The sequence below is a fragment of the Corynebacterium sp. MSK158 genome (genome assembly GCF_030229085.1).
GTDB lineage: Bacteria > Actinomycetota > Actinomycetes > Mycobacteriales > Mycobacteriaceae > Corynebacterium.
In genome coordinates this window covers 1-55,911 of sequence record NZ_JASPHJ010000002.1, presented here as the reverse complement: position 1 = coordinate 55,911, position 55,911 = coordinate 1, and the positions used below count along the sequence as shown (strand labels likewise).

The window sequence follows — 55,911 nt, the reverse complement described above, 5'->3', positions numbered from 1 at the left end:
GCTTAAGCAGCTCGAAAGCGACGGCACCGATGGCTGCGCCGATAAGGCCGGACTTCTTCGGCACCTTGGTGCGCGGCAGGATCATAATCAGCCACCACATAACGATGAAGTTCGCCACGAGGCCCACAGCCAAGCCGACAAAGAAAATCACCAAGTCCATGCCCGAGAAGGACTCGATTCCTACGCGCTCAAAGATCTTCTGGGTAAGGCCGGAGGACCCGGCAGCGGTCACACCAAAGGCGATGAGGAACGCCACGATAAGGCCAATGAGGCCCACCAGGTCAGACAACTTCTTCTTCAAGAAGGAACCGCCCTCGTTGGCATCGATGCCCCACATCGCCGAGATACCGATGCGCAGGTTATTCATCCATCCCAGGCCGGACCACAGGGTGGTCAAACCACCGATACCGAACATGGCGCCGCGTTGGTCAATGGCGGTATCGAGGATTTTGTTAACCGTATCGCCCATATCGCCATCGATAGAACTGGTGATATGGGATTGCAGATCATTGAGCAGGTCCTCGCGGTTAGCCAAGACGGCGGCGACGGTGGCCACGATCAGCATGGCAAGCGGGAAGATGGAGAGCACCGAATAATAGGTGATGCCGGCGGCAAACTGGTTGCCGCCTTCGGCACCGTAGCGCTCGTTCATGCGCATGAGGTGGTCAACGAATCCGGACTTGGAGCGAATCTTATCTACCGCACCGGGATCGTCGGCATTGGCGCGTTCGATGCCGTAGTGGTCCGTCTTCTTCGAGGAGGATTGCGTGGTGGTAGGCACGTGCTTCCCTTCTTGCTCGCACAGTTTTTATCTCACCTAGAGTAACTGGCAGATGCCCACTTGTCCCTTTGTGGGGTGGGGTGCGGGGGAAGCGGCTGCTTGCTACTTGCGCAGGCGGGGAAGGAAGCCGACCTTTTCATAGACGGCGTCGACAAGCGGCTGGGCAATCTCTTGTGCCGTCTCCGCGCCCTGCGCCAGGATGCGCTCGAGCTCGCCGCGGTCCGCCATCAACTCGTCATAGCGCGCCTTGAGCGGAGTGGTAAATTCCTGCAGCGCGTCGGCGGTATCGACCTTGAGGTGGCCGTAGCCCTGGCCGGCGTACTTTTCCACCAAGGAATCGATGGATTCACCGGTGAGCGCGGACTGGATGACCAGCAAATTGGAGACACCCGGCTGCTTGTCGCGGTCGAAGGCCACCGAGCCCAAGTCATCCGTCACGGCGGACTTGATGCGCTTGGCCGAGGTCTTCGGCGCATCAAGCAGGTTGACCAGGCCCTTCGGGTTGGCGCCGGACTTAGACATCTTGGAGGTCGGCTCCTGCAGGTCATAAATCTTTGCCGCACCCTCCGGGATGAATGGCTCCGGTACCTTGAAGGTCTCGCCGTACTTATTGTTGAAGCGCTCGGCCAGATTACGGGTCAGCTCCAGGTGCTGGCGCTGATCCTCGCCCACCGGCACATAATCCGGCGAGTAGAGCAAGATATCGGAGGCCATGAGGATCGGGTAGGTAAATAGGCCCACCGAGGTGCGATCCGAGCCCTGCTTGGCGGACTTATCCTTGAACTGGGTCATGCGGGAGGCCTCGCCAAAACCGGTGAGGCACTGCAGTACCCAGGTCAGCTCCGCGTGGGCGGGCACGTGCGACTGCACGAAGAGCGTGGACTTTTCCGGATCAATGCCCAAGGCAATGAGCTGTGCGGCACCCGCGATGGTGCGGTTGCGCAGCTCCTCCGGATTTTGCTCCACGGTGATCGCGTGCAGGTCAGGGATGAAGTAGAAGGCGTCATAGCCGTCCTGCAGGTCAATCCACTGCTTGAGCGCTCCCAGGTAATTACCCAGGTGATAGGAATCAGCGGTGGGTTGGATACCGGACAGGACGCGGGAAACGGTGGAATTGTCTGCAGTCATGGTGCCTTATCCTACCCCTTAGCCTCGCCGCGCGGTTCACATCCTTCCCCGGCGCCGCCTGAGCGAGGGATCGAAAAATCCCCTACCCGTAGGGCAGGGGAAGCGGCGCAAGGACTTAAATCTTGCGGGAGGTGGGGCTAACAACATCCATAAAGATGGCAAAGCCCGCAACCATCAGCGCGCCGCCCACGCCCATCAGCACGATGGGGCCGAGGAAAGCGAAGGACGGACCAACAACGGTCCACCACCAGATGCTCAGGCCGAGGATTACAGCGCCGAGAACGAAAGAAATAATTGCGCGAGCCATGAACTCTCTCCGTTGCAGATTACTGAATTTTTTGACTTACCTATACTAGCACTACTGCTTGTGTTTGGGTGCCTTGCGCTTGCCGACGTCCCCCTTATTAAAGCTCCACTGCTGCTCCACGTTTACTCCCCGTGCCCCTGGCGAGTGCCGGCCGCTCGGCCGCGTAATCGACTGCTGCTTCGGCCGGCGCGCGATGCGGTTGCTCGATATATCGCTGTAGTCCGTTCCTTCAGCCGCCGTAGCAAACGCTCGAGACTTTTTCCTAAACGTCCGGCTCAAGGGGCGGCTAAGCGGCCGAGTCAGCGGGCGCGTAATGGGGCTGGCATAGCGCGTGGCCGCGCCCGCCTTGCGCTTGGCCTTGCGAGCGCCATCGCGCACAATGCGCGCGGACAAACGCAGGCGCGGGTCCATCTGCTGCTCGGCATCGCGATATTCAAAGACGGGTAGGCCTTTCTTGAAGTAGATCGCGGCCAAGCGGGCGATGAAACACACAGAGGCGGTAATAATCGCGCTCGGTTCCTCAGCCAAGCCGCCGTGGTAGAGCGCCATAAATAGCGCCGCGGCCAACAGCGAGATGGCGGCATAATACTCGCCGGAAAAGACCAGCGGAATGCGATCTGAAAGCAGGTCACGCAGCACGCCACCAAAGACGCCGGAAATCACCGCAGACACCGAGGCAATAATGAACCCATGTCCCAGGTGGACCGCGATTTGGGTGCCCAGCACCGAAAAGACCGCAAGACCTAGGGCATCCAAGATGAGGAAGAGGTGGCGGAAATAGTGCATGAGGAAGGACATGCCCACCGTCACCACGGCCGCCACGATGACGATCACCAAATAGATGGGGTGCTCAACCCAGGTAAAGGGAGGATCATCGAGGATCATATCGCGCACCGTGCCGCCGCCCAGCGCCGTCATGGAGGCAATCATGGTGACGCCAAAAAGATCGAGCTTTTGGCGGCCAGCGGACAATGCGGCGGTCATGGACTCGGCCGTAATACCAACTACATACAGGACGCTAAATAGTGGCGTCATCAGCGGTACTCCACCAGCAGTGGGGAATGGTCGGACCAACGCTGCTCCACGGTAGGGGCCTTATCCACCCAGGTGCGCTGCGCGCGCTCCAGCATCGGGCGGGTGGCCGCCTGGTAATCGATGCGCCACCCAGCGTTGTTATTAAATGCCTGGCCACGGTAGGTCCACCAGGTATAAGGACCATCTTCTTCTGGGTGCAGGCGGCGGGCGACGTCGAACCACTGCGGATCTGCGGCCGGGGACCACGGCTCGCCGCCGGCGTACTCGACTACGCCCTGCCACTGCCCCAGGTTCTTCTTCTCTTGCGGCTTGTCATCCGGGAACGCGCCAAAGACGTGGTCCATGAAGGCGCGCTCCTCCGGCAGGTGGCCGGCCTTCTTTTCGTTGGCCTTATTATTTTTCAGGTCCTGGGCGCGGTGGCAGATATTCCAGTCGCCGCCGATGACCATGTCGGCCGGGCTGCCATCAGGATTCGTGCGCGCCGCGTTCTCCGCCAGCACCTCCTGGAACTCATCCAAGAAGCGGTACTTTTCATCCAACTTCGGCGAACCGGTATCGCCGGAAGGCAGGTATAGGGAGGCGACGCGAATGTCGCGGGTGGTAGCGGCGATCCAGCGGCCGGCGTCGGTAAAGGAGCCGAAGCCCACTTCGACGTCGGCAAGCGGGGTGCGGGACAAGATGCCGACGCCGGCGCGGCCCTTTGCGGCGGCGTCGGCAAGAGCTAAGTGCCAGCCCGCTTCTAGGGCTGGGGCCAGGGCCTTTTCGGCTTGCTCCGGGGTTGCGCGCACTTCTTGCATGAGCACGATATCGGCCGGGGTCTCCTCTAGCCAGGCGTTCATACCGGGGTTATTTTCATTGCGCTGCTTGCACGCAGCGCGGATTCCATTGACGTTTACGCTCGCGATGGTAAGGGTCATGCCAACAGCATATCGGTCCGCCTAGGCGCGGCGAGCAAGGCGCTTTTTATCCCACATCGTCGCAGCCCATACCAGGCACCCCGCCGCCGCCAGGCTGGCACCCGCCAGCGCCGGGGCGGAGTAGCCCAAGCCGGCACCCACCACGGCGCCGCCAATGGTCGCACCGGCCGCGTTTGCGATGTTCAGCGCGGACTGGTTAAGGGCTGCGGCCAAAGTCTGGGCGTCGCCAGCCACATGCACCAAGCGCAGCTGCAGCGAAGGCACCAGGGTAGAGCCCATAAACGCCACGCAGCCAAAGCACAAGGTAGCGGGGATGGCATTGCCGGAGAGGAAGTAGAAGGCCGTCAGGATAACGATGAGACAGGCCAAGGCAAAGATAATGCCAAACTCCAGATTGCGGTCAGCCAGCCAGCCGCCAAAGGCATTGCCGATGGTCATGCCGATGCCATAGGCCATGAGCACCACCCAGATGAGGCTCTGGTCCATGCCGGCGACCTCGGTCATGGTCCACGAAATATAGGTATAGACGGAGAACATGCCACCAAAGCCGACCACGCCCATGATGACGGTGAACCACACCTGGCTGTTTTTGAACGCACCAAATTCGGTGCGAATATCGGTCTGCTTCATTTCCGTCATGTGCGGCATCAGGAAGAACAACGCAATGGCGGTGACGATACCCAAGGCCACGACCACTAGGTAGGCCGCCTGCCAGCCCAGCGCGGAGCCGAGGGCTTGGGCGGCCGGTACACCAATCACCGTGGCGATGGCTAGGCCCATGCCCACATAAGCCATGGCCTTGCCGCGGCCGCCTGGGGGCGCCATGGATGCGGCAGAAAGGTTAGCCACGGAGAAATAGGCGCCGTGCGGCATGCCCGCGATGAAGCGCGCAATCATGAGGATGGCGTAATTCGGCGCCAAGACCGAGAGGAGGTTACCCACCACGAGGAAGCCGATGAGCAGCAAGATCAGGCGGCGGCGCGGCAGCTTACCGGTAAAAGCCGCAATCAGCGGGGCACCGACCACCACGCCCATCGCATAAATGGTGATGAGCGTGGAGGCGTTTTCTTCCGAAATGCCAAAATCATCCGCGATGAGCGGCAGCAGTCCCATAGACACGAACTCCGTGGTGCCGATGGCAAACGCGCCCAAGGCCATGGCCACCATGACGATGGCGCGTCGGCGGGCGGTGATCTCCGTTTGCAACGGCAGCGGACGGCGGCGAATGCGGTGTTCGTGTGCGCTGCGCGGGCTTAGCTCATCGATGATTTTCATGGAGAGTGAGGGTACACCCAGTGCGCGCCTGCAGCATGCCCGCAGCGGGGGCTCGTGAATATCTCCACCCCACCCATGCACGGGTGATGATTACCACGCAACCCTTTTCAAGGGGCGACACATGGGGGATCACTTTCAGCAAACTGACCCACATGCCGCCCACAAAATCGGTAATCTGGGCACTTGAACAATTTTCCAACGTTATATAGGAGAATCATGGCAAAGATTACGTGGACCCGTACCGATGAGGCGCCGCTGCTGGCGACCTACTCCCTCAAGCCCATCGTGGAGGCCTTCGCTTCCACCGCTGGCATCGACGTGGAAACCCGCGATATCTCGCTGGCCGCCCGCATCGCCGCGCAGTTCCCGGAGCGCCTGACCGAGGAGCAGAAGGTCGAGGACGCCTTGGCGGAGCTGGGCAAGATGGCTAAGACCCCGGAAGCAAATATCATCAAGCTGCCGAATATTTCCGCTTCCCTGGTGCAGCTGAAGAAGGCCATCGCCGAGCTGCAGGCCGCCGGTTACGATCTGCCTGATTACCCGGATAATCCTTCCACCGAGGAAGAAAAGGACATCGCCGCCCGCTATGACTCCGTCAAGGGCTCCGCTGTTAACCCGGTGCTGCGTGAGGGCAACTCCGACCGCCGCGCACCGGAGGCCGTGAAGAACTTTGTGAAGAAGCACCCGCACCGCATGGGCGAGTGGTCCAAGGACTCCAAGACCAACGTTGCCACCATGGCGGACAACGACTTCCGCCACAATGAGAAGTCCGTCATTCTGGAAAACGAGGACACCCTGTCCATCGTCCTCAAGACCGCCGATGGCGAGCAGACCCTGCTGCCGGAGCTGCCGGTTCTCAAGGGTGAGGTCATCGACGGCACTTTCATGTCCGCCAAGGCCCTGGATGAGTTCCTCCTCGCACAGGTCAAGCGCGCTAAGGAAGAGGGCGTGCTCTTCTCCACCCACCTGAAGGCCACCATGATGAAGGTCTCTGACCCCATCCTCTTCGGCCACGTCGTCCGCGCCTTCTTCGCCGATGTTTATGACAAGTACGGCGAGGAGCTGCTGGCTGCCGGCCTCAACGGCGAGAACGGCCTAGGCGCTATCTACGAGGGCCTGAAGAACCTGGACAACGGCGAAGAAATCAAGGCTGCTTTCGACGCCGCGCTTTCCGACGGCCCCGACCTCGCCATGGTCAACTCCCACAAGGGCATCACCAACCTGCACGTGCCTTCCGACGTCATTATTGACGCCTCCATGCCTGCCATGATCCGCACCTCTGGCCACATGTGGAATAAGAACGACGAAGAGCAGGACACCCTCGCCGTTATCCCGGATTCTTCCTACGCCGGCGTCTACCAGGCCGTTATCGAGGATTGCAAGGAAAACGGCGCCTTCGACCCGACCACCATGGGCACCGTGCCAAACGTTGGCCTCATGGCGCAGAAGGCCGAGGAGTATGGCTCCCACAACAAGACCTTCAAGATCCCGGCTGCGGGCACCGTTGAGGTTCGCAACTCCCAGGGCGAGGCCCTCATCTCCCACGACGTGGAGGAAGGCGATATCTGGCGCGCTTGCCAGACCAAGGACGCCCCGATCCAGGACTGGGTCAAGCTCGCCGTCAACCGCGCTCGCCTGTCCGGCATGAAGACCATCTTCTGGCTCGACCCAGAGCGCGGCCACGACCGCAATATCAAGTCCCTGGTGGAAAAGTACCTTAAGGACCACGACACCGAGGGCCTGGACATCTCCATCGAGGATCCGGTCACCGCTACCAAGACCTCCATCGAGCGCATCCGCCGCGGCGAAGACACCATCTCCGTGACCGGCAACGTGCTGCGTGACTACAACACGGACCTCTTCCCCATCCTCGAGCTGGGCACCTCCGCCAAGATGCTGTCTGTAGTTCCGCTCATGGCCGGCGGCGGCCTCTTCGAGACCGGTGCGGGCGGCTCCGCCCCGAAGCACGTCCAGCAGGTAGAAGAAGAAAACCACCTGCGCTGGGATTCCCTCGGCGAATTCTTGGCTCTGGCCGAGTCCTTCCGCCACGAGAAGCAGACCAACGGCAACGAGAAGGCCGGCGTCCTGGCCGCCACCCTGGACAAGGCCACCGAGCGCCTGCTCAATGAGGGCAAGTCCCCGTCCCGCAAGGCTGGCGAAATCGACAACCGCGGTTCCCACTTCTTCCTGGCTACCTTCTGGGCCGAGGAGCTGGCTAACCAGACCGATGATGCCGATCTCGCCGCTGCGTTCAAGGACGTGGCTTCCCAGCTGTCCTCCCAGGCAGACGAGATTGCCCAGGCGCTTGTCGACGCCCAAGGCAACCCCGCCGACCTCGGCGGCTACTACTGGCCGAATGACGAGAAGACCTCTGCCGTCATGCGCCCAGTTGCTCAGTTCAACGAGATCATCGACGGCCTGAAGAAGTAAGTCTTCACAGGCGAATGCCGCCCCGCAGCGTTTATCGATTCGCTGCGGGGCGGCTTTGGTGTGTCTGCGTGCCTAGAAGCTGTCGAGCCAGGCGGCGTGCACGCGGGCGTCGCCATTTTCTTCTGGGTGGAAGCTCAGCGCCGTCACGCGGCCCTGGCGCACGCCGACCACCGCGTCGCCGTTTTCACCCGGCACCGTCGCGATGACCTCGACGCCCTCGCCCACGCGGGTGACCAGCGGGGCACGAATGAAACTCGCCGCAATGTCGAGCGTTTCCTCGCCCGCCGTCACAGGCACCGTGCGCTCTTCGGAAAAGCGCTGGTTGCCAAAGGCATTACGCCGCACGGTCACGTCTAACAGCCCCAGGGTTTGCTGCCCCGGCGCGGGGTTATCGAGCTCGCGGGCGCAATAGATAAGCCCCGCGCAGGTCGCGAGAACCGGCATTCCTGCGGCCGCGGCGTCGCGCAGCGGCTCGGCCAGCCCGAAGCTGCGCGCCAGCTTGTCGATGACACTCGACTCGCCGCCCGGAATCACCAACCCGTCGAGCCCGTCCAAGTCGCGCGGCACCCGCACCCGGCGCGTCGCCACACCGAGCACGTCCAGAATGCGCAGGTGCTCCTCGACGCCGCCCTGCAGCGCCAGCACCCCGACGGTGGCTACCATCCGCGCTCGGCCAGGCGGTGCGGTGCAGGCACGTCGTTGACGTTGATGCCCACCATCGCCTCGCCCAGGCCGCGGGAAAGCTTGGCGAGCTCAGCGGGGTCGTCGTAAAGCGTGGCGGCCTTCACGATGGCTTCCGCGCGCGCTGCTGGATTGCCGGACTTGAAGATGCCGGATCCGACAAAGACACCTTCGGCGCCCATCTGGCGGACAAGGGCGGCGTCGGCAGGCGTGGCCACGCCACCAGCCACGAAGAGTACAACCGGGAGCTTGCCGGTCTCCGCAACCTCTGCAACCAAATCGTACGGCGCCTGCAGCTCCTTGGCCGCGACATAGAGCTCGTCTCGATCCAGGTGGCGCAGGCGCGCGATTTCCGCCTTAATGGTGCGCAGGTGCTTCACGGCCTCGGAGACGTCGCCGGTGCCGGCCTCTCCCTTGGAGCGAATCATGGCCGCGCCCTCGGTGATGCGGCGCAGCGCCTCGCCCAGGTTGGTGGCGCCGCACACGAACGGCACGTCGAAGTCCCACTTATTGATGTGGTTGACGTAATCGGCCGGGCTGAGCACCTCGGACTCGTCGATGAAGTCCACGCCCAGCTCGCCCAGGATCTGCGCCTCTACAAAGTGGCCGATGCGGGCCTTGGCCATGACCGGGATGTCCACGGCCTCGACGATGCCCTCGATAAGCTCCGGGTCAGACATGCGGGCCACGCCGCCCTGCGCGCGGATATCGGCCGGCACGCGCTCCAGCGCCATCACGGCCGACGCTCCCGCATCTTCCGCAATGCGCGCCTGCTCCGGCGTGACGACGTCCATGATGACGCCGCCCTTCAACATATCGGCCAGTCCTCGCTTCACGCGCGTGGTAGCGCGTCCTTGTTCATTTACCTGTTCAGTCATAGGTGCCATAGTGACCCACACAAGTGGTACAAGACAAGAGCCATTTTCAGCGTGTTGGATTAGACCACTTATGATGGGCCCGTGCCCCTTCGCCTCGATCCCTCTGATACGCGGCCGCTGCCCGTGCAAATCGCCGCCGCCTTGCGCGCCCAGGTTGCCGCCGGCGTCCTCCTGCCCGGCGAGCGCGCTCCCTCGACCCGCCACTTGGCTTCGCAGCTCGGCATTTCCCGAGGCAGCGTGGTCACCGCCTACGACCAACTCACTGCCGAGGGCTACCTCACCGCAGAGGTCGGCTCCGGCACCGTCATCAACCCGCTACTCCCCCACGCGCGTGCCCCGCGGCCGGAGCCGGCCCCCACACCCGCCGCCGAGCCCGAGCTGGTGTCGCTGACCCCCGGCCTTCCCGACACCGCCGGCATCCTCACCCCTGAATGGAGGGCCGCCTGGCGTGCAGCAGCCGTCGACCCCTCCGGAGATCTGCCCCGCGAGGTCGCCGCCCACCTGCGCCACATGCGCGGGCTCACCGTGGACCCAGCCTGCGTGCTGATCACGGCCGGCGCCCGCGACGGCCTCTCCGTTCTCCTGCACTCCCTCGGTCGCCAGCTGCGCGTGGGCGTGGAATCCCCCGGCTACCCCAGCCTGCGCCGCGTGCCCCACGCCCTCGGCCACACGTTGATGGAAATCCCCACCGACCCCGACGGCGTCACCGTGCCCGCGGCCAATCTCGACGCCCTGATCGTCACCCCCAGCCACCAATACCCCTACGGCGGCTCGCTGCCCGCAGCCCGGCGCGCCGAACTCGTCGAATGGGCCCGCGCACACGACGCCCTCCTCATCGAGGACGACTTCGACTCCGAACTGCGCTACGTCGGCCAGCCACTGCCCGCCCTAGCCGCGCTCGCCCCGGAACACACCGTGCTGCTGGGTACCTTCTCCTCGGTCATCTCCCCCTCGATTGCCTGCGGCTACCTCGTCGTTCCACCGCGCCTGCGCCCGGCCGTTGACCGCGTACGCGATATCTTCGGCCAACCCGTCGGTGCCATTCCCCAGGCCGCGCTCGCCCACTACCTTGCCAGCGGCGCTTTACGGCGCCACACCGGCCGCATGCGCCGCACCTATAAACGCCGCCGCAACCTAGTGGCCGAAACGCTCGGCACCATCGAAGGCGCACAACTCCTCCCCATCCACGGTGGCCTCCACGCGGTATTGCTGTGCGACCCGGCTGTGGTCCCCCGCGCCGCCGCCCGCGGCATTAAGCTCACCCCGCTGCGCGACTATTGGGGCGGCGCCGACGCCGAAGACGGCGTCGTCCTCGGCTTCGGCCACCTCAGCGACTCCGAGCTGCGCACGAGCCTCACCGCGGTCGCGGCCGCATTAGGCGAGTGATACCGTAGCCCCAAAGACCATAAAAGAAAGGTGATAAATGTCCCTCGGCCCGCTTGAATTTCTACTCATACTCATTCCGTTCCTCATCCTCGCCGGAATCATCGCCATCGTGGTCAAGCTCGTGCGCAATAGCAACGAAACTCGTGCAAACACCCGCCGCATTGCCGATCAGCTCGAGGAACAAAATCACCACCCGTAGAAACTCTTAGCCACGAGGCCACGTGCGCTGCCGCGAAAGCCCCGCCGTGCGCCTTCCGACGCCCACATAAAACTCGAGACTGACCGCTTAGTCTATTTTCATTCTCGCTCCTGCCAGCAGGTTTCACTAAACCCGCTCGCAAGACATACCGCTTGGTCTAGTCTTGCCAAGCATGACGACGAAATACGATAACTCCAATTCCGACTGGTCCTTCGCTACCCGCTCCGTACACGCGGGCCAAAACCTCGATGGGCACCACAATGCCCGCAACGTGCCGATTTACCAGACCACCTCCTACGTCTTTAACGACGCCGAGCACGCGGCCAACCGCTTCAATCTTTCCGACGCCGGCCCCATCTACACCCGCCTGACCAACCCCACCCAGGACGCGCTGGAAGAGCGCCTCGCTTCCCTCGAGGGCGGCGTCGCGGCCGTCGCCTTCGCTTCGGGACAAGCTGCCGAAACCGCGGCCATTTTGAACCTCGCCTCGGCCGGCGACCACATCGTGACCTCCCCGCGCCTCTACGGCGGTACCTCCACCCTCTTTACCGTCACACTCAAGCGCCTAGGCATCGACGTCACCCTCGTCGAGGACCCGGATGACCCGCAATCCTGGCAGGATGCCGTCCAGCCGAATACCAAGGCCTTCTACGGCGAGACCTTTGGCAACCCCGTGGCCGATGTCCTCGATATCCCGGCCATCGCCGAGGTCGCCCACAACAACCAGGTCCCGCTCATCGTGGATAACACCATCGCCACCGCCGCCCTCGCCCGGCCGCTGGACCTCGGCGCGGACATCGTCGTGGTGTCCACCACCAAGTTCTACACCGGAAATGGCTCGGCCATCGGCGGCGCGATTATCGACGGCGGCTCCTTCGACTGGACCGTCACCCGCAACGGCGAGCCCGTATTCCCCTACTTCGTCACCCCGGATGAGGCCTACCACGGCCTGAAGTACGCCGATCTCGGAGCCCCAGCCTTCGCGCTCAAGGCCCGCGCCGGCCTGCTGCGCGATACCGGCGCCGCCATCTCCCCCTTCAACGCCTGGCTGACGCTGAATGGAATCGAGACGGTGGGGCTGCGCGTCGAAAAGCACAATGCCAATGCCCAGGCCGTTGCCGAGTACCTGGAAGGCCACGCCAAGGTCACCAAGGTCAACTACGCCGGCCTGGATTCTTCGCCGTATAAGGCCACCAAGGAAAAGCTCGGCTACGCCTACACCGGCTCCGTGCTCTCCTTCGACATCGACGGCGGCCGCGAGGAAGCCTGGGCGTTTATCGACGCCCTCAAGCTCCACTCCAACCTCGCCAATATCGGCGATACCCGCTCCCTGGCCGTGCACCCGGCAACCACTACGCACTCCCAGTCCGACGAGCCTGCGCTTGCCGCGGCCGGCATCACCCAGTCCACCATCCGTCTGTCCGTTGGCATCGAGCACATCGATGACATCATCGCGGACCTCGAGCTGGGCTTTAGCGCGCTGGCATGAAGCTAGTTAGCATCGGCGACTTCCACACCGAAGCCGGCGCCACGCTTGCCGACGCCCACATTGCCTACCACCGCTTCGGCCACCTCCTCGGCGATCCCCACGGCCGCAATAACGTCATTGTGGTTGAACACGCCTTGACCGGTGATTCGAATGTGGCCGAGTGGTGGGCCGATCTGGTCGGCCCCGGCAAGGCGCTAGATACGACGAAGTGGTGCGTTATCGCCACCAACGCACTGGGCGGCTGCGGCGGCTCCACCGGCCCTGCCTCCCCGCACCCAGACGACGGCCGCGCCTGGGGCTCGCGCTTCCCCGCGCTGTCGGTGCGCGACCTCGTTGCGGCCGAGCGCGCCGCGCTCCGCGAGCTCGGCATCACCCACGTCCACGCCATCATTGGCGGCTCGATGGGCGGCGCGCGCACGCTGGAGTGGACGCTGATGCACCCCGAGGCCGTTGATGCGGCTTGCGTCATTGCCGTATCGGCCCGCGCTTCCGCCTGGCAGATTGGCATCCAGTCGGCGCAAATCGCGGCCATCGAGCAGGATTCCTTCTGGCATGGCGGCGACTACTACGCCTCCGCGCAGCGCCCACGCGAGGGGCTGGCGGCCGCGCGTCGCATTGCACACCTGACGTATCGCGGCGAGCAGGAAATCGACGAGCGCTTCGGTGTCCAGGCCCAGACCGGCGAGAACCCGCTCGGGCCCTACCGCCGCCGCAATGAGCGCTTTGCCGTCAATTCCTACCTGGACTACCAGGGCACCAAGCTGGCCGATCGCTTCGATGCCGGTTCCTATGTCACCCTCACCGAGGCGCTCAACCGCCACGATATCGGCCGCGGCCGCGGCGGCCTCAACCGCGCGCTGGGCTCGTCCAAGGTGCCAACGATGGTCGTCGGCGTGGACACGGATATCTTGTATCCGTACCATCAGCAAGAACACATCTCGCGCAATCTGGGAAATCTGTTGGCGATGGCGAAGGTTGTCTCCCCAGTGGGCCACGATGCCTTTCTTACCGAGTCACGCCAGATGGATCGCATCTTGCGAAACTTTCTCGCCCTTTCCCAACCGGACCCGCGCATCGATTCTGCGGCCGGCGATCCGACTGAGTACACGATTTAAGAACCCGCCAAGTCTGGGATCGCCAAAGCCGCGCAGCGCGCACTAGCGATAAGCGGTGCGGCACGCTGCGCTGGGACTATGGATTGACGGGGCGAGCAGAGGCGGGACGCGGCTCAGCGATCTTCGGGCGGTGTAGCCCAGGGCGGGCGCCAGACGATACCTTCGCCGGGGCGGCGCTCGAGCCGGCCGCGGCGCGGCGGCGCATTGGGGTCATCATCATTGACCCCGTTGTGATACTTGCAGGCCATGGTGAGGTTTTCGGAATTGGTGTCCCCACCGAGCAGCCACGGGGTGAGGTGGTGAACTTGGCATTCATCCGCTGGCGTGTGGCAGTCGGGCCACGGGCACACTGGATTTTCCGCCATCGCCATCTGCCGTTGCTTCCACGTAGCCCGGCGCCGCGATTGGTAAAGGTTTACGGGTCCGGTGACGGGATGGATGAGGGTGATAAGGCCGACGTCGGCAAGCGCACGGCGGGCAAGGTCCGCACCGGAAATCTGCGCGCCATTGGTCAGCTGCAGCGTCACGTCCTCGCCGTGGGTGACCTTGACCATCTCATTGAGGGTGAGGACCACGTTGGTGGTGATTGTGGAAGCGGCGGCACCCTGGGAAAAGACGCGGCGAGCATCGGCGACGGTGGAGACATGGTTATTAATCTCTGCCACCAGTTCGGACTCGGCGGTAATGGTCAGCGTCCACAGGTCATCGCGGCGGCGGGTTAGGCGCACTCCCTCAGAGCGCTTGGTGGTGCGCTCCTCGCGCACAAGGCGGCGGGCGCGCTTTTCAATCTCGCTGGTAGCAACGCGCAGAGCGCAGAGTTCTTCGCGCAGCGCCCAGGCCGCACGCTGGGTTTTCATCTTCTGGGCGTAGTGCTCGATGATTTTTAGCGCATCGAGCGGCAGCGTCGTGCGGCGGGCGGTGCGCTGCTTGGCGCGAAAGGAGGTGCGGCCGAAGTAGGTATCGGCAAGGCGGGCGAACTCGACGGCTTCGCGGTCGCTAAAGCCCTTATCGACGAGCTCTTCTACCGACAGCCCAGCACACTCCTCGATGAGCACCATCGGGGAGTTCACGGCTGTCAGGTAGGTCGAAATCATGGCCCCGAGCCTAAGTGGCCGCGCATGCCGGCGCGCGGAGGCGGGCGGTGACCTGTGGATAACCGCCCGAACTACACCATTTAGGGCCGAGATGGGTGATGGCTCTACAAAAACCTGTGGATAACTAGCTGCCGAGCGAGTCCACGGAAAAGGCCAGAAAGGCCATCGTGACGCCGAGCAGGCCGGTGAAACAGGCGTCGAAGCGGCGCGAGCGCACGGCTAGCACGCCGACGCGACTGGAATCACACGTCAGTCGGACCACGGTGAGCCACAGCAAGGCCAATCCGAGGAGGAATGTGGCTCGCCGCCAGTACTCGAAGACAGCATAGCCACCGGAGACAATCACGCCGGCCACGAAGAGGCCGATTGCTGCCCACTGCGCGGCGGGCGGCAGCGAGGAGGGCGCGAGGCCGGCGTCGTGCGGGTTATCTAGATTCACGCCAACTTTTCCGCGCGCTCGACGATATTGCGCACCAAGAAGGCACGAGTCAGCGGGCCGACGCCGCCCGGGTTCGGCGAGACGAATCCGGCCTTGTCCCAGCAGTCTGGGTGGATGTCGCCGGTGAGCTTGCCGTCGACGCGGGAAACTCCGACGTCGAGAAGCGCGGCGCCTTCCTTAATCATGTCCGCGGTGAGCATGTGGGGCTGGCCGGCGGCGGCGATGACGATATCGGCCTCGCGGGTCTCGGCGGCCAGGTCTTTGGTTCCGGTGTGGCACAGGGTGACGGTGGAGTTCTCGCTGCGGCGAGTAAGCATCAGGCCAATAGGGCGGCCCACGGTAACGCCGCGGCCGATGACCACGGTCTTGGCGCCGTTGAGCTCAACGCCGAAGCGGCGCAAAAGGTGCAGACAGCCGTTCGGGGTGCACGGCAGGGGCGCCTCCTCGTTGAGCACGAGCTTGCCCAGGTTAACCGGGTGCAGACCATCGGCATCCTTGGCGGGGTCGATGCGCTCGAGGATGGCGTTTTCATCCAGGTGCTTGGGCAGTGGCAGCTGGACGATGTAGCCGGTGCAGGCGTCATCGGCGTTGAGCTCATCGATGACGGCCTCGAGCTCTTCCTGCGTGATGTCGGCCGGCAGGTCCTTGCGGATGGAGTTGATACCGAGCTTTTCGCAGTCGCGGTGCTTCATCTTCACATAGGACTGGGAGCCGGGGTCTTCGCCGACCAGGACGGTGGCGAGGCCGGGGGTAATCCCCTTGTCCTTCAGCGCGGCCACGCGCTGGGCAAGGTCAGCAAAAATCTCGTCACGGTACAGTGTGCCATCTAGTTTGGTAGCGCTCATAGCCACCATCCTAGACTGAAGGCATGAGCCAGCTGCACATTGTCTTTGATAACCCGGTCATTCCTACTAATACAGGCAACGCCATCCGCACGGCCGCGGTGACGGGCGCGAGCCTGCACCTAATTGAGCCGCTGGGTTTCAATTTCGACGATAAGCACTTAAAGCGCGCCGGGCTGGATTATCACGATCTGGCCGATGTGCAGATTCACAAGGATTTTCAGGCCTGCATGGATGCGCTGCCGGGGGCGCGCGTATTCGCGTTTACCACGCATACGGATAAGTGGTTTACGGATATCGAATACCAAGAGGGCGATGTCTTGCTCTTCGGCACGGAGCCGACTGGCCTGCCGGAGGAGCATATTAACCATCCGCGCGTGACGGATCACGTGCGCATTCCGATGGTGCCGGCTAGGCGCTCGATGAACCTGTCGAATTCGGCGTCGACGGCCGTATTCGAGGCGTGGCGCCAGCTGGGATTTAACGGGGCGGTTTAAGCCCTGGCAGCTGGCGGGAGCGCAGGCGGGCAAGGAGTGCGGTGGCGTCGGCAAGCGTGAGGTTGCGCGCGGCCATGCGCACGGGCCCTTGGACTAGGTCGAGGTCGACGGTGGCTAGGCCGAGCGCCTGGGAAATCGGCCCGCGGCGGTAGGTGAGCTCCTGGATATGGGAGGTGTGGATGGCCTTGACGCGGCGGTTGAGCCGGCCGTTGCGCACGATGACGTAGTCGCCGGTGAGCGCGACGGTTTGCTGGCGGTAATCCAGCGGGGAGACCCACTTGGCGCGGGCCGGCGAGGCGTAGGTGGGGGCGGCGTCGGCCGGGAGGAATTGCCGGGCTTGGGCGAGGGTGCCCACCGGCAGGATGCGGGTGGAGCCAGAAGCCTTGCCGCTTGCCGACGCCCCATACCCCGCCACCGAAACCCTCACCTCGTACCAGCCCAGCGGCCGCCAGAGGAAGGGCTGGGTAATTTGCACGGCGTGGATGCGGTCGAGGCGGATGCTTTGGCGGCGGCGGTCGGCCAGACCGTAGGTGATGTTGAGGACCTCGCCGTCGGTGCGGGCGGTGTAGCGCCAGGAAGAATCGAGCACGTTCCATGCGTTGGGGATCGCGCCGACGAGGATGGGCAGCGCGGTCGACAGCGGTAGCCGGGTGACCACGACGACGATGAGGAAGCCGACGAGGAAAAGCGTGGAGGCGCGCAGCGCGGCCGCCATAAGGGAGCGCGCGATGGGGATTTCGGGCACGAGGGCTGGTTCTTCGGCCGGTTCGGCGGGTGTGTGGGCGCTGGTTGCGTCGGCGGCGGTTGCGTCGATGTCAATGTCCGCGGCCGGTGCGGGTGCGCCGTGAACGCGGGCGAGGATGTCCTCGCGCAGGGCTTCGGCGTCGGCCTTTTTGAGGTACGCGATTTCGATGACGGATGATTGGCCGCCGGCGGTTTCCACGCGCACGGCCGCTAGCCGGAAGAGGCGTGCGATGACGGGTTCGACGACGTCGACGGCCTGGGTGCGGTCATAGCGCGCGGTGCGCAGTTGGGTGGAAAAGAGTCCGCGGCGCAGGGAGAGCTCGTCCCCGCCGAGCTGGTAGCCCATGCGGCGCCACCACAGGCCGGAGGCGAGCCACACGACCGCGCAGATCGCAACGAACCCGGCGATCGCAAAGGCGGTATCGCGCAGGGCCTCGCCGCGGTGCTCGCCGGTGATGAAGGCGAAGATATCGCGCAAGGCCTCCAGGTTGACGTTGAGGGCGAAGGCCGCGATGAGAGCCAGGATCACTGACCACAGGCGCAGCAGCGGGGTGAGACGATGGACGCGGCGGAAGCTTGGCTGGGTGCTGGACTGGTCGCTCATAGGCCGCTCATCCGTTCGCGGGCTTGGTGGGCAAGGCGGGCGCGGAGGGCGTCGGCAAGCGGGGCTTCCAGGCCCTTGATGGTGGCGTCCGTGCTGGCTGAGGCCGTGTGGAGCTGCAGCTTTTTCAGCCCGAGGGCGCGGTCGATGGGCCCGGAGGTCACGTCGACGAATTGGATACGGCCGTAAGGCACCACGGTGAAGGAATGCCAGAGCTTGCCGCGAGTGATAAGCAGCTCATCGTCGGTCTCGAGCCAGCCCATGTTGCGCACCTGGGCGGGGATGAGCCAGAGCAGCCAGAAGAATAGGGCGACGAAGACACCGGCCGCCCAGTAGAACCACGGAGTCCACCAGAAACCTGCCGCAGCAGCGGCCGCGGCGAGGACAATCATCCAGCTCAGGTGGTGGATATAGCGCGAGGTCACCAGGCGTGGCGAGACGGGATTCATTTCTTCGCTCATAGTTATTGACAGTATCAATCGGGCCATACCCTTGCGCCACTTATCGTTAATCGATATTATCGAATTACGACAACATCGAGAGTCGATAAACAATCGGCGGAAAGGATTGTCATGACCACCCCACAACCCACCTCCAAGGCCGAGCGCCGCGAAATTAACACAGCGGCCGGCATCTGCCTCCTTACCATCGTCATCCTCGGCCCTACCTACCTGCGTGAGCTTGCCACCGGACGCTTTTCCACCGCACTGAGCGCAGCCATCCCAGAAGGCCTAAGCAAACACAACCTCGACGGCGGACCATTCTGGATGCTCACCGCAGCGCTCGTCGTTAAGATTGCGGCTATTTTGATCATCGCGTTCTTTACCTACCGTCTGGTCAAGCCCATGCTTCGCGGGCAGGTCTTCACTACGAAAAATATTCGCTTCCTCAATGGAATAGCCATCGGGATTCTCGTCTGGTTTATCGGACGCTTCCCGCTCGAAGGTATGGGCAACAACTGGGCCTCTTCACAGCTAGGGATCGACTGGTGGTCCAGCCAGAGCGGAACGTCATTTGGCGAGCTCGCGCTGCTTTACCTCTTTGCCTGCGCCCTACAGCTCTTCTCAGCCGCCATCAAGCGCGGTTGCAAGCTAGAAGAGGAGGTCGAAGGACTTGTCTGAGCCACAAGGACCCCAGGTAGTCTGCCACCTCGACCGAATAATGGAAGAGCGCGGCATAACCGGAACGGCACTCGCTAAAGAAGTAGGCATCACCCCAGTCAACCTCTCCGTATTGAAGAATAATCGTGCCAAAGCCGTACGCTTTAGCACCCTCGCAGCACTGTGTGCGGCGCTGGACTGCCAGCCGGGAGACATCTTCGGCGTCGAATAACAACCCTTGCCAGGGTGTTGGGTTTATGCAATACTTTGACTTATGTCCCCAAAGAAGAAGCCCTCCGCACCCATCTATAACCGGGTACGCGTGCTGCGCGCCGAGCGGGACATGTCGCGCGCCCAACTGGCTGAGGCCATCGATGTTAACCCCCAGACCGTCGGAGCCCTCGAGCGCGGGGACCACTCCCCCAGCCTGGACCTAGCCTTCCGCGTCTGCGAAGTCTTTGACCTTCCGGTGGAAGCTATCTTTTCCCGCCAGGAATTTTCCCCCATGTCCACTGAAATCTACAGGAAGAATTCCTAACGGCTAACACGATTCCCGCCTCCGTTTCTCGCCGCAAGCGCCTTGTCCTGGCCGGCGATATTTTCCTCGGCCTGGCTATCGTGGCTGCGGCCCTGCACTTCTTTACGCTCAGCTTGTCTAACTTGCTATGGCCGATTGCCGGTATCGCGGCCACCATCTACACCACGTCGCTCCGGCAGTCCATCCGTCGCCTCGATGAACCCACCACGGAGATGGATGAGTACGAACTGCGCCTGCATACCGACGCCCGCGACACAGGGCTTAAGACCGCAGTGGTTATTTCTATAGTGCTCTTCCTCGTTGCCGTCACCACCGCATTCGGCCTGCGCTTTCTCGGGGCGGAGCAGGTTGCAGTGGAGGAGGCGACCTCGGGGGCTAGTATCGCCATCTTCTTTGCCAAGCTCATCTACACCCAACTGCTGTGGATTCCATTTGCGGTAGCCAAAGAATTGGCCAATAAACTCAACGCAGACGAGCTGCGCAGCGGAGGCAACTAGCGGAAATCGCGGGAGCCGCGGGAGAGGAATTCACCAAAATCCAGCGGCTCGAGCTTATCTGCGACCACGCTGACCGCGCCGGTGGCATTTTGTACGATGCCGCGGATGATCATTGCCCGGGCGGTGCGGGCCAGAACTCTATGCCGCGACCACAATCCGGGTGAGACCATCACGTTCATCAAACCGGTTTCATCCTCGACGCCCAAAAAGGTCAGGCCAGAAGCAGTACGTGGGCGCTGGCGGTGAGTGATAATGCCGGCGATGCGCACGCGGGTGCCATCGGGGACATGGGGGAGCTGGGAGGCAGGGAGGACGTCGGCAAGCGAGGCACGCACCAGCTCCATCGGCTGCTGGTTATGGGTCACGCCGGTGGCGGCGACGTCGGTAGCCATAAGCTCAAAAGCAGACATGCCGGGCAGGTGCGGCGAGGCCAGGGCGGAGGTGCCGGGCAGCATGCCCTCGCGCTCGGTGGCGGCAACGCCGGCCTGCCACAACGCTTGGCGACGGTCCAGCCCAAGGCACTCCAACGCCCCGGCCGTGGCCAGCGCCTCCACCTGCTCCACACTGAGGTCCGCCCGGCGCGAAAGATCGGACACGCTAGCAAAAGGCGCGGCCGCCTCTACACGCTCGGCGGCGGACTCCCCCAGCCCTTTGATGAGGTTAAGGCCCAAGCGAATCTCGGCTGGTCCCGTCGCGCGGGCCTGGGCGCCGGAGTCATTAATACTTACCGGCAGCACCCGCACGCCGTGGCGCCGGGCATCCTGGATGAGTGACTGCGGGGAATAGAAACCCATCGGCTGTGCGCGCAGCAGGCCCACACAAAATTCCGCCGGGTAGTGATATTTAAACCACGCGGAAAAATACACCAGCGAGGCAAAGGACTGCGAGTGGGATTCCGGAAAACCATAGGCGGCGAAGGCCACGATTTTTGCCCAAAGCTTTTCTGCCACCTCCCCCTCGATACCGTTGGTCTCGCGCAGACCAGCATAAAAACGGCTGCGCAGCGCGGCCATCTTTTCCGGGGAGCGCTTCGAGCCCATGGCGCGGCGCAGGTCATCGGCCTCGGCACCGGAGAAGCCGGCAGCGTCAACCGCGATCTGCATCAGCTGTTCCTGGAAGAGCGGGATGCCCAGCGTCTTGCCCAGGGATTTTTCCAGCACCGGATGGTCATAGGTCACCTCTTCAAGGCCATCGCGGCGGCGCAAGTAGGGGTGCACGGACCCGCCTTGGATAGGTCCGGGGCGAATGAGCGCAACCTCGACCACCAAGTCAAAGAAGCGGCGCGGCTTCAGGCGCGGCAGCGTGGCCAGCTGCGCACGGGATTCCACCTGGAAGACGCCCACCGCATCGGCGCGGCAGAGCATGTCATAAACTTCCGGCTCGGCAAGGTCGAGCTCCCACAGGTGCACCTCGCGGCCGGTGGTGGCGCGCACGGCATCGATCATGTGGTGCAGCGCCTCCAGCATGCCCAGGCCCAAAAGATCGAATTTCACCAGGCCAGCGGCCGCGCAATCGTCCTTATCCCATTGCAATACGGAGCGATTTTCCATGCGCGCCCATTCCATGGGCACGACGTCCGCAATGGGCCGATCGCACAGCACCATGCCGCCGGAGTGGATGCCCAGGTGGCGGGGCTGGCCGAGGAATTGCTCGGCCAAAGAGGAGACGTCGGCAGGCGGCTCAGAGGTACCTTTCGACCACGCATCGGCCGAGCCCTGCGGGTAGCCCAACGCGCGGGCGGCATCGCGCGTAGCTCCCTTGCGGCGATAGGTAATGACATTGGCCACCTGCGCGGCGCGATCGCGGCCGTGGGTGCGGTAGACATACTGGATGACTTCCTCGCGGCGGCCGGACTCGATATCGATATCAATATCGGGCGGGCCATCACGGTCTGGGGAGAGAAAACGCTCGAAAAGCAGCTGCGCAGAGATGGGCTCGGCATTGGTAATGCCCAGCGCGAAGCACACCGCAGAGTTGGCGGCCGAGCCGCGACCTTGGCACAGAATATTCTCGCGGCGGCAAAAATCCACCAGGTCGCACACGATCAGGAAGTAGCCGGGGAAGCCCAGCTGCTTGATGACACCCAGCTCATGCCGAATCTGTTTCCTTGCCGCCTGCCTAATCTCGACCGGGCGCGAAGCATAGCGGTCCTTGGCGCGGCGCCAGACCTCGTGCTCCAGCCAGCTCATTTCGGTGTACCCCTCCGGCACCGGAAAATGCGGCAGGTTGGGCGCGAGGGCGCCCCAGGTAAAGGAGCACTCGCGGGCGAGCGCCACGGTTGCGGCGATGAGCTCCGGCCGATCCGGCAAGAGTTGCGCCATCTGCTCGCCGGATCGCAGCCAGCCAGCACCCATAGGGTGGGCGTGCGGCGCGGCGGCCGCGAGGGATTCGCGCCGGGCCAGGGCACGCTTGGCGGCGGCGAGCCGAGCTTGGTCGCGGGTCGCCGCCGCGGGTCGTGCGGTTGCGATGGCCCGCAGGTTATTGTATTTATCGAGGAAACGGTGCTGATCCGCATCCTCGGGGGACATGCTGCACGAATATTCGAGAACTATGCTGTCTATTTTTATTCTTTCGAGCAAGTTATCGATTTCTGCTAGCGCCTCCGGTCCCACCAGAAAGAAGCACTCCCCTTCCAGTTCGCGCGCCACCTCATCCAAGGACGGATAAGCCACGCGATCCTTCTCCCCGGCTTCCATCCGGGCGCGCGCGATGAGGCGCGACAGGCGGCGATACCCCTCCGGAGTGCGCGCTAGGACGGTCACCGAACCCTCCGCGAGCGATAGCTCCGCACCATATACAGCCGGAAGGTCCGCTTTAGCTGCGGCTTCAGCAAATTTCATGAGTCCATAAAAACCATCGCGGTCCACGATGGCCAGCCCCTCAAGCCCCAGCTCTACAGCCCGGGCCACCAGTTCCTCCGGCTCGGCGGCACCATCAAGAAAACTATAGGAACTTACCGCGTGCAGCTCCGCAAAGGGCACGGCGGAGTGACCGCGCTGGGCAGGAACCGTTGGTCCGTGAAGGTGATCCACCGGCACGGGCGCAGCAGATTCACGGCCGGAGAGGATGCGCTCCACCCGCGACCACGACAGCGCCTTTCCGCCATTAAATTTCACTCCACACAGCGTAATATCGAATCATTGTTCTAGACAAGCCGGTGGGACGTGATGCTCGCAATAGACAAAGCGGTTCGTTGATTGCTAAGTTGCTAAACAGACAAATTATTTCAACTCCTACAAGAAGGGGATTCCCCATGCAGATCCGTCGCGTAGTGGCTGCTACCGCCGCCGTAACCATCGCTGCCACCAGCCTGGTGGCATGCTCTTCCGACTCCGATGACTCCAAGTCCATCAAAGTCGGCACCACCGATGACGCAAAGAAGGCTTGGGTAGCGTTCGAGCAGGAAGCAAAGAACGCAGGCTATGACATCGATATCCAGCCTTTCGCGGATTACAACACCCCGAACCAGGCTCTGGACCAGGGCGAGCTGGACACCAATAACTTCCAGCACCTGAAGTTCTTGGCGGAGTATAACCACGGCAACGGCACCAACCTGGTGCCTATCGTGGCTACCGAGATCGTGCCGCTGGCACTGTTCTGGAAGGACCACGACTCCCTCGACGGCATCGAGGGCGAAGAAGTCGCCATCCCGAATGACTCCACCAACCAGGCTCGCGCCATCAACGTGCTGGTTCAGGCAGGCCTTCTCACCCTGAAGGACAAGGACAACTTGGAGCCCACCCCGCTGGACATCGATGAGAAGAAGTCCAAGGTCAAGGTCACCCCGGTAGACGCGGCACAGACCACGTCCGCACACGGCGAGGGCACCCCGGCGATTATCAATAACTCCTTCCTGGAGCGCGCCGGCATCGACCCAGCCACCGCCATCTTCCAGGACGATCCGAGCTCTGAAGAGGCAGAGCCGTACATCAATGTCTTCGCCGTTCGCGAGGAAGATGCCGATAACGAGGACATCAAGAAGCTCGCCGAGCTATGGCACAGCGACGCCGTCCAGGAGGGCGTCGACGAAGACTCTGCCGGTACCTCCGTCCAGGTGGAGCGCAGCCAGGAGGATCTGCAGAAGATCCTGGATAAGCTCGAAGCAGATCTGGACTAATCACCCTTGCTTTTACCCCGCCGGAGCCCCCGGCGGGGTTTGGCACTTTCCTAGTTAAGGACGCAAACACGTGGCAGATTCCACTCACCGCGGCACCCGCATCGAGTTCCGCGAGATCACCAAGGTCTTTAAACAGAAAAAGGCACGAGTCAAGGCCCTCGACAATGTCTCCATGACCATCGAGCCCGGCGAAATCGTCGGCATCATTGGCTATTCCGGCGCCGGCAAGTCCACCCTCGTGCGCATGATCAACGGCCTGGACACCCCGTCCGCCGGCGAGCTGTTGCTCGACGAGACCAATATCGTTGGCATGTCCGAGAAGAAGCTGCGCGGCATTCGCCGCAATATCGGCATGATCTTCCAGCAGTTCAACCTGATGAACTCGCGCACCGCGGCCGGCAATATTGAATACCCGCTGCAGCTGCAGGGCGTCGGCAAGCAGGAGCGCGCCCAGCGCGTGCAAGAACTCCTGGACTTCGTCGGCCTGGGAGACAAAGGCAAGAGCTACCCGGAGCAGCTCTCCGGCGGCCAGAAGCAGCGCGTTGGCATTGCCCGTGCGCTGGCCACCAACCCTTCGCTGCTGCTTGCCGACGAAGCCACTTCCGCCCTCGACCCCACCACCACGCAGGAAGTCCTCGACCTGCTGCGCCGGGTAAACAAGGAATTCGGCATCACCATCGTCGTTATTACCCACGAGATGGAAGTCGTTCGCTCCATCGCCGATAAGGTCGCCGTGATGGAAAACGGCCGCGTAGTAGAACAAGGCAGCGTCTACGAAGTCTTCTCCAACCCGCAGACCTCCGTGGCCGCCAAGTTCGTGGCCACCTCGCTGCGCAACGAACCCGACGTCGTCGAAACCGACGATCTGCTTGCGCACGAAGGCCGCCTGTTTACCATCAACCTCACCGAGGAATCCGGCTTCTTCACCGCCGCCGCCCGGCTCAAGGAAGCCGGCGTGTCCATCGCCGTCGTGCACGGCGGTATCACCACGTTGCAGCAGCATTCCTTTGGCAAGCTGACCGTGCGACTCAGCGGCGATAATAACGCCATCGAGGAGTTCTACCGCACGCTTTCTACCACCACCCAGATTGAGGAGATTGCACGATGACCGTCACCAACCTCGCCCAAGCCAACTGGGACCGCCTCGGCCCTTCACTCGCCGATGCCATCGTCGACACCCTCATCATGGTCTCGACCACCCTCATCGTCTCCGGCATCCTCGGCCTTGGCCTGGGCATGCTGCTCTACACCACCCGCACGGGCGGCATCCTGCAAAACCGGTTTGTCTACGTCATTGTGAACCTGCTGGTGAACTTCGTCCGCCCCATTCCGTTCATCATCTTGCTGGCCTTTGCCCAGCCGTTGACCGTCGCTGTAATGGGCGGTTCCATCGGCCGCGGCCCGGCCACCTTCGTCATGGTGATCGCCGCAACCTTCTCCGTGGCCCGCGTGGTGGAGCAAAACCTCGTGGCTATCGATCCCGGTGTTATCGAGGCCGCCCGCTCCATGGGTGCCTCGCCGTGGAAGATCATTACCTCCGTCATCGTTCCGGAGGCCCTCGGCCCGCTGATTCTGGGCTACACCTTCTTGTTCATCGCCATCGTGGATATGTCCGCCATGGCCGGCTACGTCGGCGGCGGCGGCTTGGGAGACTTTGCCATCGTCTACGGCTACCGCGCCTTCGAGTGGGAAGTCACCGTCGTGGCTACGCTCATCATCATCGTGCTGGTGCAGGCCGCCCAGTTCCTCGGCAACTGGCTCTCTTCCAAGGTCATGCGCCGCTAGCCCCCGCTTGCCGACGCCGCCCCCGCCCCGCGCAGCCTACTCCGCGACCGGCTCCACGCCGGTCGCTACGATGGCTTGGCCTTTCTTCGGCGCATCGCCGCACGAAGAGACCACGCCTTCTACCTCGCGCTCCTCGAGCGCCACGCGCCAGCGCCGGCCGTCAGCGTGGCTGACCTCGCCGCCGTCGGTGGCAGTGAGCTGGCCGTAGGCGAGGTCCTCGCCGGCGTCGATAAGCGAGCGGGCCACCGCCAACTCCGCCACCTGGCCGCGCGGGCCGAAAATACCGCGCCCGCGATTTACTGGGTAGAAATACTTCCCCTTCGCCGCCGCCGCAATCATCTGCGCGGCGGCTTCTTTATTCATTCGGCCAAAAGAATAGCCCCACGGCATGAGCATGACCGACGGCGCGAATCGGTGCCCCTTCGTGTGCGAGGTCTCCCACACCATATCCGGATAGTCCGCCACCAGCTCCGCGGCCAGCGGCCGGCCCTTGACCGCACAGCACGTATCGCGCTTCGCATGCGTGCACACCAGCACCAGCGGCGTGTCCAAAGCGCCGCCCCCATTGCGGCCAGGCCCGGTCAGATCCAGATCGAGGATCTTCTCCGGGCCCGTCAGCAGCACGAGTTCCATCACGCCCTGCTCGGCCCACACCAGGTAACAACGGTGCATCTTGCCTACTTGGCGGCCATCGCGGCCCGGCCGGCGAATAAGCTGCAGCCCTGCCATACCCTTCAGCTTGGTCTTGAGCTGCGCTGTGAGCTCCGACCCAAAGGTATCGCCGTCGAGCACGTCTCGCGACCATCCGCCCGGCCACTCGAAAAGCACATAGACGGATTCCTTCTTCGCCGTGCCTGGCAGCGGCTCTACCTGGATATCTGAACAGAACTCGGTCATATACCTAAGCCTAACCTTTCTGCTTTTCAGCTCACACCCTTGGCAACAATTCGGCCACGAAGTACCCCCTCAGCTATACAGTTCACGGCCGAAAATATAACCTAGGGGACATGTTGAAAGTCCGTCTCGCCACAACGCTTCTCGTCGCAGCTTTCCTCAGCGGCTGCGCCGCCCACGAGACGGACCGCACCACCATGGCCGCGTCCGCGGATAACTCCCAGCTCAATCCGCTGGGCCAAGCCAATATGGAGATGAAAACCCTCCGGCCGCAGGCGCCCTCCGAGCTCACGGTGACCGACGTGCGCATCGGCCGGCACGAGGGTTTTGAGCGCGTCGTCTTCGAGCTCGACGGCGGCGGCGCTCCCGGCTGGTTCGTGGATTACGCCGACACACCCACACAGCAGGGCTCCGGCAAGACCATTGACCACTCCGGTAAGACCGCACTCAATGTCAATATCGACGGCGTGGTCTACCCCTTCGAAGCCGGCAAAGATGATCCTCGCATCGGCGTAGTGGATGCCCCCACGGCGGGAGTTGTCACCCAAGTGGTCAATGGCGGCACCTACGAGGGCCGCTGCCAATTTGTCATCGGCATGACCTCTCGCAAGCCTTATTCCGTGCAGGTGCTCGATAACCCCACCCGCCTCGTGGTCGATATTCGCGATTAATAGGTCGCCTCAACCCGCCAGCGGCCGCCGGACCATACCAAGAGCCAGGCCCGCTGATGCTCTTCGTGCTCGGCTTGGCCCACCACCTGCAGGCGCGCTACGTGCTGTGGAGTATCGGTCCACCACTGCGTATCCACCGGCCAGGGTCCGGCCCAGCCCAGCACACGGAAACGATGCGCACCCCAGCCCAAGGCCACCGGCACGCTGGAGAGGAGGGCTTCGGCGGTAACGAAGACGGGTCGCTCGGCGGCGTCGATAAGCCGAATGCGCGCAGCCGGGTGGTTCGGCCCACCGCCCAGCCGTGCAGGCAGGGGCGCGGGAATGCGGCCGGGCCACTCGCCCTGCGGCGGGGCGTCGCGCTGCTCGCCATAGGGCACGTACTCGATGCGCTCAGCCACCCCACGGCCGCCCACCGCCCGCGGCTGCAGCACGCGGTCCACCCCCAGCTGCGATTGCACGCGGGCGATCACGCGCTTGACCTGCTCCTGCGAGCCTTCCCCACCCCAGAGGCCGGTGGCGGACGGGGCGGCAACCTCCACCGGCTCCAGCGCTAGGCGGCGGATGGCCGCGCCCTCACCAGTAGCGCGCGTGAGCCAGCCATCGAGCTGCCAGCGCACCCGGTCCGCGGTGGCCTGCTCCGTCAGCGCTTCCTGTGTGCGCCATACCCGCGCCAGCTCCTCACCGGTGTCAAACTCCGCCACCACGCGCAGCCGCAGGCACACCTTGCCGGCCTCCTCCAAGCGGGCATGCAGCCGAGCCGCGAGTTGGCGAGCCGCGAACGCCGCCGCATCCACGCGCTCGATGCGCTCTTCCATTTCCACGGCCAGGTCTGGACGCGCCAGCTCTGGGGCCACGCGCCTATCCGCACGGGCTTGGGCCAGTTCGTGGGCACGCCGGCCCGACTCACCAAACCGGGTAGCTACCTGCTTAAACGGCAGCGCAGCCAAGTCACCCAGACGCCGCACCCCTAGCTTGTCCAGCTGTGCGATAAACCCAGCCTCAAAGCCCAAAGCCTCATCGGCGGCCAGCACGCCTATGGGCTGGGTGGCCAAAAACTCCCGCGAGCCGCCCTCCGGCACCACTGCGCCCACACCACGGTGCCGGGCTGCGATGACGGCCGTGGCAATCTCATCGGCGACGCCGAGGGTGGAGTCGAAGCCGGCGTACGAAGAGGCGTCGACAAGCATCTCTAGTGCTTTCTCCCCGTGGTAGCGCAGAGCCGCGCCCGCATCCACAATCGCCAGGCCTGGGCGCAACACCTCCACCGAGGACGCCACCGCATCTAAGCCGGCCGCGACCTCCGCAAACGCCGCGCCATCCCGATCCGGATTGGCCTCCACCACTGCGGCCTCGGGGCACAGCGCTTGGGCCTGGCGCAGACGCATCCCGCGCCGAACACCCGCCCGGCGCGCCTTCCTATCGCACACCGCCACCGCGTGATTGCGCGCAATAATCATAGGACCCTGCCCGCCGGCAGCCTGGATGGGCCAATCCGGAAACCACACGGCCGCTACCCTCATACGGCCTCCAACCGGCGGCACTGCCCCACCGTGAGCACCCCGCGCGAGGTAGCCTGCTTCGAGGTCACCTCCACCTCCATGTCCACGCCGCGAATGCGCCCACTGCCCTTGCCGACGCCCCGATAGGCACTCACCCGCGCCCCTATCCCCACCGCCGTGCTGGGCAGGCGCGTGCCCACCGTAAGCACCGCCGCGCGCCCGCCGCGCACCTTTGCCAGCACCGGCCGAGCCTTGGTAGGGCTCACCTCACCGGGCGGCCCATGGTGGACAACAAGGTCTAGCCCTTCCGCCAATACTCCCGTCACCATCCAGGATTCCAGGCCCGGATCCGGCACGGTCACCACACGTTCGATATCGCCCTTATCGGCCACGTGTGCGAGTAGCAAATCCGGCCACCCCACCACTGCCACATGCCCGCCACGGGCGGTGAGGTGACAGATAAGCTCCACCACCAGCGCTGGACAGTTCGCACAGTGCACCACCTGCCGGCGCGCCAGCCCACCTGCAGGAAGCAAGCGGGCCAGGCCAGGGAGGGTATCTACCAGCTCTTCTTCCGGGCCGCGCTCCATAGCGCGCATGCGGCTACGCAGCATCGCCACGCGGTCCGACCTACTTAGTCCGGCCACCGCTTTTTCTAGGCGAACGCTCGTTTGACTCACCCGAATAGTATGAACCCTTACCCGGACACATGCAAGTATATGTTCGAATGGTAGCCTTAGCGGCATGAACTTCAACGCTGCCTACGGCGCCATGCGCGAGCACACCACACCCATCCCTACCCCGCCTTGGGTGCGTTTGGGCTCGTCCATCCTCATCGGTGCGGCCGTGGCACTCTTGGCTAGCCGCGCGCATATCTTTGCCGCACTGGTTGGGGCGCTCGTATGCCTCGTGGCGGCCTTCGTTCTCGTCTTTGCCCACCCCTACCGCCGCGCGATGCGCGCTTATGCCGACAAGCGCAACGTCGCTCTAGTTCCCACCATCGCACAGCTCGTGCCGCTTATGGTCTTGTGGCTTATGGTGATGCTCGCGCCCATCGTGGCCCTGCCCGCATGGGGCGCCGGTCTGGTGTGGCTAGTGGTCTTTGGGCTGAGCTTTTTCGTCTTCCCCCATGTGGATGGCACGCGCCGGCTCGCGTTTGCCTAATCTATACGACACTTTTCGGGGTTATCCACAGCTTTTTCGGCCCGCGGCGGGTATGCGGGCCGGGTTATCCACAGAATCGGCCGTAGCGGTTGCGCCGGCCCTGCGCCGGTATGGGTGTGCGCCGTAGCGTTGCAGGCATGAACGCACTCGAGACCTACCTCACCGCCTTGGGCCCTGGCATGGATATCATCGCCGGGTGCCAAGGCATGTCCGGGTCCGAGCTCATGGATCACGGCGCTCCCGATGCCATCGCCGCCGATCTGCTGCTTTTGTGCGAAAGCTACTTCGGCCGCACCAAATTTACGCGCCTGCAGCGCCGCGCTATTGCCGACGCCCGCCGCAACACCCACTCCATCGCCACCCTTACCGCCCTAGAACGCATTGTTAACCGCGCGCCCAGCAAGAAGCAGGCCTGGCAGCTGCGCGCGGAATGCTGCGCGATGACCGGCTCGATGAGCCACATCCTTAAGCACGCCCGACGGCGCCTGCGCGAGATGAAAGACGACACCGTAAGCCCAGGCGTGCGCACTTACCGACGCCCCAATGATTACTGGACGCTGGCCATCACCGGAACCTCTAGTTTCATCGCGGATCTCAACGCCGCGCTGGCCGCGACCGGAAAGCAATCGCTCGAGGCGGTAGAAAAAATCTTCTTTGACCAAGCTGCGGCCGCGCGGGCAGAAGTAGTGACCAATGCCATCGTGCCGTTAGACAAATTCATCCGCATCCGCGACGGCCGCGGCGATGATATCGAGCTCGATCTGACCAACGGTGCCACCATCACCGGCACCGAATATCTGCGGCGTGTGCTCAACGACGTCGGCTTTGCTGGCGACAAAGAAACCGGCTACGTCACGCTCGTGCACCCCGAAGAAGGGCCGGTCAATCTCTACCGCACGGCGCGCGTGGCCAATGACAAGCAGCGCATTATGGCCGCTGCAGAAAATCCACGCTGCGCCTGGCCGGGCTGCAACCAACCGGCCGACCTCTCCCAAGTCCACCACCTCAAGGCGTGGAGCAACGGCGGGGAGACGAATATGAAAAACCTGGTCATGTGCTGCGCTTATCATAATGGCGTCAACGACGATGACCCCAACGCCCCACCTCGGCGCGGCCGCCTCGAGCGGGTGGGCGGGCGCATTGTGTGGCGGGCACCGTTTACCCCGCGCGAGTAAACGCCGGCGCCAAAACGAGCGAAAAGGCGCTCAGCACTAGACTGAGCGCCTTCTACGCATGCCGTTTTACTCCCACTCGATGGTTCCCGGTGGCTTGGAGGTGCAGTCCAAGACCACGCGGTTGACGTCCTTCACCTCGTTGGTGATGCGGGTAGAAATCTTCTCCAGCACTTCGTACGACAGGCGGGTCCAGTCCGCAGTCATGGCGTCTTCCGAGGACACTGGTCGCAGCACAATCGGGTGGCCATAGGTACGGCCGTCGCCCTGCACGCCAACGGAGCGGACATCGGCCAGCAGTACTACCGGGCACTGCCAAATCTGGTCATCCAAGCCGGCATTGGTCAGCTCGGTACGAGCAATAAGGTCCGCCTCGCGCAGCGTCTCCAAGCGCTCTTCGGTCACCTCACCGATAATGCGGATGCCCAATCCCGGACCGGGGAATGGCTGACGGTTGACGATCTCTTCCGGCAGACCCAGCTCACGGCCGACGGCACGCACCTCGTCCTTAAACAGCAGGCGCAACGGCTCAACCAGTTCGAACTCCACGTCATCTGGCAGACCGCCGACATTGTGGTGAGACTTAATATTCGCCGTGCCATCGCCGCCGCCAGACTCGACGACGTCCGGGTACAGAGTGCCCTGAACGAGGTAGTCGATGGTGGAGCCTGCAGGGGCGTCGTCAAGCACGCCTGCAACCGCGCGCTCAAAGGAACGGATAAACTCCGCGCCGATGGCCTTGCGCTTGGCTTCTGGGTCGCTAACGCCTGCCAGCTTCTCCAAGAAGGCAGCACGCTCATCCGCAGTCACCAGCTTCGCGCCGGTGGAGGCAACGAAGTCCTTTTCTACCTGCTCGCGCTCGCCGGCACGCAGCAGGCCGTGGTCAACGAAGACACAGGTGAGGCGATCTCCAATGGCGCGCTGCACCAGTGCGGCCGCCACCGCGGAATCCACACCGCCGGACAGGCCACAAATAGCGCGGCCTTCCTCGCCCACCTGTGCGCGGACATCCGCGATGAGCTGCTCGGCGATATTATCGGCCGTCCAATTCTGCTCTAGGCCAGCGATCTCGGTAAGGAAACGGGTAAGCACCTCTTGGCCGTGCGGCGAGTGGAGCACCTCAGGGTGGTACTGCACGCCGGCCATCTGCTTGGCTGGGCACTCCATAGCGGCAACGGGAGCACCGGCCGAAGTAGCAGTAACCTCAAAACCTTCGGGAGCGGCAGATACGGCATCGCCGTGGGACATCCACACTTTGTGGGTAGCCTCCAGGCCTTCGTGAAGTACACCGCCCTTAACATTCATATCGGTACGGCCGTATTCACGCTCGCCGGTGGAAGAGACAGTGCCACCAAGCGCATGGTTCATGGCCTGGAAGCCGTAGCAGATGCCGAAGACAGGAATGCCGAGCTCAAGTAGCTCCGGCTTGAGGGCCGGGGCGCCATCGGCATATACGGAAGATGGTCCACCCGACAAAATGAGAGCGGCTGGATCCTTTGCTTTAATTTCCTCTACAGAAGCGGAGTTGGGGACAACCTCGGAGTAAATCTTGGCCTCGCGCACGCGACGGGCAATAAGCTGCGCGTACTGAGCGCCAAAGTCCACAACGAGGACGGGGCGCGGGGTAGTATTTGGCTTAGTCACGCCCCATAGTCTAACCCACTAAACTGATAGCTTATGAAGCGCTTGACTATTGTGCTCGCCGCGGGGCTGTTGTTGTGCAGTTGTGACGCCACCCCAACTACGGCCGAGGTGGCGTCTGCGCTGGATGAACAAGGCCCGCAACAGGTGACGCTTCCGGCCGCGGAAGTCTTTGGAAGCGAGTGGGATGAGTGGGTTCCATTGTGCGGCACGCAGCAGGCAGAGCGCGTGGGGCATCCAGAAGTAGCGCAAAATTCGGTGGTTCTACGCGCGAGCGGCGAAGAGAAGGTTGTAGAGCTCAATCCCTCGGGAGTACGCGTGTGCCCGGTCCACAATGCAGGGCAATGGCGGCCGATGACGGGCAAGACCACGTGGAGGCGTGAGGGCGGCTGGCAATTGGTTTCCTAACCACTCTCCTACCTCGCTAACTGGTATCTGTTCGGCGGCGAAGGAAGCCCTGAGACAAAGAAACGCGGCTGCGCCAAGAAGGCACAGCCGCGTCAGGACCCCGTGCTAATTAGTAGCGAACGGCGAGTTCGACCTTCTGGAAGGACTTCAGGTCGGTGTAGCCGCACTTGGCCATGGACCGGCGCAGCGCGCCGACCAAGTTGGTGCGGCCGAAAGGCTCACTGGAGGGACCATGCAGCACGGTTTCCAGCGACGGGGCGGCCGACTCTTCGGCGGCTTCGGCCGGGGTACCGGTGGTGAGGAAATCAACGTCCAAGTCGGTATCGGCCCCGGAGAACTGGACGAAGCCGCGTGGGAAACGCGGGTGGCCGGCCGTGGCGGGCCAGTACCAGCCCTTGCCGCCGGCCTCGCGGGCTTGGGCAAGCAGTGGGCCGAGAGCAACACCGTCAGCGCCGCAGGCGAAGGCCTTAGCAATATTGCCGGAGTTTTCGAACTCGGTATCGGCGATGATGTGTACATAACGGCCGCCGGTCTCGTCGAGGTAGTCGCGGCGGGCTGCGGCGGCGTCGGCAATCGCGGTGCCCATGGCCGAGTCGATGCCAACGGTCTCGGCGTTGGTGGTCACACCCGCGCCTACGATGACGCCGGCCGCGCCGGTGCGCATCAGGTGTAGCGCGGTGGTGTAGTCGGTGACTCCGCCGGCAATGACGGGAACGTCAAGGGAACCAATGAACTCCTTGAGGTTCAGCGGCTCACCTCCGGTAGCCACGTGCTCGGCCGAGACTAGGGTGCCCTGGATAAACAGCAACTCGGCACCGGCCGCGATGACCTTCGGGGCCATCTCGCGAGCATTTTGCGGAGAAACGCGCACAGCAACGGTAACTCCGGAGTCGCGGACTTGGGAGATGCGCTCGGTAAGGAGGGCGTCGTCAAGCGGGGCGGCGTGCAGCTCCTGGATGATGGAGTTATCGCCCGGCTGCGAGTAAATGCGGGCCAGGGCGCCCTCGAGGTCCTTGTGGCGACCCCACAGGCCCTCGGCATTGATGACGCCCAGGCCGCCTTGCTTGCCCATCTCGATGATGAACTCGGGGGTGGCGAGCGCATCAGTGGGGTGGGACACGAAGGGGATGTCGAAGGTATAGGCGTCGATGTGCCAGGTGGTGTCCACGTCCTTGGAGGAACGGGTGCGGCGCTGCGGCACGATGGATAGTTGCTCTAGATCGAAGGTGCGGCGGGCCTCGCGGCCGATGCCGATTTCGGCGTATTCACGCATGATATTCCTAGCGGTAGTTTGGTGCTTCTGCGATTTGCTGCAGGTGGTGCGGGTGGGATTCCTTCAGGCCCGCGGCGGTGATTTGGACGAAGCGCTTGGTCTTTAGCTCGGCCAGGGTGGCGGAGCCGGTATAGCCCATGGAAGCGCGCAGACCGCCGATAATCTGGTGCACGATGGCATCGATATCGCCGCGGAAGGGCACGCGGCCCTCGACGCCTTCCGGAACCAGCTTGTCCTCGCTGCGGACGTCAGCTTGGAAGTAGCGGTCCTTGGAGTAGGAGCGCTTCTCGCCGGAAAGTCCGCGGCCCTGCATGGCGCCCATGGAGCCCATGCCGCGGTAGCGCTTGTACTGCTTGCCCTGGTAGACCACGATGTCACCGGGGGCTTCGGTGGTACCGGCAAACATGGAACCCAGCATGACGGTATCGGCGCCAGCCGCCAGAGCCTTGGCGACGTCGCCCGAGTACTGCATGCCACCATCGCCGATAACCGGTACACCGGCCGGGCCAGCTACTGCGGCGGCCTCCATCAGGGCCGTAATCTGCGGCGCGCCCACGCCGGCGACGACGCGGGTGGTGCAAATGGAGCCTGGGCCGATGCCGACCTTGATGGCGTCGGCGCCGGCATCAATCATTGCCTGGGCAGCCTCGCGGGTGGCGAGGTTACCGCCGATGACATCGACCTGGGAACCGAAATCCTTTTGTACGCGGGAGACCATTTCCAGCACGCGGTTGTTGTGGGCGTGGGCGGAGTCGACGACGAGGGCGTCCACGCCGGCGTCGACAAGCGCGGCGGCGCGCTGGTAGGACTCCTCGCCGGTACCGATGCCGGCCGCAACCAACAGGCGGCCGGCCGAGTCCTTGGACGCGTTGGGGTACTGCTCGGTCTTGACAAAGTCCTTGACGGTAATCAGGCCGGTGAGCTTACTATCCGCATCGACGATGGGCAGCTTTTCCACCTTATTGGCCGAAAGCAGTTCGAGGGCTTCCTTCTTAGATACACCCTCGCGCGCAACAACAAGCGGCATGGCCGTCATGACCTCGCTGACCTTGCGGTCAAAGTCAGGCTCGAAGCGCATATCGCGGTTGGTGCAAATGCCCATCAGGGTGCCGTCCTCGTCTACCACCGGCAGGCCGGAGATGCGGAAGCGGGCGCACAGCGCGTCTACTTCCCCGATGGTCATATCCGGGCGCGCAGTGATGGGGTCGGTGACCATGCCGGACTCGGAGCGCTTCACAATCTCGACCTGCTCGGCCTGATCCTCGGTAGACAGGTTGCGGTGCAGCACGCCGATACCGCCTTGGCGGGCCATGGCAATGGCCATGCGGGCCTCGGTCACGGTATCCATGGCGGCCGAGGCAAGCGGGACGCCGAGGCGGATATTGCGGGTAAATTGCGCGCCGGTATCGACCTCGGAGGGCACGATATTGGATTCGGCGGGCAAAAGGAGCACATCGTCAAAGGTCAGGCCGCGCAGGGCTACCTTGTTCGGGTCATCTCCACCAGTATGAATACGGTTCTCGCTCATCGAGGTCTCTCCTTAACAGGTTTAGCGGCTAACCCAACTGTAGTGCGTTGCCGGCCGAAGACACCATTTGGGCAGGGGTAAATTGCCTCGGGCGAGCAAGTTCAATAGGCTCGCAGGCGTGAACTTCTTCGCCAATATGCCCCGCGATCCTTTCGCCGACGACCCGAATGACCCAGCCTCCTTCTTGGAGGAGGACGAGCAGGTCATGCCGCTTACCGACGACGACCGGATCGCCATCATCCACGACCTCGCGCTGGTGCAGAAATTCGCCTCCATCCTCGGCCCACGCGGCATCGATGGCATCTTCTTCCTGTGCGAGGATTGCCAGGAGAACCACTTCTATGAGTGGGATATTATGGCCGCTAATATGCGCGCTACGCTCGAAGGGGAGTTAGCGCCCGTGCATGAGCCGGGCGCCGAGCCAGATCCCTCCCGCTACGTGCCCTGGGACTATGCCTTGGGCTACTTGGACGGCCTGGAGGGCCGCTAGATACTACTGCTGTTGCTGGCCCAGTTCGATGGTGGTCGTAGGCTCGTCCTCAACGTTGGGATTAGGCTGCGGGTTTTGCTGGGCCTGCTCAGTGACTACCACGGTTTCGGTGGCGTACTGCGTTTCAGTCACGGTGGCCGGTTCCGGCCGCTGCTCCGGCTGAGAGGCTTCTTCCGCCACGGTTTCGGTGGCGGTCTCCGTAACGGTGTGCGGGGTGGGCTTCGGGTGCGCAGAGCGCTTTTGTTCGGCCTCACGGTTAGCGGCGATGGCCTTTTCTTCCTTACCTTCGGCTTCATCCAGCTTGGCGCGGGCGTCCTTCATTAGTTCGCGGGCGCCTTCAATATCGCCTTCGGCCGCGCGAGATTCCATCTCTTCCAGCGTGCCGGCCAGCTCTACATTGCGGGTCTTATCGCCCTTATCAAAGGTTCCGGCGTGCAGCATGGCTCCACCGGCTCCAGCGATGACTAGAGTTGCGGCCGCCGCACCGATGAGCCCATGTACGAACGGGCCGCCACGGCGGCGCTTGCGGGCCTGGCCTAGGTCGATGACCTCAGGCTCAGCATCGGCGCCTTCTACCAGCGGGGCTGGAGGCATCTGCTTGTCGACGTCCCCCTTTAACTCCAGCAGCAGCTCCGCCAGGTCATCCTGGCCGTCGGAAGGGTTAGTTCCCTTCGAAAGCTCGGTGAGGAATGCATCATCATCTACCAAGGGCTGGAGCTGGTCTGCTAGGCCGGCATTATCGCCGTGGTGCTTCGGTGCCATGATGGTGTCTCTCCCCCTTCCTTTCTATTAAGAGATATCTGCTGTAAGAGTCGGCCTCTAGGCCCTTAGCGCGCAGTTTCCTGGGCGGCTTGGAGAGCCTTTCGCAATTGAGCGAGTGCTCGGTGTTGTGCGACACGAACCGCACCTGGGGTGGAACCCACAATTTCCGCGGTCTCTTCTGCCGACAAACCGTTGAACACGCGCAGAATAACGATGTTTTTCGCCTTGTCACTTAACGTATCGAGCAAGGCGCGCATTCTGTTACTACCGTCGGCCTCCAATGCCCACTCTTCAGGGGTTGCGTCACGCGCGGAGTCTTCCGGAATTTCTTCGGTAGGGGTGGACTTATCGCGCCCCATGGCGCGGTGGGCATCGGTGACCTTATTGAACGCGATGCCGTAGACATAGGCCATAAACGGGCGGCCTTTGTCCTCGTAGGAGCCAATAGAAGTGGCCACTGCAAGACAGATCTCTTGGGCTACATCCTCCGCGGTAGGTTGGCGGCCGCCGCCGATGCGGGCGCGGCAGTAGCGCAGCACCTGCGGGTGAATGATCCGCAGGACTTTTTGCAGCGCTCGACGGCTGCCGTCGACGGCATGCGGGACGAGATCCGCTAGCTCCTGTTCCTTATCACTCACGTATGCACCCTCTGACATGTTTTAAACCGGTAACTAACCATATTGGCACACGAGAAGTTTATGCAAAGGCGACGCGCAGCCCCAGCGCCTGCACAACCCGAGCGGCAGAAAATTCATAAACCGTTAACCTTTGCCGTTTCCGCTGGTAGACCGTGGTGTAGGCGGGGTGAGCATGGGAAGAATACCTAAAAGTCAAAAATAGGTAACCCATCGTTAACCCACGCGCGAAACACTACGTGAGGTTGCTTCCCGTAACACTGCGGAAGCCACACTAGAATTCTCGCCCTTACAAAGGAGCTAAGTAACGTGTCTCAGCCTCATTTGCTTCCCGGTCCCACCGCTGACCTGTGGGATTGGCAGCTACAAGGCGCCTGCCGCGGAGAAAACTCAGACGTATTTTATCACCCAGATGGCGAGCGCGGCCGCGCCCGCGCCCAGCGCGAGAACCGCGCCAAGGCCATCTGCAATTCCTGCCCGGTCATTGATCTGTGCCGCGAGCACGCCCTGCAATCCGCCGAGCCCTACGGCGTCTGGGGCGGAATGAGCGAATCCGAGCGCGTCGTTGCACTGCGCCAACGCCGCCGCGCCGCCACGCCGGTCAACGCTTAAGGCAGAAGGTTAGGTGGAGACGAGGGCGTCGGCAAGAAAGCGCCCCGTCACTGAGTCTTGCTGCTCGGCTAAATCGGCCGGGGTGCCGCAAAAGACAAGCTGGCCGCCGGCCGAACCGGCGCCGGGCCCCAAGTCGATGGCGTGATCCGCATGCGCGAGAACGGCCAGAGTGTGGTCGATGCAGACGACGGTATGTCCGGAGCCCACCAGCTCATCCAGCAGCGCCAGAATCCGCGCGGTATCCGCTGGGTGCAGGCCGGTGGTGGGCTCATCGAGGACCAGCACATCAGCGGTGGATTTCTTATCGCTCAGGTGCGCCGCAAGTTTGAGGCGCTGACGCTCGCCGCCGGACAAAGTAGATAGCGGCTGGCCTAGGGTGACATACCCCAGGCCGACGGTGCACAAGGTATCGCAGATTTTCGCCACGGCCGGTGCCCTCGCATTCGGGGCACATGCCGCCGGTGCGCTCGAAACGGCGCACCTCCTTGGTGCCGTTAACCTCGATGGCGCCCTGGCCGGAGGCGGAGGGCACATTAAAGGAGTAGGCCGCCGGGCCGCCGGCGCGCGGAGCGGCCATGCGCGAATACAGCACGCGCAGCATGGCAGTGATATCGGTGGCGGTGCCAAAGGTGGAGCGAGAGGAGGCGGCCATGGGCTCCTGGCCCACCACGATGGCGGCCGTGAGATGCTCTAGCTTATCGACGTCCGGCCGGGCCAACGACGGCATAAACCCCTGCACGAAGCCGGGGTAGGTCTCGTTGATAAGCCGTTGGGACTCGGCCGCGATGGTGTCGAAGACCAAGGAGGATTTTGCCGGAGCCGGATACACCGGTAAAGACGGTGAGCTGGCGCTTGGGGATGGACAGGGAGATATCGCGCAGGTTGTTTTCGCGCGCGCCGGTGACCTTGATGTATTCCACGGGCCTAGCCTAGGCACAACAAAACCCGCCGCGCGGGAAGCGGGGCGGGCGATGTTGGGAAGGTTTAGTGCTGGTGGCCGTGACCGGCGTCAGCAGGCTGCTCTTCCTGTGGCTTTTCCACCACGGAGGCCTCGGTGGTTAGAACCATACGGGCCACGGAGGTGGCATTGACCACGGCCGAGTGGGTGACCTTGACTGGGTCGATAATGCCGTTATCGATGAGGTTGCCGTACTCCAGGGTATTGGCGTTGAAGCCCTCACCGTTAGACATCTCGGCGACGCGGGAGACGACGACGGCGCCGTCGAGGCCAGCGTTTTCAGCGATCCAATAAGCCGGGCGGGTCAGGGCGCGGGCGACGGCGAGAACGCCGACCTTAGCCTCGCCCTCGAAGCCCTCGGCGAAGGACTCGAGTTCCTTGGAAATCTGGACCAGCACGGAGCCGCCGCCGGCGATGACGCCCTCTTCAACGGCCGCGCGGGCGGCGTTGATGGCATCTTCGACGCGCAGCTTGCGCTCGTTGACCTCGGTCTCGGTAGCCGCACCAACGCGGATGACGGCCACGCCGCCGGAGAGCTTAGCCAGGCGCTCCTCGAGCTTTTCCTTATCCCAGGTGGAATCGGTGCGCTCGATCTCGCGACGGATCTGCTCGCGGCGTTCCTCTACTGCCTCAGCGGTGCCGCCACCATCGACGATGACGGTGTCATCCTTGGTGATAGTCACGCGCCGGGCAGAGCCCAGCACGTCGAGGCCAGCCTCGTTGAGGTTGACGCCCACCTCTGGGTCGATGACGGTGGCGCCGGTAACGACTGCCAAGTCATCCATGAATCCCTTGCGGCGCTCGCCAAAGTACGGGGCCTTCACGGCAGCGACCTTGAGCACCTTGCGGATGGAGTTGACGACGAGCGCCTGCAGCGGCTCGCCCTCGACGTCCTCCGCAATAATGAGGGTCGGGCGGTTGGTCTCGGCGATCTTCTCCAGCAGCGGCAAGAAGTCCGGCAGGGAGGAGATCTTGTTGCGGACGAGCAATACTGCGGCGTCGTCCAGCACGGCGTGGTAGGTCTCTTCCTCCGTAGCGAAGTACGGGGAAAGGTAGCCCTTGTCAAAGGAAATACCCTCGGTGACGTCGACGGCGGAGTCAATGGTCTGGGATTCCTCGACGGTGACAACGCCGTCCTTGCCCACCTTGTCCATGGCGCCGGCAACCATCTCACCGACCTCCGGGTCACGGGAGGAGACGGTGGCTACCTGGGCGATTTCAGAGGAGGAGTTGACCGCGGTGGCGCGGGCCTTGAGCTCCTCGACGGCCTTTTCGGCCGCCGCCGCGATGCCGCGGTTGAGCTCGATGGGGTTGGCGCCGGCCGCTACGTTGCGCAGGCCTTCAAAGATGAGCGCCTGAGCCAGCAAGGTAGCGGTGGTGGTGCCGTCACCCGCGGTGTCATTGGTCTTGACCGCAACGGACTTGACCAGCTGCGCGCCGAGGTTCTCGAAAGGCTCCTCGATGTCGATATCGCGGGCGATGGTCACGCCGTCATTGGTGACGGTGGGGCCACCGAAAGCCTTGGACAGCACGACGTTGCGGCCGCGCGGGCCGAGGGTGACCTTGAGGGCATCAGCCAGCGTATCGACGCCGCGCTGGATTCCCTCGCGGGCTTCTTGGTCGAATGCAATGAGCTTTGCCATAAGTGGGCCTACTTCTCGATGACGGCGAGCAGGTCACGGGAGGACAGCAGCAGGTACTCCTCACCGTTGTACTTCAGCTCGGTGCCGCCGTACTTGGAAAAGACCACGGTATCGCCTTCGTTGACGCCTACCGGGGTGACCTCACCCTTGTCGTTGGTGCGGCCTGGGCCTACGGCAACGACGGTAGCTTCCTGCGGCTTTTCCTTGGCGGAATCCGGGATAACCAGACCGGAAGCGGTGGTGGTTTCAGCTTCTACGATCTGTACGAGGACGCGGTCCTCGAGAGGCTTAATGTTTGCCATGATGTTTCCTCCGTAGTGTTCGTATGCGCACCGGTATGGCGCGCGCGTGCCGGTTGTGGATGTCCAGCACAGCCGTCGTCGCGGGTGAACAACTGTGGGTCAAACAACCTGATTAGCACTCTACCCTCGTGACTGCTAACCCTCAACAATGACCCGGCCCACATTCCTACGCCCTCAGCGATCCTTTCAGCGCTCCCGTTGCCCAGCGTGGACAAAGCCGGCCAGCGCCAGCTTGACGACGCCGAGGGCGATAAACATGACGCCAAAAATCACGGCGAAGGCCGACCACCACAGCTCCTCTACCAGTGTTCGACCGAAGGAAACCTGTGGGGTGAGCAGGTGGTGGAGAGGCAGGAGCGTCGCCAAGCACAGCGCCCAGACCACGCCGGCCGCAGTCAGGGTGAGGCACGCCGCCTCCCCCACTTGCACGCGCGCCCAGGCCGAGGGGGTGGCGCCGGCCAGGGTGAGGCCGTGGATATCGGAGTCGATGCGCCCGCGCATCAGCAGTGAGGTAAGCACGGCGCCCACGATGCTGGGTGCAAAGACCGGCCCTAAAAGGGCGACAAAGACCTGCCACGAGGACAAGGTGCCGCCGGCACCTGCGTCGTTTCCAAAGCGCAGGCCCGAGCCGACGGCGACGATAAAACCGCCGAGGAGCACCCACGGCACGATGTGTGGGGTGGAAAAGTGCCGGCGCACGCGCACGTTGTCCCCAGCGATGCCGGCCGCGCGGGTCCATTGGTCGATGCCGGGCATGAGCCAAGGTAAGAAGAGGGCGACGAGGATGACAAGCCCCATCTCTGCCGAGAGGAGGTCGCCGGGGTCCTCGATGTGCAGGCACCCGTAGACCGTGCCGCCGATAGCCGCGGGCGCAAGCAGGAATTTCACCAGAAGCCACATCGGGTGTGCGGGAGTACGCGGCCGGAATACGCGGCGCAGCGGAGGCAGCGCACCCACTAGGGCCGCGGACATGCAGACGGCTACCGCAATGGCGGTGACCTGGCCGGTAATGACGATATCCGGCATGGGGATACCGTCGCTGCGCAGGGCACGCACGCACGGGTCAAGCAAAGGTCGGGCCGGCAGCACGCCGAGAAATCCGGCAGCCGCGCTGACCGCTGCGACTTGGCCCAGAATGAACGCAAGGATCAACCACCCGGGCATGCCCACCATGCGCCAGGAGCGGTAGACCGGCTCGCGCTCGGAGATGATAAGGCGCATCTGCGATAGCGTCACCAACACCACCACGCACAGGGCCATGCCGAGCACCGTGCCACCCAGCGGGCCGGCGGGATTTTCTTCGGCCCCGGAGGAAGCCACCAGCATGGCCAGCGCCAGCGTGCACGAGGTGGAAGACACTACCAAGGTCAGTGCCACGGCCAGCCACGAAAGCCAATTGGACTGTAAGTCCTTAAGCCACACCAGCATGGGCCACCTCCTCTAAGGAGATGATCCTGTCGGCCGCCTCAGCGGCGAGGTGCGAGTGAGTCACCATGACCACGCTGGCGCCATCGCGGGCGGCGGCGCGCAGGTGGGAAAGGACGGTGGATGCGGTGGCGTCGTCAAGCGCGCCCGTAGGCTCGTCGGCGAAGATATAGGGCGCCTGGGCCAGCAGTGCCCGGGCGACGGCCACACGTTGCTGCTGCCCGCCGGAAAGCTGCGCGGGCAGGCGGCGCTCTAACCCAGCAAGGCCGAGCGAATCAAAGACTTCCGCCACCTTGCCGCGTGTAGGGCGCCGGCCGGAGAAGCGCGCGGTCAAGGTGGCATTGCGCTGGGCGTTGAGGGATTCCAGCAGGTTATAGTCCTGAAAAACAAAGGCTCGCTGCTTGCGCCCCGGCGCATTGACTCGGCCGGAGGTGGGCTTATCTAGCCCGGATAGCAGGTTCAACAGCGTGGTTTTTCCGCTTCCGGAAGGTCCCATGATGGCGACGAATTCGCCCGGGGCGATGGAAACAGTGACGCGATTGAGCACGGTGTGGCGGCCGTAGCGCTTGCTGAGGTTGTCTGCTTTTAACATGCCTTTGATTCCACTCGGCCGTGCAGAAGAAAGACATGGAGTGGGCCGCCCAGAAAATGGTAGAGCTAGCTCTACTGCCCCCACCGCGGCAGGGCGGCTAGGCTCAAGGGTTATGCGAACCCTCAAAGCCTGCGCGTGGAGCCTCGTCCTCGGCGCGCTATTTATCCCGGCGTTGGTGGTTTCGGTGCTGATGCTGCCGTGGATTCCGCTGGTGGGACGAGCCGCAGAATTTGTCGGCCGGTTGGGTGCGCAGTGGATGGGTGTGCAGATCCCACCCCGGCGCGCGGGCCGGTGGTTTGATTGGCAGCAGTTTTATCACCTTATTGTGCAGCTATTGCTTTCGGCTGCCTGCTTTGCCGCGTGGACTGCCGTGGGTTTTACGGCGGGCGTCCTGGTCATTGCGCCGTTCGTGCCAAATACCGAATTCTCCTTTGGCGAGTGGTCCACCACCAACCGGCCGCTCATTTTCTTCACCTGCTGGCTCACCGCGGCGCTGCTGGTGGCTTTATTGGTAGGGCTTAACCGCCTCTTGGTCTTGGCGTCGACCTCGCTAACTCGCCTAGCATTGAGTCCTTCGGCCGAGGAGTTGGCGGCCTCGCGTGCCACGCTTATCGATGCCTTCTCCGGCGAGCGCCGCCGCATCGAACGCGAACTGCACGATGGTCCGCAGCAGTACCTCACTGCGCTCAAGCTCAACTTGGCCGCGGCGAAATTGCAGGCCCCTCCCGAGTCGCAACCGGCCTTGGCCGATGCAGAACATAATGCCTCTTTGGCCTTGGCCTCCCTGCGGGCGACGGTGCGTGGCATTGCCCCGCAGGTGCTTTTCGACGCCGGACTTATCCCCGCCATCGACGAACTACTCGCCCACTCCGGACTGGAGGCAGAACTACACGTCGAAGGCGCCGAGCGCTCAGTGGATGAAACCACTGCCCTGCTGGCTTATCACGCGGTCGCCGAGGCGCTTACCAATGCATCCAAGCACGGCGCGGCCACTGAGGCGATGGTAACGGTTGCTTTCGGGCAGATGCTGCGCCTAGACATCGTTGATAATGGCACCGGGCCCGGACTCGGAGCTGGCCTCAGCCCCGCGGCCAAGGAGCCAGCTGGGACGGGCACCGGTCTCGCCGGGCTGCGCGAGCGCGCCGCCGCGCTGGGAGGCACGGTGAACTTTTCGGCAGCAGATGACGCGGCTGCGGGTGAACTCGGTGGCCGGCTGCAGGTCGAATTACCGCTGAAGGAGGCGGAATGAAACTACTACTGGCGGAAGACTCCGCGCTGCTGCGCGCGGGGCTCGAGCAGCTACTCAGCGCTTTGGGGCATAGCGTTACGGTGGCCACGGATGCCGAAGAACTGCGCGCTATTGCCGGGCAGGAAGATTTTGACCTGATTATCAGCGATGTGCGCATGCCACCGACCATGACCGATGACGGCCTGCGCGCCGTGCATGACCTGCGATCAGCCAATCCCACCCAGCCGGTGGTGGTGTTGAGCCAATACGTAGCGGCAAGCTACCTCGACCGCCTCTTAGAGCACGGCGGATTCGGGTACCTGCTCAAGGAACGCGTTTCTGATGTAGAAGAATTCGTGCGCACACTAGACGAGGTCGCGCGCGGCGGCACCGTGGTGGACCCAGAGGTCGTAACTGCGCTGCTGTCGGCGCGGCGTACTGGTTTAGCCCAACTCACCGCCCGCGAGCGGGAGGTGCTGGGGCTTATGGCCCAAGGATTGAGCAATAAAGAAATTGAAGACACACTCGTTCTTACTGCCGGAGCGGTAAGCAAGCATGTCTCCAATGTGTTTATGAAGCTCGGGTTTCGGCCCGAGGACGCCAACCGGCGGGTCAAGGCCGTATTGGCGTGGCTGCGCCATACAGAGCGCTAGCCACTGAGGCGACGCTCGCTACTTCTTCGAGCTGAGCCCGCCGAAAATATCACTGGAGCTCAGGGAGCTGCTGCCTTCCGGATCCTGGGGCGTCTCCGGGGTATCCGGGTCGGTGGATTCGGTGGAGTCTGCGGGGTCGGTGGTGTCGTCGGCAGGCACAGCGCCGCGGTCCTTCTTCTTGAGGGAAACCTTGTCCACCAGCGTGTTATCGCCTTCGTTGAAGGTGGTGAAGGTGAGCTTGTCATCGGAGACGTCCACGCGCATGTAGTCCTCGGTGTAGTCCTGGCGCCACATGGCGGTGGACTCGTGGGCAAGCTTTGGATCGATGGTCTCCATGCGCGCGCCCTTGTGCTTTTTGTTATTCACGTCGGTGAAGTCGTAGTACTTGCCACCGCCCGCGGTGGTGGTGGTCAGGTACAGCGCCTCGCCATCCTTAGGCTCGAGAACATCGCCGCGCTGCGGCTTTTCTTCCGGCAGGACCGGCTTATTGTTCTTCATCAGGTGGCTGCGGGTGTAGATGTGGTCGTGGCCGGAGAGCACGGCATCGACATTGAGCTCGGAGAGCACCGGGGTGAGCTTCTCGCGCAGGTTGGTGACGTCCTTATCAAAATAATGCGTGCCCTGGGAGTATGGGCCGTGGTGCATACCAACGACGATCCAGTCATTATCCGCGCCGCGGGATTCGATGGCCTCGCGCAAGAACTGCTCGTGGCGGGCGATATCGGCGTCGGAAGAAGCATTGGAGTCTAGGCCGATGAAGAGCACGTTATTGCGTTCGAAGTAGTGGTCGCGGATATCGTCCGCCTGATGTGGGTTAGAGAAGTGCTCATCATGGTGCTTCATGGTGAGGTTATAGGTCTCGTGGTTGCCTGGGACCGTGTTGGTGGGGATGTGACGGATCTCCGGGGCGGAGAAGTATGCATCGTACTGCGGTACCTGCGCGCCCCACCCCTCAACCTGGTCACCCAGGGACCAGATCATGCTGGCATTCGGCACATGGGAAGCCGCGTGACCGATGGTCTTGCGCCACTGTTCGGCTTGGTCATCCACCTTGAGATCCACGCCGATCTGCGGGTCTGCGACGGTAAGGAAGGACCAGTCATCGCCATTGGAGCCGGTGTTGAAGGTCTCCGGTTCGGACCAGCCGCCTTCCTCAGAGCCAACGCGGTAGGAGTACTCAGTATCCGGCTGCAGGTCGGTAGCGGTGGCGAACTGGGACTTGTACAGCAAGGCACCAAAGTCGCGCTCGTCGGCGCGGAAGGTCGTGGTGCCTTCTGGTCCGGTGACCTCGAGGACCTCGTCTGCCTTCGACTTGGTGCGCCAGGTGACCATGACCTGGGATTCATCCTCGCCCGGCTGCAGGATGGTGCGGTAGATGGGCGAGTCAGCGGCCAGCGCCGGGGTGGCGGGCACGACGGCGGCAGCGCCACCCACGGCGAGGGCGGTGGCGAAGGAGGCGACGAAGCGCGATGAACGATGCATACAGTTTTCACCTTTGGTGTCTTAGAAGAAGCGGTACGGCTCCCTAGAACACCATAAGAATGTGAACACCGTATTACGGGCGCGCGAAAAGCGCTTGAACCCTACCTGTGAGGGGCTGGGGTTTAAAGGCTCTTATCGGAGTTGATAACGGCCGCGCGCCAGAGGGTGTACTCCTCTGGGTTATCTTCGCGGTAGTTCTTCACTGCCCGAATGCCCTGCTCCACGGACTCGATAACGGCATCGATGGTAGTGTCTTCGCCCTCAGCGTCAACGAAAATGACGGGGCCGCAGATGGAGCGGATGGGGTCCTGCAGGAAGGCGGCATTGCCGGTGGCAGCTGCGTTGCGTGCCAGGGAGGCTACCGGGTTCGGATCGGCGCCTTCGGCCTTGGCTTCGGGGTTGTAGAGCGCGGCGTAGGTGGTGCCATCTTCCTGGAATACAACGGAGACGCGGTCCTCGGTGGTGCCGCCCAGGAACTGGTTGGCGTGCTCCAGCTCGAACTCCAGCTTGCGACGGGTGAGATCAGGGTTGACAAGGAAACCGACAGTCATGAGAGAAAGCTCCTTCAGAAAGCCAAGAGGGCATGAACGCTCCTTAGCGTACCGGCCCCCTGCCCTGCCTGCAGCGCGAGCGAGAAGAACTTTAGGTTAACTGCGGCTCTTCCACATCCAGCTGGGTATCGGTGCCAACACCGAGGCCAGAGGGCTGGGCGCCTTCATGGATGAGTTGCGCGCCGATGGCCGCGATCATCACGCCGTTATCGGTGCACAGCGAAAAGCGCGGCACGCGCAGTTCCACCCCGGCGGCGGCGCAGCGCTCGGCGGCCAGCTCGCGCAGGCGGGAATTAGCGGCCACGCCGCCTCCCAATAGCAGCACCCGGGCGCCGGTGTCCTCGCAGGCACGCACGGCCTTGGCGGTCAGGACATCTGCCACGGCTTCTTGAAAGCTGGCGCAGACATTTTCAACGCTGATGGTCTCCCCTGCCTTTTCGGCGCGCTCCACATAGCGGGCCACGGAGGTCTTGAGCCCAGAGAAGGAGAAGTCGTGGCGGTGCGGGCCGCGCAGGTCCTCGGCGCGGGACATGCCGCGCGGGAAATCGATGGTGGCTTCGCCGCGGGCAGCGAGCTTATCAATCACCGGACCACCCGGGTAACCCAAACCGAGGAGGCGGGAGACTTTGTCGTAGGCTTCACCGGCGGCGTCGTCAAGCGTAGAGCCCAACTCGCGCATGGGCTTGCCGACGGCCTCTACCTCCAACAACTGCGTATGCCCGCCCGAGACCAGAAGGGCCACCGAGTGCGGCAGCTCTTCGCCTTCCAGGTTGGCCACGGCAACATGGCCGCCCAGGTGGTTAACGCCGTAGAAGGGCACGCCCCAAGCCGCGGCATAGGCCTTGGCGGCCGAGGCTCCCACCAGCAAGGCACCGGCTAGGCCGGGCCCCACGGTGGCGGCGATGGCATCCGGCTTTTCGATGCCTGCCTCATTCAACGCCGCCTGCATGACCTGCGGCATGGCCTCAAGGTGGGCACGGGAGGCGATTTCCGGGACGACGCCACCGAAACGCGCATGCTGCTCCATGGAGGAAGCAACGGCATTGGCGAGGATTTCCATGTGGCCGTCCTCGCGCAGCTCGACGATGCCCACGCCGGTTTCATCGCAGGAGGACTCGATGCCCATGATCTTCATGACTGCTCCTTAATCTTTTGGGCGCTCGGACTGGCACGGGCGCACCATCACGTGCGCATCCGCCCCGGAAGGTTGGTAATAGTTCTTGCGGATCCCCTGCTTGGCAAAGCCGTAGCGCTCATACAGGCCAATAGCGGGATCATTGCCCACACGAACCTCGAGGAAGACCGGGGCGTCCTTAAGATCCGCGATATGGCAGATATTGTCCATCATCATCCGCGCGATGCCGCGGCGCTGCGCGGCGGGGTCGACGCCGATGGTGTGGATTTCAAACTCGGGGTCCGCTGCCGGTCCCATCATGCCGATGCCCGCATAGCCCAAAAGCTTTACGGGCGCCGGTTCTTCGATCGCGCCTTCCACCCCGAGATAGAAGTTGAAGGGCTGGGCCATTTCTTCCCGGAAAATCCGGCTGGACCACGGGGTTTCTCCGGGAAATAGGACCTCTTCCAGCTCGGCGCACCGGGGTGCATCGGCTGGGGTTAGCTCGCGCAGCTTCACAGCTCGACCTTCGGGATGGCGGCAGAAAGCTGTTGCTGCTTCGGAGGGACCGCATCTGGGCGGCGTAGATACAGCGGCACGACGGGAGCCGGTTCTGCCTCTAGGTCGGCCGCGGCAACGAGGGCTGCCGCGGTTGGCTGGGCCGCGCGGTGCGGCAGGGCGGCGAGCAGCTCGGGGAGTTGCTCAGTAAGGCGGTCGGGGATGATGACCTCGGCGGTGGAGGTAAGTTCCACCTCGAGTTCGGCCGGTTTCGTGACCGCGGGGCCAGAAATGCGCTGCACACCGGAGTCGGTAGCGCGATAAGTGGCCCAGTAGATCTCCTTGCGGCGAGCATCGGTAGCTACCAAGGCGGTGGCTTCGTCGGCCGCGGCGGCAGGATCTACGTGAAGCTCGGCGGCGGCCGCGATGGCATCGTGGGTGCAGATGCCGTGGAGGGGGATCGAGAGGGCGTCGGCAAGCGCGGAGGCCGTCGCCATACCCACGCGCAACCCGGTAAATGGACCCGGGCCCACGCCGGTGACCACCGCATCGAGATCGGAATACTCCATGCCCGCTTCTGCGAGGACCTCGGTGATGGTAGGAATGAGCAGCTCATTATGCGCGCGGGTATCCTCCAACACGCGCTCGGTGCTCTGCCCGGTGGCGGTATCCACTACCCCGGTAACGAGGGCGGTGGTAGCCGTATCGATCGCGAGGACGCGCATTAGGCAACCATCTTCCAGGTGCCATCCTCGCGCTGGAAGCCCAGCGGCTGGGTGCCCTGGATCATGGGTACGCCGCCATCAAGGCTCTGGCCCTGCTGCTCCATGGCCTTGACCTGCATGTCAATCATCTCGCACACCTCGACCTTCTCCGGATCCAGCTCTTCGATGAAGGGCTTAGCGCTCTGGGAAATGGCTACCGCGTAGCTCTTGCCTTCCGGCACCGCACCGTCTTCAAAGGTGATGTTCTCGGTATCGATCTGTGCCTCTTTAACCTTGTCTTCGCGCATGCCCGGGCAGATGAAACCAATGGCGGGGTATTCCTCGCCATAGACATCAGTGGGCATGACGGTCATGACCTCCAAGTTGTTTGGTGCCTTGGACAGCGTGGAGGTGAGGTTTCCCTCCAAGTGGTTTTCCTCGCGCAGTGTGGAGGAAGCCAGGAGCACCATCATGACAACGATAAAGATGGCGATGATGGCGGCGGTGAGGTTGCGAGCGAAATTAGTCATGGGATGAGTATGGCTCCTTGAAAAAATGTTTAAGTTTCAGGCGGGCGGCGGTAGTTCTGGCAACCGATGCTACCTGGTTAACCGCAACACAAAACCCACAGGGTAGTGCCTGCCAGTGTAGGCGGGCGACCCTGTGGGTGAGTAATTAACGCGAGATATTGCCGCTATAGCAACAGCAAAAGCAACACCTGCGAGGCAATAATCTTGCCGATAATTGTAGTGGGATAGACCGTGGCCCATCCGCGGCCGGCCAGCTCAGTGCCGGTTTGGTCACGAATATAGGCAAAGACTGCCGGGTTGGTGGTCATGCCGGCCGCACAGCCCATGGCCTCGTCCCACTTCAGCTTCAGCACCAGCATGCCGATGACGCCGATCAAGATGGCGGAGACCAACGTGATGATAAGGCCCACGCCCATGATGGTCAGGGAGGATGGATCCGTCAGGGCATCACGGAAGGAGGCGCCGGCCGAGGTGCCCACGCCGGCGAGGAACAAGGTAAGGCCCATGTTGGACAAGGTCTCACGGGTGTGGAATGGCATCTGCCAGTTCAACGGGCCGGTACGGTTGAGGTAGCCCAAGAGCAGGCCGACGACCACGGGGCCGCCACCAAAGCCCAGCTGCAGGGTGGAACCGCCCGGCATCGGAATCGGAATGAGGCCAAGCAGCATACCCAAGGTCAGTCCGATGGCCATGGACAGCAGGTCCGCATTACCCAACGCGGCCTCAGAGTCGCCGAGGTATTTGCGCACGTACGGCAGGCGGCTCGGGCTGGTGACCACGCGAACGCGATCCGAGTAGTTGAGCACGGTGTCCGGGTGCGGGACGAGGTCCTTATCGCCCTTACGGATACGAGCGATGATAAAGCCGTGGTCGAGGGCCTTGATCTCGCGGACGGACTTACCGGCAATCTCTGGGTTGGACACGGTAACGCGGCTGTACTTGAGACCGGCTTCCTCGGTCAGCTCCACCGGATGTTCTTCACCCAGGATCTCAATGGCCTTATCGACGGCCTCTTCGGAGCCGTTGAGCAGGTATGCTTCACCCTCACACAGCGGCATTTCCGGGACGGCGAGGCGGTGGCGCTCATCATTGGAGATGATACGAGTAGCCACAACGGTCTGGCCGGTAACGCGGTAGATATGGCCAGCAGTGTCATTGAAGTTCTTGGTCAGGCGCACGCCTTTGGCCACGAGCTCGGCGGGAATCATGCCCTCTGCGCGGGCATCTTCCTCATGGTTCACCTTGACCACCTTGGCGCCGATGGCGGCGACGAGAATCGCGCCAATCACCGCGCCTGGGTAGGCCAAGGAGTAACCGACGACCGGGGTGGAATCGCCCACCATTTCCACCACGGCAGCCATGCCCGGCGTGGAGGAGAGCGAACCGGCGAACATGCCGACGGCCTCTGGCACGCTCAGGCCAAAGGCACGGATAAGGCCATAGCCAACAGCGACCAAAATAACCAGCATGCCCAGCATAAAGACGGTGAGCTTCCAGCCGCGGGTTTTAAACTCGCGGACGAAGGAAGGCCCGAAGCTGAGGCCAATGGCATAAACGAAGATCGCCAGGCCAAATTGATAGACCAGCGGCGGAATTTGGATATCCGGATTGGCAGTAGATAGACCCAGTGCCACAAACATCGCAGCCGCGGCACCGAGAGAGATGCCGAAGATCTTGATCTTGCCAATCGCTAGACCCACCGCCATGATGACGAAGAGAGATAGCAAAGGACTTGAGGCGAGAAAATTCAACACCTTAATAGAATTACGTAGTGGTTATACCCGGATCAAGTCAGCGGTCTGGGATATTCATCACTTAAATCACTTTTATATACAGGTATGTGTTATGCACCATTTTTCCAAGACCATGTGAAGCGGCGAACATCCTCATCTGCGGCGGCATAGTCCGCCGGCTCGCGGTCAATGCTGATAAATAGGTAGCGCTCCGCAATCTGCTCTACTAGTCCCCCGCCCCATTCGGCGATAATCACGGCATCTTCCAGCTCCGTGTCCAAGTCCAAGGCGTCCAGTTCCCCTAGCGGGTCCCCGGAATTAGCGCCGCCTTCATCGAGCAGGCGGTAGGCATCCACATGCACAAGGTCTGGCCCACCCACCGTGGAGCGATGCACGCGGGCGATAACAAAGGTCGGCGAGGTAACGCGACCTTTAACGTGCATGCCCTTGGCGACGCCCTGCGTCAGCGTCGTCTTCCCAGCCCCCAACGGTCCATCCAGGATCACTACATCGCCGGCTTCAAGCGCCGCACCAAGCTCTTCACCAAAGGCATAGGTTTCTTCCACCGTGGATAGGTCGCGGCTGCCAGATTCCGGAAAGCTACTGCGCATCTTCTTCTCCTATATATTCGCGTTCGGTGCGGCCATCGGGCAGGCAGACAACCTCGTAGTTAATGGTGCCTGCTGCCGCGGCGAGATCCGTGGCCGATACTCCCCCGTTGCCAAAGATCACGGCTTCTTGGCCTGGCTCTACGCCATGCGGGTTATCACCCAAGTCCACCACGATCTGATCCATACAGATTCTTCCTACCTGTGGGTAGAGGTGCCCACCAATGCCCACGCGCAGGTCGCCCTGATAGCCACGCGGCAGGCCATCTGCGTAGCCGCAATCCACCGTGGCTAAGAAACCCGGCTTATCCGCCTTCCAGGTCAATCCGTAGCAGGTGCCCTCCCCCGGCTGAATGGGCTTTACATTAAAAATCTGCCCGGACCAGGTCATGGCCGGGCGCAGGCCATGCTCGAGCCCTTCAATCGGTTCCAAACCATAGCAGGCGACACCTACGCGCACCTGCTCGAAATAAGAGGAAGGACGCGTCAGTACGGCAGGTGAATTGGCCAGGTGGTTAACCGGGCACTCCAGTCCAATTTCGCGCGCGAGCCGCAGGGCCGTGCGGAACGCCTCTTCCTGAGCGTCATTGTGCGGATTATCCGGCTCATCGGCACACGCAAAGTGGGACATGAGCCCGAGCACCTTGATGTGCGGGGCATCGCGCAACACCTTAAAGGTCTCTGCCCAATCCTCTTCATCCACACCGGAGCGGTGCATGCCGGTTTCCACCTTGACGTATACCTCAGCAGGAAAATCGGCCTTGACCAGCTTATGCGCCTGCTCAAGGGAGTTGACCGCTACCTCGATTCCATTGGCCAAGGCTTCTTCGAGGATTTCATCTGTTTGCCAGATCCAGGCCACGATGGGCGCATCCACGCCTGCGCGGCGCAGGTCCACCGCCTCTCGCAGGGTGGCCACGCCAAAGCAATCCGCACCGGCGCGCGCCATCACGGGCACAACCTTGGCTGCGCCGTGCCCGTAGGCATCGGCCTTGACCACGCACATGAGCTTGACCTCAGGTCCCACCTTTTCCTTGATGAGGCGGACGTTGTGCGCAATGGCGGAGAGATCAATCGTGGTTTTCAGCATGCCCACCATTGTGCCACTGCTCACCCTTGTGCTGAATTCGGGCGGGGTGTGGCGCACTGACTCGCGATACCTCCACCTTGGAGCCGGCTCATCCAATGTCCTCTATCGAAACTTGCCTCGTAAGTTTTATCCGCGAACAGAAATCTTCATCATGGCTCACCACTAGCAATGCGCCCCGATAGTTTTTCAAGACCGAGACCAACCAATCAACAGTTGAAATATCAATGTTGTTAGTCGGCTCATCGAGCATTAGCAATTGCGGCGCTGGATCCGCTAAGAGCACTCTGGCGAATTCCGCCCTAAATCTTTCGCCTCCCGAGAGGGTCCCAGTCAATGCATGAACCGAGTCAGATTGAAACAACAACTGAGCAAGCTGATCACGGATGAACTGCGGATCCTCTCGTGGATTCGCGTTAGTAACCACGTCCCATACGCTTAGAGAAGGATCTAATCCAATTCGTTGACGCAAATACCCCGAGTTGCCGATCACGTAGCCCGCCTCACCGGAGTTAATTCGGTTTAAGAGCGTGGTCTTGCCACTTCCATTTGGTCCTGACAAGCGCACCCGTTCTGGGCCGACAATCGTCAGCCCAGGAATCGAAATAACCCGCTTTCCTTCCGGCAGCTCAGTTTGTGGCAGCTCGATATAGACCGAATCATCATCTCGTATGTTTCGCTCAGCTCGAGCTAAAGAGCGTTGGGCCTCTTCAACTGCGCCTGAATGGATTTGCGCTCTGCGTGATGCCGTCTTTGGCGGATTCTAGGGGTCGTTGCAACGATGATGGTTAGTTTGGTTTGATGCTACCGGTTTGTGTGAGGGCGTTGGTCATGACTTCGGCTGGGGTGCGCCAGTTGAGTGTTTTGCGTGGTTTGTGGTTGTGAATGTTGGCGATCATTTCTAGATCCTCGGCGCTGTAGATGGACAGGTCGCTGTTTTGGGAAGGTTTCTTCTGAGCCTGCCGTTGGTGTTTTCGTTGCTGCCGCGTTCCCATGGTGATCCTGGGTGACAGAAGTAGATGGGAATGTCAGTGGCCATGGTAAAGGCTTTATGACCAGCCATTTCGCTTCCTTGGTCCCAGGTAATTGATGACCAGATAACTTTATCGATTCCTGCAACCGCCTTGTGCAAGGCTGTGAATACCTCTTTGCTGGTATGCCTTCCTGGTAGGTGGCCAAGGACAACAAATCGGCTAACACGTTCTACTAGCGTGATTACCGCTGATTGATTGTTTTACCGAGGATGAGGTCGCCTTCCCAGTGGCCTGGCAAAATACGTTCACCAACCTCATCTGGCCGGTCGTCTATGAGGATCATGTCGTCGACGAAGCGTTGCTGGGCAGGTGTGCCGGAGCGGGTTTGGCGCTTCTTGCGTTTCTTTCTACCGGTCGGCAAGTCCAGGCCAAGGTCTTTGAGTCTTCCTTTGGCCTGCAGGTAAAAGGCATCATTAATCGTTTCGTGACTAATGCGCATGTCCTTATCAGTGGGGTAGTCGATGGGCAGGCGATTAGAAATCTCCTCAGGTGACCATTGTGCCCGCAATTGTGCGCATACATAGTCCCATAGCCTTTTGTTGGCCAGTAGTTTCGGTATTTTCGGCCGCAATCTGCGCGCACAGGCCTTTAACTTGGCTGTTTCTGCACGATACGGGCCTTCAGCACTGTGGTTTCTGCGTACTTCACGCTGAATTGACGATGCACTTCGCCCTAAACGGCGCCCAATCCCACGCAGCGGCACATCTTCGCGGAGAAGATCGGCGATAATGACGCGTTCTTCAAAGCAGATATAGCGATTACTGATGCGTTTATACGGATCCACCCCGCTAGGTAAAGCGGGAGGGGCAAGCCTTCCGGATTCGATGACATCATGGCGTTGGCGCAGCGCTTTCATAAGTCTGTTATACGTGCTGGCGTCTTCGCCGACGGGTATGAACTCTCGTTGACCCTGGGATTTGGTGAGTCCTTTTTCAAAATCTAAAGACAGTCGACGATCAATTCCTACTGCCGCGCCAGCATCACCACTAGGCAGGCTCGCCAGCCGAAGGCGCAAGTATTCCACTCTTAACTGCGTCTGGCGGACTTTCCGAGCATACTGACTTAACCGAGGGTGATGCTCCTATGTTGTGTCAAGCTGATTTGAGAAGTTCTTCATAAGCCAACCTCAACTCCGGCAAAGGGCG

Annotated in this window: 58 protein-coding genes and 2 pseudogenes (1 of these 60 only partly in view); 21 read left to right on the top strand and 39 right to left on the bottom strand. The window is 62.6% G+C overall.

Annotated features, from left to right (window positions below):
* The 6 genes from QP915_RS02345 to QP915_RS02320 form a co-directional block, all read right to left on the bottom strand.
* Positions 1-781 carry the 5' portion of a YhjD/YihY/BrkB family envelope integrity protein gene (locus tag QP915_RS02345; protein ID WP_284767823.1) on the bottom strand. Its footprint begins 299 nt before the window's first position, so 781 of the gene's 1,080 nt are visible here — the first part of the coding sequence; its start codon is at positions 779-781; its stop codon lies beyond the left edge, outside the window.
* 102 nt (positions 782-883) lie between these two features.
* Positions 884-1,909 (bottom strand): tryptophan--tRNA ligase, encoded by a 1,026-nt coding sequence (gene trpS, locus QP915_RS02340; protein WP_284767822.1) that lies wholly within the window; start codon positions 1,907-1,909, stop codon positions 884-886.
* Between the two features lie 115 nt (positions 1,910-2,024).
* Entirely contained in the window at positions 2,025-2,216 is a 192-nt protein-coding gene (locus tag QP915_RS02335; protein WP_049378073.1) for a hypothetical protein, read from the bottom strand.
* A gap of 51 nt (positions 2,217-2,267) precedes the next feature.
* Entirely contained in the window at positions 2,268-3,251 is a 984-nt protein-coding gene (locus tag QP915_RS02330; protein WP_284767821.1) for a trimeric intracellular cation channel family protein, read from the bottom strand.
* Positions 3,251-4,168: an exodeoxyribonuclease III gene (locus tag QP915_RS02325; RefSeq protein WP_284767819.1), complete on the bottom strand. Its 918-nt coding sequence runs from the start codon at positions 4,166-4,168 to the stop codon at positions 3,251-3,253. The genes QP915_RS02330 and QP915_RS02325 overlap by 1 nt, the downstream gene beginning before the upstream one ends.
* 21 nt (positions 4,169-4,189) lie before the next feature.
* Positions 4,190-5,443 carry an MFS transporter gene (locus QP915_RS02320; RefSeq protein WP_284767818.1) on the bottom strand — a complete coding sequence of 418 codons (1,254 nt, stop codon included), beginning with the start codon at positions 5,441-5,443 and terminating at the stop codon, positions 4,190-4,192.
* A 216-nt stretch (positions 5,444-5,659) separates the two neighbouring features.
* Between QP915_RS02320 and QP915_RS02315 the strand changes: the two genes are divergently transcribed.
* Positions 5,660-7,873 (top strand): NADP-dependent isocitrate dehydrogenase, encoded by a 2,214-nt coding sequence (locus tag QP915_RS02315; protein ID WP_284767816.1) that lies wholly within the window; start codon positions 5,660-5,662, stop codon positions 7,871-7,873.
* Between the two features lie 72 nt (positions 7,874-7,945).
* Here the strand turns inward: QP915_RS02315 and pdxT are convergent, their stop codons facing one another.
* Positions 7,946-8,536: a pyridoxal 5'-phosphate synthase glutaminase subunit PdxT gene (gene pdxT / locus QP915_RS02310; RefSeq protein WP_284767815.1), complete on the bottom strand. Its 591-nt coding sequence runs from the start codon at positions 8,534-8,536 to the stop codon at positions 7,946-7,948.
* A complete protein-coding gene (pdxS, locus tag QP915_RS02305) occupies positions 8,530-9,432 on the bottom strand; it encodes a pyridoxal 5'-phosphate synthase lyase subunit PdxS (protein ID WP_040424867.1) in 903 nt (300 codons plus the stop codon). Before pdxS ends, pdxT begins: the two co-directional genes overlap by 7 nt.
* Before the next feature lie 81 nt (positions 9,433-9,513).
* Here pdxS and pdxR point away from each other — a divergent pair, with 81 nt between their 5' ends.
* The 4 genes from pdxR to metX all read left to right on the top strand — a co-directional run bounded on the left by pdxR (position 9,514) and on the right by metX (position 13,621).
* Positions 9,514-10,818, top strand: coding sequence for a MocR-like pyridoxine biosynthesis transcription factor PdxR (gene pdxR, locus QP915_RS02300; RefSeq protein ID WP_284767814.1), 1,305 nt, complete (start codon positions 9,514-9,516; stop codon positions 10,816-10,818).
* A gap of 37 nt (positions 10,819-10,855) precedes the next feature.
* Positions 10,856-11,017, top strand: coding sequence for a hypothetical protein (locus tag QP915_RS02295; protein WP_239278052.1), 162 nt, complete (start codon positions 10,856-10,858; stop codon positions 11,015-11,017).
* A gap of 172 nt (positions 11,018-11,189) precedes the next feature.
* Positions 11,190-12,506 carry an O-acetylhomoserine/O-acetylserine sulfhydrylase gene (locus QP915_RS02290; protein ID WP_284767813.1) on the top strand — a complete coding sequence of 439 codons (1,317 nt, stop codon included), beginning with the start codon at positions 11,190-11,192 and terminating at the stop codon, positions 12,504-12,506.
* Complete coding sequence (gene metX, locus QP915_RS02285; protein ID WP_284767812.1) at positions 12,503-13,621, top strand: homoserine O-acetyltransferase MetX; 1,119 nt, start codon at positions 12,503-12,505, stop codon at positions 13,619-13,621. The genes QP915_RS02290 and metX overlap by 4 nt, the downstream gene beginning before the upstream one ends.
* Positions 13,622-13,734: 113 nt before the next feature.
* On the opposite strand, the gene QP915_RS02280 is transcribed toward metX, so the two are convergent.
* The 3 genes from QP915_RS02280 to QP915_RS02270 form a co-directional block, all read right to left on the bottom strand.
* Positions 13,735-14,715 (bottom strand): HNH endonuclease signature motif containing protein, encoded by a 981-nt coding sequence (locus QP915_RS02280; RefSeq protein ID WP_284767811.1) that lies wholly within the window; start codon positions 14,713-14,715, stop codon positions 13,735-13,737.
* A 124-nt stretch (positions 14,716-14,839) separates the two neighbouring features.
* On the bottom strand, positions 14,840-15,154 hold the full coding sequence (locus QP915_RS02275; protein ID WP_284767810.1) for a DUF3017 domain-containing protein: 315 nt from the start codon (positions 15,152-15,154) through the stop codon (positions 14,840-14,842).
* A complete protein-coding gene (locus QP915_RS02270; protein WP_049378933.1) occupies positions 15,151-15,999 on the bottom strand; it encodes a bifunctional methylenetetrahydrofolate dehydrogenase/methenyltetrahydrofolate cyclohydrolase in 849 nt (282 codons plus the stop codon). Before QP915_RS02270 ends, QP915_RS02275 begins: the two co-directional genes overlap by 4 nt.
* A gap of 23 nt (positions 16,000-16,022) precedes the next feature.
* Here QP915_RS02270 and QP915_RS02265 point away from each other — a divergent pair, with 23 nt between their 5' ends.
* Positions 16,023-16,493, top strand: coding sequence for a tRNA (cytidine(34)-2'-O)-methyltransferase (locus QP915_RS02265; RefSeq protein ID WP_049383604.1), 471 nt, complete (start codon positions 16,023-16,025; stop codon positions 16,491-16,493).
* On the opposite strand, the gene QP915_RS02260 is transcribed toward QP915_RS02265, so the two are convergent.
* Together QP915_RS02260 and QP915_RS02255 are read right to left on the bottom strand one after the other, a co-directional pair.
* Positions 16,477-17,841 carry a PH domain-containing protein gene (locus QP915_RS02260; protein WP_284767807.1) on the bottom strand — a complete coding sequence of 455 codons (1,365 nt, stop codon included), beginning with the start codon at positions 17,839-17,841 and terminating at the stop codon, positions 16,477-16,479. The genes QP915_RS02265 and QP915_RS02260 overlap by 17 nt on opposite strands.
* On the bottom strand, positions 17,838-18,299 hold the full coding sequence (locus QP915_RS02255; RefSeq protein WP_284767806.1) for a PH domain-containing protein: 462 nt from the start codon (positions 18,297-18,299) through the stop codon (positions 17,838-17,840). The genes QP915_RS02260 and QP915_RS02255 overlap by 4 nt, the downstream gene beginning before the upstream one ends.
* A 111-nt stretch (positions 18,300-18,410) precedes the next feature.
* Here QP915_RS02255 and QP915_RS02250 point away from each other — a divergent pair, with 111 nt between their 5' ends.
* The 4 genes from QP915_RS02250 to QP915_RS02235 all read left to right on the top strand — a co-directional run bounded on the left by QP915_RS02250 (position 18,411) and on the right by QP915_RS02235 (position 19,973).
* On the top strand, positions 18,411-18,959 hold the full coding sequence (locus QP915_RS02250; protein WP_005322654.1) for a hypothetical protein: 549 nt from the start codon (positions 18,411-18,413) through the stop codon (positions 18,957-18,959).
* Positions 18,952-19,170 (top strand): helix-turn-helix domain-containing protein, encoded by a 219-nt coding sequence (locus tag QP915_RS02245; RefSeq protein ID WP_255712183.1) that lies wholly within the window; start codon positions 18,952-18,954, stop codon positions 19,168-19,170. The genes QP915_RS02250 and QP915_RS02245 overlap by 8 nt, the downstream gene beginning before the upstream one ends.
* 42 nt (positions 19,171-19,212) lie before the next feature.
* Entirely contained in the window at positions 19,213-19,476 is a 264-nt protein-coding gene (locus tag QP915_RS02240) for a helix-turn-helix transcriptional regulator (RefSeq protein WP_023020645.1), read from the top strand.
* Positions 19,477-19,589: 113 nt separating this feature from the next.
* Positions 19,590-19,973: a hypothetical protein gene (locus QP915_RS02235; RefSeq protein ID WP_284767804.1), complete on the top strand. Its 384-nt coding sequence runs from the start codon at positions 19,590-19,592 to the stop codon at positions 19,971-19,973.
* Here the strand turns inward: QP915_RS02235 and QP915_RS02230 are convergent.
* Positions 19,970-23,089 carry an error-prone DNA polymerase gene (locus QP915_RS02230; RefSeq protein WP_284767803.1) on the bottom strand — a complete coding sequence of 1,040 codons (3,120 nt, stop codon included), beginning with the start codon at positions 23,087-23,089 and terminating at the stop codon, positions 19,970-19,972. The genes QP915_RS02235 and QP915_RS02230 overlap by 4 nt on opposite strands.
* 137 nt (positions 23,090-23,226) lie before the next feature.
* On the opposite strand from QP915_RS02230, the gene QP915_RS02225 reads away from it, so the two are divergent.
* From QP915_RS02225 to QP915_RS02215, 3 genes are all read left to right on the top strand, one after another.
* Positions 23,227-24,090 carry a MetQ/NlpA family ABC transporter substrate-binding protein gene (locus QP915_RS02225; protein WP_284767801.1) on the top strand — a complete coding sequence of 288 codons (864 nt, stop codon included), beginning with the start codon at positions 23,227-23,229 and terminating at the stop codon, positions 24,088-24,090.
* 70 nt (positions 24,091-24,160) lie between these two features.
* Complete coding sequence (locus QP915_RS02220; RefSeq protein WP_284767799.1) at positions 24,161-25,198, top strand: methionine ABC transporter ATP-binding protein; 1,038 nt, start codon at positions 24,161-24,163, stop codon at positions 25,196-25,198.
* Positions 25,195-25,875, top strand: coding sequence for a methionine ABC transporter permease (locus QP915_RS02215; RefSeq protein ID WP_005322670.1), 681 nt, complete (start codon positions 25,195-25,197; stop codon positions 25,873-25,875). Before QP915_RS02220 ends, QP915_RS02215 begins: the two co-directional genes overlap by 4 nt.
* A 36-nt stretch (positions 25,876-25,911) precedes the next feature.
* On the opposite strand, the gene QP915_RS02210 is transcribed toward QP915_RS02215, so the two are convergent.
* A complete protein-coding gene (locus QP915_RS02210; protein ID WP_284767797.1) occupies positions 25,912-26,772 on the bottom strand; it encodes a sucrase ferredoxin in 861 nt (286 codons plus the stop codon).
* 110 nt (positions 26,773-26,882) lie between these two features.
* Here QP915_RS02210 and QP915_RS02205 point away from each other — a divergent pair, with 110 nt between their 5' ends.
* Complete coding sequence (locus tag QP915_RS02205; protein ID WP_284767796.1) at positions 26,883-27,440, top strand: AMIN-like domain-containing (lipo)protein; 558 nt, start codon at positions 26,883-26,885, stop codon at positions 27,438-27,440.
* On the opposite strand, the gene QP915_RS02200 is transcribed toward QP915_RS02205, so the two are convergent.
* Both QP915_RS02200 and imuA' read right to left on the bottom strand, forming a co-directional pair.
* The gene (locus tag QP915_RS02200) at positions 27,437-28,960 is read right to left on the bottom strand and encodes a DNA polymerase Y family protein (RefSeq protein ID WP_284767795.1); all 1,524 of its coding nucleotides are present in this window, start codon (positions 28,958-28,960) and stop codon (positions 27,437-27,439) included. The two genes, QP915_RS02205 and QP915_RS02200, sit on opposite strands and share 4 nt — an antisense overlap.
* Complete coding sequence (imuA', locus tag QP915_RS02195) at positions 28,957-29,619, bottom strand: DnaE2-dependent mutagenesis accessory factor ImuA' (protein ID WP_502869308.1); 663 nt, start codon at positions 29,617-29,619, stop codon at positions 28,957-28,959. Before imuA' ends, QP915_RS02200 begins: the two co-directional genes overlap by 4 nt.
* Positions 29,620-29,683: 64 nt before the next feature.
* Between imuA' and QP915_RS02190 the strand changes: the two genes are divergently transcribed.
* Positions 29,684-30,103: a hypothetical protein gene (locus tag QP915_RS02190; RefSeq protein WP_284767793.1), complete on the top strand. Its 420-nt coding sequence runs from the start codon at positions 29,684-29,686 to the stop codon at positions 30,101-30,103.
* A gap of 137 nt (positions 30,104-30,240) precedes the next feature.
* Complete coding sequence (locus QP915_RS02185) at positions 30,241-31,278, top strand: HNH endonuclease signature motif containing protein (protein ID WP_284767791.1); 1,038 nt, start codon at positions 30,241-30,243, stop codon at positions 31,276-31,278.
* A 66-nt stretch (positions 31,279-31,344) separates the two neighbouring features.
* On the opposite strand, the gene guaA is transcribed toward QP915_RS02185, so the two are convergent.
* Complete coding sequence (gene guaA, locus QP915_RS02180) at positions 31,345-32,919, bottom strand: glutamine-hydrolyzing GMP synthase (protein ID WP_284767790.1); 1,575 nt, start codon at positions 32,917-32,919, stop codon at positions 31,345-31,347.
* A 33-nt stretch (positions 32,920-32,952) separates the two neighbouring features.
* Between guaA and QP915_RS02175 the strand changes: the two genes are divergently transcribed.
* Positions 32,953-33,324, top strand: a complete 372-nt coding sequence (locus QP915_RS02175) for a hypothetical protein (protein WP_284767789.1) — start codon at positions 32,953-32,955, stop codon at positions 33,322-33,324.
* A gap of 109 nt (positions 33,325-33,433) precedes the next feature.
* Here QP915_RS02175 and QP915_RS02170 read toward each other — a convergent pair whose 3' ends face one another.
* Entirely contained in the window at positions 33,434-34,597 is a 1,164-nt protein-coding gene (locus QP915_RS02170; RefSeq protein WP_284767788.1) for a GuaB3 family IMP dehydrogenase-related protein, read from the bottom strand.
* Positions 34,598-34,604: 7 nt separating this feature from the next.
* On the bottom strand, positions 34,605-36,125 hold the full coding sequence (gene guaB, locus QP915_RS02165) for an IMP dehydrogenase (RefSeq protein ID WP_284767787.1): 1,521 nt from the start codon (positions 36,123-36,125) through the stop codon (positions 34,605-34,607).
* Positions 36,126-36,243: 118 nt separating this feature from the next.
* Between guaB and QP915_RS02160 the strand changes: the two genes are divergently transcribed.
* The gene (locus QP915_RS02160; RefSeq protein ID WP_005326826.1) at positions 36,244-36,615 is read left to right on the top strand and encodes a DUF5319 domain-containing protein; all 372 of its coding nucleotides are present in this window, start codon (positions 36,244-36,246) and stop codon (positions 36,613-36,615) included.
* A 3-nt stretch (positions 36,616-36,618) separates the two neighbouring features.
* Here QP915_RS02160 and QP915_RS02155 read toward each other — a convergent pair whose 3' ends face one another.
* Entirely contained in the window at positions 36,619-37,377 is a 759-nt protein-coding gene (locus tag QP915_RS02155; RefSeq protein ID WP_284767786.1) for a hypothetical protein, read from the bottom strand.
* Positions 37,378-37,442: 65 nt separating this feature from the next.
* Positions 37,443-38,015, bottom strand: coding sequence for a sigma-70 family RNA polymerase sigma factor (locus QP915_RS02150; protein ID WP_239278076.1), 573 nt, complete (start codon positions 38,013-38,015; stop codon positions 37,443-37,445).
* Between the two features lie 306 nt (positions 38,016-38,321).
* Between QP915_RS02150 and QP915_RS02145 the strand changes: the two genes are divergently transcribed.
* Complete coding sequence (locus QP915_RS02145) at positions 38,322-38,624, top strand: WhiB family transcriptional regulator (protein ID WP_284767785.1); 303 nt, start codon at positions 38,322-38,324, stop codon at positions 38,622-38,624.
* Positions 38,625-38,657: 33 nt separating this feature from the next.
* Here QP915_RS02145 and QP915_RS02140 read toward each other — a convergent pair.
* From QP915_RS02140 to QP915_RS02120, 5 genes and pseudogenes are all read right to left on the bottom strand, one after another.
* Positions 38,658-39,544, bottom strand: a pseudogene (locus QP915_RS02140) (AAA family ATPase); the annotation flags it as partial.
* Positions 39,545-39,608: 64 nt separating this feature from the next.
* On the bottom strand, positions 39,609-41,225 hold the full coding sequence (gene groL, locus QP915_RS02135; RefSeq protein WP_284767783.1) for a chaperonin GroEL: 1,617 nt from the start codon (positions 41,223-41,225) through the stop codon (positions 39,609-39,611).
* 8 nt (positions 41,226-41,233) lie between these two features.
* The gene (gene groES / locus QP915_RS02130) at positions 41,234-41,527 is read right to left on the bottom strand and encodes a co-chaperone GroES (protein WP_005322702.1); all 294 of its coding nucleotides are present in this window, start codon (positions 41,525-41,527) and stop codon (positions 41,234-41,236) included.
* 186 nt (positions 41,528-41,713) lie between these two features.
* A complete protein-coding gene (locus tag QP915_RS02125; RefSeq protein WP_284767782.1) occupies positions 41,714-42,955 on the bottom strand; it encodes an FtsX-like permease family protein in 1,242 nt (413 codons plus the stop codon).
* Positions 42,939-43,544, bottom strand: coding sequence for an ABC transporter ATP-binding protein (locus QP915_RS02120; protein WP_284767781.1), 606 nt, complete (start codon positions 43,542-43,544; stop codon positions 42,939-42,941). Before QP915_RS02120 ends, QP915_RS02125 begins: the two co-directional genes overlap by 17 nt.
* Positions 43,545-43,656: 112 nt before the next feature.
* Here QP915_RS02120 and QP915_RS02115 point away from each other — a divergent pair, with 112 nt between their 5' ends.
* Both QP915_RS02115 and QP915_RS02110 read left to right on the top strand, forming a co-directional pair.
* Positions 43,657-44,793 (top strand): sensor histidine kinase, encoded by a 1,137-nt coding sequence (locus QP915_RS02115; protein WP_284767780.1) that lies wholly within the window; start codon positions 43,657-43,659, stop codon positions 44,791-44,793.
* Complete coding sequence (locus QP915_RS02110; RefSeq protein ID WP_284767778.1) at positions 44,790-45,425, top strand: response regulator; 636 nt, start codon at positions 44,790-44,792, stop codon at positions 45,423-45,425. The genes QP915_RS02115 and QP915_RS02110 overlap by 4 nt, the downstream gene beginning before the upstream one ends.
* An 18-nt stretch (positions 45,426-45,443) precedes the next feature.
* On the opposite strand, the gene QP915_RS02105 is transcribed toward QP915_RS02110, so the two are convergent.
* From QP915_RS02105 to QP915_RS11705, 12 genes and pseudogenes are all read right to left on the bottom strand, one after another.
* Positions 45,444-46,907 carry a purple acid phosphatase family protein gene (locus tag QP915_RS02105; protein WP_284767777.1) on the bottom strand — a complete coding sequence of 488 codons (1,464 nt, stop codon included), beginning with the start codon at positions 46,905-46,907 and terminating at the stop codon, positions 45,444-45,446.
* A gap of 122 nt (positions 46,908-47,029) precedes the next feature.
* Positions 47,030-47,458, bottom strand: coding sequence for a hypothetical protein (locus QP915_RS02100; RefSeq protein ID WP_284767775.1), 429 nt, complete (start codon positions 47,456-47,458; stop codon positions 47,030-47,032).
* Positions 47,459-47,549: 91 nt separating this feature from the next.
* On the bottom strand, positions 47,550-48,593 hold the full coding sequence (gene tsaD, locus QP915_RS02095; RefSeq protein ID WP_284767773.1) for a tRNA (adenosine(37)-N6)-threonylcarbamoyltransferase complex transferase subunit TsaD: 1,044 nt from the start codon (positions 48,591-48,593) through the stop codon (positions 47,550-47,552).
* Positions 48,594-48,602: 9 nt separating this feature from the next.
* Positions 48,603-49,091, bottom strand: coding sequence for a ribosomal protein S18-alanine N-acetyltransferase (gene rimI / locus QP915_RS02090; RefSeq protein WP_284767772.1), 489 nt, complete (start codon positions 49,089-49,091; stop codon positions 48,603-48,605).
* Positions 49,088-49,795: a tRNA (adenosine(37)-N6)-threonylcarbamoyltransferase complex dimerization subunit type 1 TsaB gene (gene tsaB, locus QP915_RS02085; RefSeq protein ID WP_284767771.1), complete on the bottom strand. Its 708-nt coding sequence runs from the start codon at positions 49,793-49,795 to the stop codon at positions 49,088-49,090. The genes rimI and tsaB overlap by 4 nt, the downstream gene beginning before the upstream one ends.
* The gene (locus tag QP915_RS02080) at positions 49,795-50,304 is read right to left on the bottom strand and encodes a hypothetical protein (RefSeq protein ID WP_284767768.1); all 510 of its coding nucleotides are present in this window, start codon (positions 50,302-50,304) and stop codon (positions 49,795-49,797) included. The genes tsaB and QP915_RS02080 overlap by 1 nt, the downstream gene beginning before the upstream one ends.
* A 164-nt stretch (positions 50,305-50,468) precedes the next feature.
* Positions 50,469-52,058 carry an aspartate:alanine exchanger family transporter gene (locus tag QP915_RS02075; protein ID WP_284767766.1) on the bottom strand — a complete coding sequence of 530 codons (1,590 nt, stop codon included), beginning with the start codon at positions 52,056-52,058 and terminating at the stop codon, positions 50,469-50,471.
* Between the two features lie 89 nt (positions 52,059-52,147).
* Positions 52,148-52,648, bottom strand: a complete 501-nt coding sequence (gene tsaE / locus QP915_RS02070; protein ID WP_284767765.1) for a tRNA (adenosine(37)-N6)-threonylcarbamoyltransferase complex ATPase subunit type 1 TsaE — start codon at positions 52,646-52,648, stop codon at positions 52,148-52,150.
* On the bottom strand, positions 52,638-53,741 hold the full coding sequence (alr, locus tag QP915_RS02065; RefSeq protein WP_284767997.1) for an alanine racemase: 1,104 nt from the start codon (positions 53,739-53,741) through the stop codon (positions 52,638-52,640). The genes tsaE and alr overlap by 11 nt, the downstream gene beginning before the upstream one ends.
* An 82-nt stretch (positions 53,742-53,823) precedes the next feature.
* Entirely contained in the window at positions 53,824-54,318 is a 495-nt protein-coding gene (locus QP915_RS02060) for an ATP-binding cassette domain-containing protein (RefSeq protein ID WP_502869312.1), read from the bottom strand.
* 202 nt (positions 54,319-54,520) lie between these two features.
* Positions 54,521-54,727, bottom strand: a complete 207-nt coding sequence (locus QP915_RS02055; protein ID WP_284767763.1) for a hypothetical protein — start codon at positions 54,725-54,727, stop codon at positions 54,521-54,523.
* Positions 54,634-55,622 (bottom strand): annotated as a pseudogene (locus tag QP915_RS11705) (IS30 family transposase). The gene QP915_RS02055 and the pseudogene QP915_RS11705 overlap by 94 nt, the downstream one beginning before the upstream one ends.
* Positions 55,623-55,911: the final 289 nt, after the last annotated feature.

Bases quoted from the DNA above. Each gene is read 5' to 3' on its own strand.
- QP915_RS02115 (WP_284767780.1), top strand. From the start codon at position 43,657: ATGCGAACCCTCAAAGCCTGCGCGTGGAGCCTCGTCCTCGGCGCGCTA.
- QP915_RS02295 (WP_239278052.1), top strand. From the start codon at position 10,856: ATGTCCCTCGGCCCGCTTGAATTTCTACTCATACTCATTCCGTTCCTC.
- pdxS (WP_040424867.1), bottom strand. From the start codon at position 9,432: ATGACTGAACAGGTAAATGAACAAGGACGCGCTACCACGCGCGTGAAG.
- QP915_RS02155 (WP_284767786.1), bottom strand. From the start codon at position 37,377: ATGGCACCGAAGCACCACGGCGATAATGCCGGCCTAGCAGACCAGCTC.
- QP915_RS02260 (WP_284767807.1), bottom strand. From the start codon at position 17,841: ATGAGCGACCAGTCCAGCACCCAGCCAAGCTTCCGCCGCGTCCATCGT.
- QP915_RS02270 (WP_049378933.1), bottom strand. From the start codon at position 15,999: ATGAGCGCTACCAAACTAGATGGCACACTGTACCGTGACGAGATTTTT.
- groL (WP_284767783.1), bottom strand. From the start codon at position 41,225: ATGGCAAAGCTCATTGCATTCGACCAAGAAGCCCGCGAGGGAATCCAG.
- metX (WP_284767812.1), top strand. From the start codon at position 12,503: ATGAAGCTAGTTAGCATCGGCGACTTCCACACCGAAGCCGGCGCCACG.
- QP915_RS02315 (WP_284767816.1), top strand. From the start codon at position 5,660: ATGGCAAAGATTACGTGGACCCGTACCGATGAGGCGCCGCTGCTGGCG.
- QP915_RS02255 (WP_284767806.1), bottom strand. From the start codon at position 18,299: ATGAGCGAAGAAATGAATCCCGTCTCGCCACGCCTGGTGACCTCGCGC.
- QP915_RS02240 (WP_023020645.1), top strand. From the start codon at position 19,213: ATGTCCCCAAAGAAGAAGCCCTCCGCACCCATCTATAACCGGGTACGC.
- tsaB (WP_284767771.1), bottom strand. From the start codon at position 49,795: ATGCGCGTCCTCGCGATCGATACGGCTACCACCGCCCTCGTTACCGGG.
- QP915_RS02280 (WP_284767811.1), bottom strand. From the start codon at position 14,715: ATGATTTCGACCTACCTGACAGCCGTGAACTCCCCGATGGTGCTCATC.
- pdxT (WP_284767815.1), bottom strand. From the start codon at position 8,536: ATGGTAGCCACCGTCGGGGTGCTGGCGCTGCAGGGCGGCGTCGAGGAG.
- tsaD (WP_284767773.1), bottom strand. From the start codon at position 48,593: ATGAAGATCATGGGCATCGAGTCCTCCTGCGATGAAACCGGCGTGGGC.
- QP915_RS02265 (WP_049383604.1), top strand. From the start codon at position 16,023: ATGAGCCAGCTGCACATTGTCTTTGATAACCCGGTCATTCCTACTAAT.
- guaB (WP_284767787.1), bottom strand. From the start codon at position 36,125: ATGAGCGAGAACCGTATTCATACTGGTGGAGATGACCCGAACAAGGTA.
- QP915_RS02205 (WP_284767796.1), top strand. From the start codon at position 26,883: ATGTTGAAAGTCCGTCTCGCCACAACGCTTCTCGTCGCAGCTTTCCTC.
- groES (WP_005322702.1), bottom strand. From the start codon at position 41,527: ATGGCAAACATTAAGCCTCTCGAGGACCGCGTCCTCGTACAGATCGTA.
- QP915_RS02215 (WP_005322670.1), top strand. From the start codon at position 25,195: ATGACCGTCACCAACCTCGCCCAAGCCAACTGGGACCGCCTCGGCCCT.
- QP915_RS02320 (WP_284767818.1), bottom strand. From the start codon at position 5,443: ATGAAAATCATCGATGAGCTAAGCCCGCGCAGCGCACACGAACACCGC.
- QP915_RS02210 (WP_284767797.1), bottom strand. From the start codon at position 26,772: ATGACCGAGTTCTGTTCAGATATCCAGGTAGAGCCGCTGCCAGGCACG.
- QP915_RS02325 (WP_284767819.1), bottom strand. From the start codon at position 4,168: ATGACCCTTACCATCGCGAGCGTAAACGTCAATGGAATCCGCGCTGCG.
- QP915_RS02110 (WP_284767778.1), top strand. From the start codon at position 44,790: ATGAAACTACTACTGGCGGAAGACTCCGCGCTGCTGCGCGCGGGGCTC.
- QP915_RS02330 (WP_284767821.1), bottom strand. From the start codon at position 3,251: ATGACGCCACTATTTAGCGTCCTGTATGTAGTTGGTATTACGGCCGAG.
- QP915_RS02250 (WP_005322654.1), top strand. From the start codon at position 18,411: ATGACCACCCCACAACCCACCTCCAAGGCCGAGCGCCGCGAAATTAAC.
- QP915_RS02105 (WP_284767777.1), bottom strand. From the start codon at position 46,907: ATGCATCGTTCATCGCGCTTCGTCGCCTCCTTCGCCACCGCCCTCGCC.
- trpS (WP_284767822.1), bottom strand. From the start codon at position 1,909: ATGACTGCAGACAATTCCACCGTTTCCCGCGTCCTGTCCGGTATCCAA.
- QP915_RS02125 (WP_284767782.1), bottom strand. From the start codon at position 42,955: ATGCTGGTGTGGCTTAAGGACTTACAGTCCAATTGGCTTTCGTGGCTG.
- QP915_RS02120 (WP_284767781.1), bottom strand. From the start codon at position 43,544: ATGTTAAAAGCAGACAACCTCAGCAAGCGCTACGGCCGCCACACCGTG.
- QP915_RS02080 (WP_284767768.1), bottom strand. From the start codon at position 50,304: ATGACTAATTTCGCTCGCAACCTCACCGCCGCCATCATCGCCATCTTT.
- QP915_RS02290 (WP_284767813.1), top strand. From the start codon at position 11,190: ATGACGACGAAATACGATAACTCCAATTCCGACTGGTCCTTCGCTACC.
- QP915_RS02190 (WP_284767793.1), top strand. From the start codon at position 29,684: ATGAACTTCAACGCTGCCTACGGCGCCATGCGCGAGCACACCACACCC.
- QP915_RS02100 (WP_284767775.1), bottom strand. From the start codon at position 47,458: ATGACTGTCGGTTTCCTTGTCAACCCTGATCTCACCCGTCGCAAGCTG.
- QP915_RS02175 (WP_284767789.1), top strand. From the start codon at position 32,953: ATGAAGCGCTTGACTATTGTGCTCGCCGCGGGGCTGTTGTTGTGCAGT.
- QP915_RS02185 (WP_284767791.1), top strand. From the start codon at position 30,241: ATGAACGCACTCGAGACCTACCTCACCGCCTTGGGCCCTGGCATGGAT.
- QP915_RS02335 (WP_049378073.1), bottom strand. From the start codon at position 2,216: ATGGCTCGCGCAATTATTTCTTTCGTTCTCGGCGCTGTAATCCTCGGC.
- QP915_RS02225 (WP_284767801.1), top strand. From the start codon at position 23,227: ATGCAGATCCGTCGCGTAGTGGCTGCTACCGCCGCCGTAACCATCGCT.
- tsaE (WP_284767765.1), bottom strand. From the start codon at position 52,648: ATGCGCAGTAGCTTTCCGGAATCTGGCAGCCGCGACCTATCCACGGTG.
- QP915_RS02055 (WP_284767763.1), bottom strand. From the start codon at position 54,727: ATGGGAACGCGGCAGCAACGAAAACACCAACGGCAGGCTCAGAAGAAA.
- QP915_RS02170 (WP_284767788.1), bottom strand. From the start codon at position 34,597: ATGCGTGAATACGCCGAAATCGGCATCGGCCGCGAGGCCCGCCGCACC.
- QP915_RS02200 (WP_284767795.1), bottom strand. From the start codon at position 28,960: ATGAGGGTAGCGGCCGTGTGGTTTCCGGATTGGCCCATCCAGGCTGCC.